General features: G+C 32.2%; 41 protein-coding genes and 2 riboswitches. Of the genes, 35 read left to right on the forward strand and 6 right to left on the reverse strand.

Going from position 1 to position 57,671, the window contains the following annotated elements; genetic code table 11:
- From DPIF8902391_RS12035 to DPIF8902391_RS12045, 3 genes are all read left to right on the forward strand, one after another.
- Positions 1–1,213 (forward strand): gliding motility-associated C-terminal domain-containing protein (locus DPIF8902391_RS12035; RefSeq protein ID WP_172505981.1); only part of this gene is annotated, 1,213 nt, incomplete at its 5' end.
- Positions 1,214–1,223: 10 nt separating this feature from the next.
- Positions 1,224–2,159: a PorP/SprF family type IX secretion system membrane protein gene (locus DPIF8902391_RS12040; protein WP_058884908.1), complete on the forward strand. Its 936-nt coding sequence runs from the start codon at positions 1,224–1,226 to the stop codon at positions 2,157–2,159.
- A gap of 10 nt (positions 2,160–2,169) precedes the next feature.
- On the forward strand, positions 2,170–4,056 hold the full coding sequence (locus DPIF8902391_RS12045; RefSeq protein WP_172505982.1) for an OmpA family protein: 1,887 nt from the start codon (positions 2,170–2,172) through the stop codon (positions 4,054–4,056).
- A gap of 67 nt (positions 4,057–4,123) precedes the next feature.
- Here the strand turns inward: DPIF8902391_RS12045 and DPIF8902391_RS12050 are convergent, their stop codons facing one another.
- The 3 genes from DPIF8902391_RS12050 to miaE form a co-directional block, all read right to left on the reverse strand.
- Positions 4,124–4,615 carry a CAP domain-containing protein gene (locus DPIF8902391_RS12050; protein ID WP_058884910.1) on the reverse strand — a complete coding sequence of 164 codons (492 nt, stop codon included), beginning with the start codon at positions 4,613–4,615 and terminating at the stop codon, positions 4,124–4,126.
- 102 nt (positions 4,616–4,717) lie between these two features.
- Complete coding sequence (locus tag DPIF8902391_RS12055) at positions 4,718–5,155, reverse strand: DUF4268 domain-containing protein (protein WP_058884911.1); 438 nt, start codon at positions 5,153–5,155, stop codon at positions 4,718–4,720.
- Between the two features lie 5 nt (positions 5,156–5,160).
- Entirely contained in the window at positions 5,161–5,742 is a 582-nt protein-coding gene (gene miaE, locus DPIF8902391_RS12060; protein ID WP_058884912.1) for a tRNA-(ms[2]io[6]A)-hydroxylase, read from the reverse strand.
- 210 nt (positions 5,743–5,952) lie between these two features.
- Here miaE and DPIF8902391_RS12065 point away from each other — a divergent pair, with 210 nt between their 5' ends.
- The 21 genes from DPIF8902391_RS12065 (at position 5,953) to metF (ending at position 39,524) form a co-directional block, all read left to right on the forward strand.
- Entirely contained in the window at positions 5,953–11,454 is a 5,502-nt protein-coding gene (locus DPIF8902391_RS12065) for an alpha-2-macroglobulin family protein (protein ID WP_172505983.1), read from the forward strand.
- 445 nt (positions 11,455–11,899) lie between these two features.
- Complete coding sequence (locus DPIF8902391_RS12070) at positions 11,900–14,002, forward strand: coiled-coil domain-containing protein (RefSeq protein WP_172505984.1); 2,103 nt, start codon at positions 11,900–11,902, stop codon at positions 14,000–14,002.
- A gap of 84 nt (positions 14,003–14,086) precedes the next feature.
- Entirely contained in the window at positions 14,087–14,896 is an 810-nt protein-coding gene (locus tag DPIF8902391_RS12075) for a BT1926 family outer membrane beta-barrel protein (RefSeq protein WP_172505985.1), read from the forward strand.
- A 584-nt stretch (positions 14,897–15,480) separates the two neighbouring features.
- Positions 15,481–16,968, forward strand: a complete 1,488-nt coding sequence (locus DPIF8902391_RS12080) for an FAD-dependent oxidoreductase (protein WP_172505986.1) — start codon at positions 15,481–15,483, stop codon at positions 16,966–16,968.
- Positions 16,969–17,777: 809 nt separating this feature from the next.
- Positions 17,778–17,902: riboswitch (SAM riboswitch) on the forward strand.
- A gap of 121 nt (positions 17,903–18,023) precedes the next feature.
- On the forward strand, positions 18,024–19,298 hold the full coding sequence (locus tag DPIF8902391_RS12085; RefSeq protein ID WP_172505987.1) for an O-acetylhomoserine aminocarboxypropyltransferase/cysteine synthase family protein: 1,275 nt from the start codon (positions 18,024–18,026) through the stop codon (positions 19,296–19,298).
- Between the two features lie 119 nt (positions 19,299–19,417).
- Complete coding sequence (gene thrA / locus DPIF8902391_RS12090) at positions 19,418–22,837, forward strand: bifunctional aspartate kinase/homoserine dehydrogenase I (protein WP_172505988.1); 3,420 nt, start codon at positions 19,418–19,420, stop codon at positions 22,835–22,837.
- A 19-nt stretch (positions 22,838–22,856) separates the two neighbouring features.
- Complete coding sequence (locus tag DPIF8902391_RS12095) at positions 22,857–24,026, forward strand: trans-sulfuration enzyme family protein (RefSeq protein WP_172505989.1); 1,170 nt, start codon at positions 22,857–22,859, stop codon at positions 24,024–24,026.
- Positions 24,027–24,064: 38 nt separating this feature from the next.
- Positions 24,065–24,472, forward strand: coding sequence for an RrF2 family transcriptional regulator (locus tag DPIF8902391_RS12100; protein WP_058884920.1), 408 nt, complete (start codon positions 24,065–24,067; stop codon positions 24,470–24,472).
- Positions 24,473–24,591: 119 nt separating this feature from the next.
- Entirely contained in the window at positions 24,592–24,843 is a 252-nt protein-coding gene (locus tag DPIF8902391_RS12105) for a DUF2061 domain-containing protein (RefSeq protein ID WP_058884921.1), read from the forward strand.
- A complete protein-coding gene (locus DPIF8902391_RS12110; RefSeq protein WP_172505990.1) occupies positions 24,843–25,469 on the forward strand; it encodes a phosphoadenosine phosphosulfate reductase domain-containing protein in 627 nt (208 codons plus the stop codon). Before DPIF8902391_RS12105 ends, DPIF8902391_RS12110 begins: the two co-directional genes overlap by 1 nt.
- A gap of 16 nt (positions 25,470–25,485) precedes the next feature.
- The gene (gene cysD, locus DPIF8902391_RS12115; RefSeq protein WP_198912945.1) at positions 25,486–26,457 is read left to right on the forward strand and encodes a sulfate adenylyltransferase subunit CysD; all 972 of its coding nucleotides are present in this window, start codon (positions 25,486–25,488) and stop codon (positions 26,455–26,457) included.
- Positions 26,458–26,565: 108 nt separating this feature from the next.
- A complete protein-coding gene (locus tag DPIF8902391_RS12120; RefSeq protein WP_101917508.1) occupies positions 26,566–27,813 on the forward strand; it encodes a sulfate adenylyltransferase subunit 1 in 1,248 nt (415 codons plus the stop codon).
- 51 nt (positions 27,814–27,864) lie between these two features.
- The gene (locus tag DPIF8902391_RS12125; RefSeq protein WP_172505991.1) at positions 27,865–29,985 is read left to right on the forward strand and encodes a HEPN domain-containing protein; all 2,121 of its coding nucleotides are present in this window, start codon (positions 27,865–27,867) and stop codon (positions 29,983–29,985) included.
- Positions 29,986–29,996: 11 nt separating this feature from the next.
- A complete protein-coding gene (gene cobA / locus DPIF8902391_RS12130) occupies positions 29,997–30,773 on the forward strand; it encodes a uroporphyrinogen-III C-methyltransferase (protein ID WP_242037291.1) in 777 nt (258 codons plus the stop codon).
- 2 nt (positions 30,774–30,775) lie between these two features.
- The gene (locus DPIF8902391_RS12135) at positions 30,776–31,354 is read left to right on the forward strand and encodes a precorrin-2 dehydrogenase/sirohydrochlorin ferrochelatase family protein (RefSeq protein WP_172505992.1); all 579 of its coding nucleotides are present in this window, start codon (positions 30,776–30,778) and stop codon (positions 31,352–31,354) included.
- Between the two features lie 84 nt (positions 31,355–31,438).
- Positions 31,439–32,494 (forward strand): NAD(P)/FAD-dependent oxidoreductase, encoded by a 1,056-nt coding sequence (locus DPIF8902391_RS12140; protein WP_172505993.1) that lies wholly within the window; start codon positions 31,439–31,441, stop codon positions 32,492–32,494.
- Positions 32,495–32,632: 138 nt separating this feature from the next.
- Positions 32,633–33,388, forward strand: a complete 756-nt coding sequence (gene epsC / locus DPIF8902391_RS12145) for a serine O-acetyltransferase EpsC (protein ID WP_058884927.1) — start codon at positions 32,633–32,635, stop codon at positions 33,386–33,388.
- 3 nt (positions 33,389–33,391) lie between these two features.
- Positions 33,392–34,282, forward strand: a complete 891-nt coding sequence (gene cysM, locus DPIF8902391_RS12150) for a cysteine synthase CysM (RefSeq protein WP_058884928.1) — start codon at positions 33,392–33,394, stop codon at positions 34,280–34,282.
- Positions 34,283–34,367: 85 nt separating this feature from the next.
- Positions 34,368–34,535, forward strand: a riboswitch (SAM riboswitch).
- A 52-nt stretch (positions 34,536–34,587) separates the two neighbouring features.
- Positions 34,588–35,580 carry a homocysteine S-methyltransferase family protein gene (locus DPIF8902391_RS12155; RefSeq protein ID WP_058884929.1) on the forward strand — a complete coding sequence of 331 codons (993 nt, stop codon included), beginning with the start codon at positions 34,588–34,590 and terminating at the stop codon, positions 35,578–35,580.
- A complete protein-coding gene (gene metH, locus DPIF8902391_RS12160) occupies positions 35,571–38,261 on the forward strand; it encodes a methionine synthase (RefSeq protein ID WP_172505994.1) in 2,691 nt (896 codons plus the stop codon). Before DPIF8902391_RS12155 ends, metH begins: the two co-directional genes overlap by 10 nt.
- A 306-nt stretch (positions 38,262–38,567) precedes the next feature.
- The gene (gene metF / locus DPIF8902391_RS12165) at positions 38,568–39,524 is read left to right on the forward strand and encodes a methylenetetrahydrofolate reductase [NAD(P)H] (RefSeq protein WP_058884931.1); all 957 of its coding nucleotides are present in this window, start codon (positions 38,568–38,570) and stop codon (positions 39,522–39,524) included.
- On the opposite strand, the gene DPIF8902391_RS12170 is transcribed toward metF, so the two are convergent.
- Positions 39,516–41,099, reverse strand: a complete 1,584-nt coding sequence (locus tag DPIF8902391_RS12170; RefSeq protein WP_058884932.1) for a hypothetical protein — start codon at positions 41,097–41,099, stop codon at positions 39,516–39,518. The two genes, metF and DPIF8902391_RS12170, sit on opposite strands and share 9 nt — an antisense overlap.
- A gap of 131 nt (positions 41,100–41,230) precedes the next feature.
- Here DPIF8902391_RS12170 and DPIF8902391_RS12175 point away from each other — a divergent pair, with 131 nt between their 5' ends.
- The 11 genes from DPIF8902391_RS12175 to ilvA all read left to right on the forward strand — a co-directional run bounded on the left by DPIF8902391_RS12175 (position 41,231) and on the right by ilvA (position 54,441).
- Entirely contained in the window at positions 41,231–42,406 is a 1,176-nt protein-coding gene (locus DPIF8902391_RS12175; RefSeq protein ID WP_172505995.1) for a 2-isopropylmalate synthase, read from the forward strand.
- Positions 42,407–42,438: 32 nt separating this feature from the next.
- Positions 42,439–43,821, forward strand: a complete 1,383-nt coding sequence (leuC, locus tag DPIF8902391_RS12180) for a 3-isopropylmalate dehydratase large subunit (protein ID WP_058884934.1) — start codon at positions 42,439–42,441, stop codon at positions 43,819–43,821.
- Between the two features lies 1 nt (position 43,822).
- On the forward strand, positions 43,823–44,401 hold the full coding sequence (gene leuD, locus DPIF8902391_RS12185) for a 3-isopropylmalate dehydratase small subunit (RefSeq protein WP_058884935.1): 579 nt from the start codon (positions 43,823–43,825) through the stop codon (positions 44,399–44,401).
- A gap of 10 nt (positions 44,402–44,411) precedes the next feature.
- On the forward strand, positions 44,412–45,527 hold the full coding sequence (gene leuB, locus DPIF8902391_RS12190) for a 3-isopropylmalate dehydrogenase (RefSeq protein ID WP_172505996.1): 1,116 nt from the start codon (positions 44,412–44,414) through the stop codon (positions 45,525–45,527).
- A 456-nt stretch (positions 45,528–45,983) separates the two neighbouring features.
- Positions 45,984–46,190, forward strand: coding sequence for a hypothetical protein (locus DPIF8902391_RS12195; RefSeq protein ID WP_144430033.1), 207 nt, complete (start codon positions 45,984–45,986; stop codon positions 46,188–46,190).
- Positions 46,191–46,248: 58 nt separating this feature from the next.
- Positions 46,249–46,968: a hypothetical protein gene (locus DPIF8902391_RS12200; protein WP_058884938.1), complete on the forward strand. Its 720-nt coding sequence runs from the start codon at positions 46,249–46,251 to the stop codon at positions 46,966–46,968.
- Positions 46,969–47,658: 690 nt separating this feature from the next.
- Positions 47,659–49,338 carry a dihydroxy-acid dehydratase gene (ilvD, locus tag DPIF8902391_RS12205; RefSeq protein WP_058884939.1) on the forward strand — a complete coding sequence of 560 codons (1,680 nt, stop codon included), beginning with the start codon at positions 47,659–47,661 and terminating at the stop codon, positions 49,336–49,338.
- An 11-nt stretch (positions 49,339–49,349) separates the two neighbouring features.
- A complete protein-coding gene (ilvB, locus tag DPIF8902391_RS12210) occupies positions 49,350–51,083 on the forward strand; it encodes a biosynthetic-type acetolactate synthase large subunit (RefSeq protein WP_172505997.1) in 1,734 nt (577 codons plus the stop codon).
- 21 nt (positions 51,084–51,104) lie between these two features.
- Entirely contained in the window at positions 51,105–51,623 is a 519-nt protein-coding gene (gene ilvN, locus DPIF8902391_RS12215; RefSeq protein WP_172505998.1) for an acetolactate synthase small subunit, read from the forward strand.
- A gap of 33 nt (positions 51,624–51,656) precedes the next feature.
- Positions 51,657–53,174 (forward strand): ketol-acid reductoisomerase, encoded by a 1,518-nt coding sequence (gene ilvC / locus DPIF8902391_RS12220; protein ID WP_172505999.1) that lies wholly within the window; start codon positions 51,657–51,659, stop codon positions 53,172–53,174.
- Positions 53,175–53,178: 4 nt separating this feature from the next.
- The gene (gene ilvA / locus DPIF8902391_RS12225) at positions 53,179–54,441 is read left to right on the forward strand and encodes a threonine ammonia-lyase IlvA (protein WP_058884943.1); all 1,263 of its coding nucleotides are present in this window, start codon (positions 53,179–53,181) and stop codon (positions 54,439–54,441) included.
- 252 nt (positions 54,442–54,693) lie between these two features.
- Here the strand turns inward: ilvA and DPIF8902391_RS12230 are convergent, their stop codons facing one another.
- Both DPIF8902391_RS12230 and DPIF8902391_RS12235 read right to left on the reverse strand, forming a co-directional pair.
- Positions 54,694–55,872, reverse strand: a complete 1,179-nt coding sequence (locus tag DPIF8902391_RS12230; RefSeq protein WP_172506000.1) for an aspartate aminotransferase family protein — start codon at positions 55,870–55,872, stop codon at positions 54,694–54,696.
- 10 nt (positions 55,873–55,882) lie between these two features.
- A complete protein-coding gene (locus DPIF8902391_RS12235) occupies positions 55,883–57,523 on the reverse strand; it encodes an OstA-like protein (RefSeq protein ID WP_172506001.1) in 1,641 nt (546 codons plus the stop codon).
- Positions 57,524–57,671 lie beyond the last annotated feature (148 nt).

Here is a 57,671-nt window from a genome sequence, read left to right on the forward strand (position 1 = left end):
CAATTGTTCAACAGTATTAAAAGCAACATTTACCGATGTTGAAAAAGCCGGAACTTGCGAAGGAACTAAAACAATCACAAGAACATGGATTTTAACTGACGACTGCGGGAATTCAACCCAAAAAGACCAAATAATTACGGTTGAAGATAATATCAAACCAACATTTACCGGTGAGTTACCTCAGAATATAACAGTGAGTTGTGACGAGATACCTGAAGTTGCTGTTTTATCAGTATCAGATAATTGTAGTCTTTCTTCGGATTTAGAATTAGTATATACTCAAAATGTAACGAGAATAGCCGATCAGTGTGATTCAGAATATATAATCACCAGAACATGGAATCTTAAAGATTGTGCAGGTAATATTTCTAGTTACAACCAACAGATTAAGGTTGTAGATAATAAAGCACCAGAATTAGTAACAGATATTAATGATATTAATGTAAGCTGTGATGAAATTCCTGAAATTCCAACTATTGAATTTATCGATAATTGTTCGAGTAATAATATTCAGGTAGCATTTGAAGAGCACAATACTTTTGATGGGTCTGATAATGATTATGTAATTACAAGAAATTGGACAGCGATTGATCTTTGTGGTAATGTTGCTAATTTTACACAGAATATAAGTGTTACTGTGAAGCAAAATATAACTGAAATTACAGACTCGAAATGTATTGATGATGGCGAGATTAACTTAAACGATTACTTGGTTGAAAACAATATATCATCTGAAGGTAAATGGACTCTTGTTGAAGGAGATGGGCTATCGCTTTCAGTAGCTGGGATTTTTGACCCTCTAAATCTGTCTTTAGGTAATTATACTTTCGATTACACAACGTTTAATGATTTTTGCACATCAGTTACTCGAATTGTTATAAATATAAATGATCAATGTACTGTTTTGCCATGTGGGCAGGATGATATTAAAATATCAAAAGCGGTAACACCAAACGGTGATTCATGGAATCAGTATTTTAAAGTAACTGGAGCGGAATCGTGTGGGTTTAGGGTAAATGTGAAAATATTTAATCGTTGGGGAGCAAGAGTTTATAAATCGAATAACTATGCCAATAATTGGAATGGAGTTTCAGAAGGATTAACCTTTGGGAATGCAGAGCGGTTACCAGCGGGAACTTATTATTATATCGTACTATTAGAAAATAGTGGATTAAAGCCATTTACAGGCGCAATTTATTTAGCAACCAAGTAATATATAAGCTATGAATTATAACAAAAAATTATTATATACAGTTAGTATGTTTATTGTATCTATTTTTAATATACAAGGACAACAATCGCCTCAGTTTACACAATATATGTATAATACCATTTCTGTAAATCCGGCATATGCCGGAAGTAGAGGGGCGTTAAGTGCTGTGGGGTTACATAGAAGTCAATGGGCAGGTTTTGGAAAAGGTGCAGAAACTCAAACATTATCGGTTAATGCGCCATTGCGAAATGAAAAGGTAGGTGTAGGATTGTCATTTATAAATGATAAATTAGGGTATGAAAAATTTACCTATTTATATGGCGATTTTTCATATACTGTTCAATTAAATTATGATTTGAAATTAGCTTTCGGCTTAAAAGCGGGTTTTACACAATATAATTTAGATGATGAGTTACTAATTGCAGAAGGTTTAGATCCTGCAATTAGTGGTGTAAAGAATCGATGGGAGCCTAATATTGGTAGTGGTTTGTTTTTACATACAGAAAAATGGTATGTAGGTTTGTCTGTTCCAAAATTATTAAATGTAGATCATAACGATTTAACAGTTGATGGCGTTAATTATGGTGTTGTTGATAAAAGAAGTTATTATTTAACAGGTGGGTATGTTTTTGAATTAAATAATAATGTGAAATTTAAACCGGCAACGTTAATAAAAGGAACCCGTGGAGCACCTTTGTCGTACGATGTAACAGCAAATTTTCTTTTCAATGATAAATTTTGGTTAGGAGGGTCGTATCGATTTAATGAATACACGGCGGCTTTAGGTGCTTTGGTAGATTTTCAAATATCAAAAAAATTTCGAATAGGATATGCTTATGAATACCCACTATCTGATATAAATCAATTTTCAAATGGTACTCATGAGGCATTGTTAATGTATGAGTTAAATAATTCTAAAAGAGTAAGGTCACCACGATATTTTTAAGCGTATATATATGAAAACAAAAATTACATTTTTACTATTATTTTTTTTAGTTATTTCTTCTTTCTCTCAAAAAAAAATTGCCGATAAATTTTTTGAAAACTACGCATATATTAAAGCTGCTGAGTTTTATGAAAAAACAGTTAAAAAAGGAGATAGCAGTACTTATATTTTAACCCGTTTAGGAGATTGCTATTATAATAATTCAAATTCAGAAAAAGCCACGAAGTGGTATAATTTAGCAGCTAAAACGGACAAAGGTTTAAGTAATGAAACGATCTATAAGTACGCACAGTCTTTAAGAAGTGCAGGGAGTTATAAAAAAGCAGATCAATGGTTAAAAAAGTTACCAAACAATAAGCAAGGAGCAACAAAAATAACATATGAAAATCTAAAAACATTAAATAAAGATTCTGTAAAAGTTATTAATTTAGCAATAAACACTAGAAATTCTGATTTTGGGGCTTATGTACATAATAACAAATTTATATTCGCATCAACCAAAAATAAAAAAGGAAGGGTTTATAAGTGGAATAATGAGCCTTATTTAGATTTATATGAAGCCACTATAGACAGTACTTCTAAAGAAGATAAAAAAATAAAAAATGTCATTCCTATAAAATCATCAGAAGTAAATACAAGTTTTCATGAATCGAATATTGCTATTACAAATGATGGTAAAACAATGTATTTTACAAGAAACAATTTAACGAGAAGAGATAAGTTAGATTATGATAAAAAAGGAACGTCACATTTAAAAATATTTAAAGCAACTTTAGTTAATGGTAGTTGGAGCAATATCAAAGAATTGTCTATAAATGATGACGTACATTCAAGTGGTCATCCAGCTTTAAGCCCTGATGATAAAACGTTATATTTTACTTCAGATAGACCTGGAGGTTATGGTTTAACAGATATTTATAAAACTGCTATTTTACCTAATGGTTCTTACGGAGCGCCTGTAAACATGGGTAAAAACATTAATACAAGTGGTCGAGAAATGTTTCCATTTGTATCAAAACAATATGTGTTTTATTTTTCCTCGGATGGATATCAAAATTTAGGATTCTTAGATATTTTTAAATCTAATTTGTTAAAAAATAATTCATCGGAGGTTACTAATATGGGAGCTCCATTTAATAGTAGGTATGACGATTTTTCTTTTTTTATTAATAAAGATAATAAAACAGGTTATTTTTCTTCGAACAGACCTAAGGGAAAAGGGCATGATGATATTTATAGTTTTGAATCTTATAAATGTAAGCAATTAATTAAAGGAAAAACTTTTAATGTTAAAACAGATAGTATTTTAACAAATACTTTAGTTGAATTAATAAATAATAAAGGAAAAGTAATTAAAAAGAGTATTACAGGTTTAGACGGAGCTTATTCATTCGAAGTAGATTGTAATAAAAAATATGCTTTAAGAGGGTCAAAGAAAGATTATAAAGCAGATTTTAAAAAAACAACAACAACAAATACTAGAAATAAAGAAATCGTTGCAAATTTATATTTAACACCTTTAATTATAGATAAAGAAATAGTAATAAGCCCAATATTTTTTGATTTTGATAAATCAACTATACGTCCCGATGCAGCATTTGAGTTAGAATATGTTGTTAAAGTCTTAAAAAATCATCCTAAAATGATTATTAAAATTGAAGCGCATACTGATAGTAGAGGAGATGATGATTATAATGAAACCTTATCAGATAAAAGAGCAAAATCAACAAGAGATTATATTTTATCACGAGATATAGATCCTTCAAGAATAGAGAGTGCTATTGGTTTTGGAGAAAAAAAATTAGTTAATAAATGTATTAATAATGCTATTTGTACAGAAGAAGAACATCAAGAAAATAGGCGTTCAAAATTTATTATTATAAATAATTATAAGTAGTAATGTAAAGTTAAAGACCTATAAACGTAGTCTAATTGTTAAAATACGTTTATAGGTTTTTTATTAATTATTTTTTCACAAATATATTGGTGAAATACCATTTTCCTTTCGGATTTTTTTCGGCGCTAACATCAAAATGAGTGAAATTCCCTTCCATGTTTTTTCGGTGACCATCGCTTCTAATCCAAGCGTTTACTACTGATTTGGCAGAAGAATATCCGTAAGCAACATTTTCAGCAACATTTATTGCATTTATATTTTTATTCAAGTATTGTTTACGTAGATTAAAAAAATCATGAGAAACGATATTTTTATCAATCATATAATCCGTGTGTTTTTTTGATTGAAACTTAATAGCTTCTGATTTTTCTAAAAGTGAAAACCCTTTATTAATTCTATAATTATTTACTTGATTTAAAATTTCTATTTCAATCTTTTTTGCATTTGTTTCATCATAAGTATCTAACTGTTTTGACTTTATATTGTCGTTGTTAGAAGAGCAAGCGGTTAAAATTAGTGTGTAAAACACTATTGCTAACCATAGGGGGTGGTTATTCATTTTAAGTGATATTAGGGGATTAATAACACCTTAATATACATTAAAACAATGATAAAACAATGATAAAAAAAAACAATAAAAATTATTAATAAAAAGATAACATTAAATAGCGTCTCTAATAATGTCTTCATATTCATAAAAGAATAGTTCAAACTGATCCATGGTAGCTACATAAAATTCGTAACATTCTTGCCAAGTATTTTTATTGTGAATGCTAAATTTTTTATCATAAGGAACATAGATACGACGAATAATTTTTCTGTTATCTAATTCAAAATTTTCGTGATAAATAACTTCTGGTAAATATTCTGTTTCTAAAATATTTTTTAGAGATAATAACTTGTCGTATAATAATTCATTGGCTACTTCATCAAGATGTTCAAAATCTAAACAAACCGATGCTGTTTTACGATCGCCTTGAAATTTAAAAGCGAATCCTTTTATTTTTGTATTGTATAATAACCATTTTCTTGGAAAAGATTTCCCAAAACTTGTCCAAAATTCTTGGCGTATTGCTGCTGATTCTTCTTTACTAAACATGCTGTTTATCCGTGTATTTTTGCTTCAGAACCTCTACTTTTCATCATTTCGGCTTCAAAATTAACTAAATCGTTCCATTTTTTATCTACAATTTCTTTATCTTGATATTTACGAGCAAAACCTAAAAAGATCGTATAATGGTTTGCTTCTGAAATCATTAAATCTTTATAAAATTTAGATAACTCTTGATCTTCCATATTTTCAGAAAACACTTTAAAACGCTCACAACTTCTTGCTTCAATTAGCGCTGCAATTAATAAACGTTGTACTAAAGCATTGGTTCTGTCTTTTGTTTTTGTGAAAAATTTTTGCAAACGAATTGCATAATCGTTTTTCTGCTCACGTCCTAAAACCATTCCTCGTTTTACCATAAAATCATGCACCATTTTAAAATGCTCCATTTCTTCAATCGCAATTTCACTCATACGTTGTACAAGTTCTGTTTCTTCGGAATAATTGATAATTAAAGACACCGCATTAGAAGCTGCCTTTTGTTCTAAAAAAGCATGGTCTGTTAATATTTGCTGTAAGTTATCTTTGGCAATATCTGCCCAAGAGGTTTCGGTTTCAAATTGTAATCCTAACATGATGTAAATTATCTTTGATATGTATGATAAATAATTTGCAAAACTAAGGATTATTAAATATAAGCGGTAATTATATGTAGTGTTTCTTTAAAAAAACCAAGAAATTATTGTAGCAATAAACACTCCTTATTTGCTTGTAAAACAGCTAAATTTAACAGTTTTAGTTTTTTATAATTTGTAACTTTGAGGTACTTCAAAAAAAAATATATTATGAAAAAAATTGCAAAAATAATTGCAGTAACGCTATTGGTGTTTTTTATCAATAGCTGTAAAAAAGAGCATATCACACAAAGTGATAGCAATAATTATAGTGAATATGTAGCTGTTTTTCCTGAGGAAATGATTTCTTCAGTTGCCGATTTTCAGTTTATGCTTAAAAAAACACCCAAAATTACTACAATTAGCGATGCCGTTATTACGGTAAATCCGAAGGTAAAAGGGAAGGTGTTGTTAGACGGAAATAAAATAGCCTTTCTTCCCTTAGAAAAATTAAAAAGTAATACAGAATATGCGGTAACACTTCATTTATCAAAATTATATGATGGAATTCCTGATGATTTAAAAAGTTTCACAGCAAAAGTGAAAACCAAAGAATTACTTTTTAATGTAACATTGTCATCGCCTATTGTTTCTAGTAAAGATGTGTATGCCGTAGAAGGTGTGGTAAATATAAGCGATGTTATTGCTTGGGATAAATTATCAGAATTGGTAAAAGCAAAATATAATAATGCGGATATTTCAATGAATTTTGAAACTTCGGAAGCACTTGTTTCTGAAGCTTTTTTTAAGATAAAAAATTTAAAAAGACTTGAAGAAGACAGCGATATAACTGTTGTTTGGGATGGAAATAGTATTAATTCTAGTTCAAAAGGAGAACGTACTTTAACAATTACAGGTAAAAATAATTTTAAGGTTTTAAGTGTTGAAGTTGTTGACACAGATAAACAACATATCGAAGTTAGTTTTTCTGATCCTATAAAAAAATCGCAAAATTTAGATGGATTAATCGCTTTTAAAAACACTCAAAAAAGAAGATTTACTTATAAAGTGAAAAATAATATTGTAACTATTTATCCGAAGAGTTCCTTTAAAAATAAAGTAGATTTAGAAGTTTTTAAAGGAATTAAAAATACCGAAGGATTTGCTTTAAAAAATGGATATAGTCAAACGTTGCATTTTCAGCAGTTAAAACCTTCTTTGAGTTTTATCAAAAGTGGAACAATTGTTCCTAATTCAGATAATTTAAAAATCAACTTTAAAGCAGTTAATTTAAAAGCCGTAGATGTTTCGGTATATAAAATTTATAAAAATAATGTATTACAATTTTTACAGCAAAACAATTTAAACAATCAAAGTAATTTGCGTTATGTAGCGCGTCCTGAAGCAAAATACACGGTTAATTTAACAAATAAAGGCGTTGATTTAACCAAAGAAAATGCGTTTGCAATTGATTTATCAGAAATTTTATCCATAGAAAATGGAGCGATGTATCGTGTTGAGTTTTCTTTTAATCATCAATATTCTAATTATTCTTGTGATGAAAAAACAAATGACACTACTATTATTTATGGTAAAAAAGAAGTAGCTACTAAAAAATATAATACAGCGAGTTATTACGACAATGATGATTATTATAATTACCGATGGGATGACAGAGAAGACCCGTGTAAAACATCTTATTATTACAATAAAAAAAGAAGTACCAATATTTTAGCAACCAATCTAGGGGCAATTGTTAAAAAAGGAAATAACGGAACTACTTTTATTGCTGTAACCGATTTACGAACTACCGAACCTGTTTCAGATGCTAGGGTAACATTGTATAATTTACAGCAACAATCAATTATTACGGCAACTACAAATTCTGATGGTGTTGTTATTTTTGATGCTATCAAAAATGATGCTTTTTTTGCGGTAATTACTAAGGATAAAAACACAACGTATCTAAAGTTAAATGATGGAAATGCCTTGTCAATGAGTAAATTTGATGTTTCAGGAACGAAACTTCAAAAAGGAATTAAAGGCTATATTTATGGTGAACGTGGTGTTTGGCGACCTGGTGACAACTTATTTTTAACCTTTGTTTTGAATGATAATGCCAATCCGATACCCGAAAAACATCCAATTAAATTTGAATTGATTAATCCGCAAGGAAAAATTACTCAACGAAAAGTATTATTCAAAAATAGAAACAATGTATATGGTTATGCTCCGAAAACCAATCAAGATGCAATTACTGGAAATTGGAAATTAAGAGTAAGCGTTGGAGGTGCGGTTTTTAATAAAACACTTAAAATTGAAACGATTAAACCAAATCGTTTAAAAATTAAATTAAATACAGCGGATGATTTTATTAAAGCTGATACTGATATTGATGGAGATGTTGAAGTAAAATGGTTACATGGTGCGATTGCTAGAAATTTAAAAGTAGATATCAACGGAAAGTTTAGACAGCTAAAAACGGAGTTTCCGAAATTTAAAAATTATAATTTTGATGATGTTACCCGAAATTTTGGAACTGAAGAATTTAAAGTATTAAAAGGAACTCTAAATAATGATGGAGAAACTAGTTTTTCGGTAACACCAAGTTTAAAAAATAAAGCTCCAGGAATGTTAAAGGCTAGTTTCATAACAAAGGTTTATGAAAATGGTGGTGATTTTAGTACGGATGTGTTTTCTACAAAAGTATCGCCTTATAAAACCTATGTAGGATTGTTAAATGCCGAAGAACAGCAATCTAAAAATTATTTATTTACGGATGAAAAATATACATTTAACCTAGCATCTGTAAATGAAAATGGCGTAGGAGTTGCAAATAATTTAGAAGTAAAAGTATATAAAATATCTTGGCGTTGGTGGTGGAGTACTTCCGATAACGGGCTTTCTAATTACGATGGAACACGTCATCATCAAACTTATAAAACACTGCAAGTAAAAACAAATGCTAGCGGAAAAGGTTCTTTTGATTTAAAAATAAGCGAAAATGATTGGGGGCGTTATTTGATAAAAGTAATCGATAAGAAAAGTAAACACGTTACTTCAAATATTGCTTATTTTGATTGGCCATCTTGGTATGGTAAGAAAAAAGGAAATCAAGATAAAACGAATGCAACTATGTTGGTTTTTTCTACGGATAAAGAATCTTATGAAGTAAATGAAACCGCTACCGTAAAATTTCCATCTTCAGAAGGAGGAAGAGCTTTAATTACCATTGAAAACGGTACACAAGTTTTAGATCATTTTTGGATAGAAACAACAGCTAAACAAACAGCATTTAATTTTCCTGTATTGGCAAATTATACGCCAAATGTATTTGTAAATATTTCATTATTACAGAAACACAGTCAAACTGTTAACGATTTACCAATTCGTATGTATGGTTCTATACCGATGTTGGTTAATAATCCTGTAACAAAATTAGCACCTGTAATTGAATTAGCGGATGAATTAAGACCTGAATCAATAGCTGAAATAAATGTAAGCGAGCAAAACGGTAAAGCAATGACGTACACAATTGCTTTGGTTGATGATGGATTATTAGATTTAACACGTTTTAAAACTCCAAATCCGTGGAATACTTTTTATGCACGTCAATCATTAGGTGTAAAAACTTGGGATGTTTTTGATGATGTTATCGGTGCTTATGGCGGAAAAGTAAATCAGATATTAAGTATTGGTGGTGATGAATCGGAAGCTGGAAGTAAAAATAAAAAAGCCAATCGATTTAAACCGATGGTTACTTATTTAGGTCCTTTTAATTTAGAACAAGGCGCTGGTCAAACACATAAAATTAAAATTCCGAAGTATATCGGTTCTGTTCGTGCTATGGTAGTTGCTACAAATGCTACAAATGATGCCTACGGAAGTGCTGAAAAAACAGCGTTTGTACGTAAACCTGTGATGATTTTAGCATCATTACCTCGTAAAATTACCCCACAAGAAACAGTAACCTTACCTGTTACAGTATTTGCGATGTTGCCATCTGTTAAAAAAGTGAAGATTACAGTGCAAAAAAATGAGTCATTTACTATTGTAGGAAATAATACACAAACCATAGCATTTAATGAGCCAGATGAAAAAATGGCATATTTTACCTTAAAAGTAAATGATTTTAAAGGAATCGGAAAAGTTAAAATTGATGCCGTTTCAGGACGTGAAAAAGCATCCTACGAAGTAGAAATTGATGTGTTGAATCCGAATCCTATAACTACGGAAGTAAAAGATTTAGTATTGAAATCGAACGAAAAAAGCAAACTTAATTTTACAGCTTTTGGAACTTCTGGAACAAACAGTGCAAGTGTAGAGTTTTCGACCTTGCCACCAATGAATTTTACCAAACGTATGGCATATTTAATTCAATATCCGCATGGTTGTGTAGAGCAAACTACTTCTAGCGCATTTCCTCAGTTATATTTAGCCGAAATTTTTGAATTATCCGAAGAAAAAAAACAAGATATTCAAAGAAATATAAAAGCGACTATTCAGCGATTATCAGGTTTTCAAATATCAAATGGAGGTTTGTCTTATTGGCAAGGAAATAGTACAGCAAATAGTTGGGGAACTTCGTATGCTGGTCATTTTATGATAGAAGCTGCTAAAAAAGGATATGCGTTACCTATCGGTTTTAAATCGAAATGGATTCGTTATCAAAAACAACAAGCACGTACTTGGCGAAATAATTCTTATTACGGAAATAATTCGTTATCACAGGCGTACCGATTATATACCTTGAGTTTGGCAAATAGTGCTGATATTGCGTCAATGAATCGTTTGCGTGAAACAAGTGGTACTTCTAACGAAGCAAAAATGAGATTGGCAAGTGCCTATGCGTTAATCGGTAAAAAATCAATTGCAAAAGGGATTTTAAGCAAGTTAACAACAAATGATTATAGTAAACGACGTTATTCAAATTATGGTTCTCAAACTCGTAATAAAGCCATGGCATTAGATACTTATATCTTGTTAAATGAAGAGTCGAAAGCTATTAAATTAGCCAAAGAAATAGCCGAAAATTTATCTGGTGAAAAATGGATGAGCACACAAACGACTGCGTATAGTTTATTAGCAATGAGTAAATATGCTTTGCAAAATGGCGGAAATACAGGTATTAATGCAAGTTATGCTTTAAATAAAAAATCAGCAAATGTAACGACTTCTAAAGCCTTATTTATTGAAGATTTAAAAGGTGTTGAAAAAGAAAATACAGTTGCTATTTCTAATAAAAGTAACGGCGTATTGTATGTGCGTGTTTTTAATAAAGGAATTTTACCTGTTGGAGAAGAAAAAGTGTTTCAAAATAATTTAGAAACAACAGTTCGTTATAAAACAAAAGAAGGTACTACGATTGCATCAGATAATTTATCGCAAGGAACAAATTTTATAGCTGAGGTTACTGTAAAAAATATGACAAATGATAAGGTGAAAAATGTTGCTTTAACGCAATATATTCCGTCAGGTTGGGAAATTGTAAATACTCGTTTTACTGATTTTGGAAATAATACAACTTCTTCAAAAGTAGATTTTACAGATGTTCGTGATGCGAGTATTAGTAATTATTTTACACTAAAAGAACATGAAACTAAAACGTTTAGTGTATTGTTAAATGCATCGTATTTAGGAAGGTATTATTTACCAGGAGTACAAGTGGAAGCAATGTATGATAATGATTATATAGCCAGAACAAAAGGAAACTGGGTTGAGGTTGTTAAGTAAAAAAAGCATTGTTTAATTCATATTATTTCTTAAAAACAGCGTTATCACTATTGATAGCGCTGTTTTTTGTGTATTATTATTTAGTCTAGTTTGCTTTAAATCAATATATAAGGCGGTTTTCTCTTTGTTGCAAGGGGTTCTATCTCTTTTTTCAGGTGATTAAACAAGATAAGTTAGTTAAAGTTATGTTAAAATTTTAATAATTTTATATTAAAAAGCTTGTAATCAGGAACATTTATATACCTTTGAACCAGAAATTGCTTTCTAAACAGTGAAAAAATAAAAAATTGCTAAAAAATTTATTTTTCAATTTGTTACAATATTATTGCCATTTATCTAAGAGAAGATTTTTAAAAAATTCTTCAAAACTTGGGGGTTATTCTGTTGTTTTTCACTTAAAAAATTGTGTATAAATAATTACAAATAAATAATAAAAAGAAAAAGAATGAAAAATTTTGGAAAATTTACGCTTGCCGTATTATTAGCAGGTACCTTAGGATTAACAACATCTTGTGTTAAAGAGGAAATGTCTAGTGAGGTAGAAGCTATTTACAAAGGTCATGCGGAATTACTTGCTGCTAGAAAAACCTTAAAAACAGCGGAATTAGAAATGGCAAAAGCAAAATTAGCTTTGGCGTTACTAGAAGTAAAAAGTAAAGAAAATTCAAATGCTGCTGAATTAGCGCAAAATGAATTAGCAATTGCAACTGCACAAAATGCTCTTGAATTAGCAAACCAAAAACACATCACTGCTTTAGCAACCTTAAAAGCACAGGTAGAAGATATTAAATCGGAAGCTGTTAGAGATTATTTAGGGAAGTTTTTTGCTGAAAAAGGATTAATTATTAGCGCAGAAGCTAAATTAGCGAAGCAAAACCGTCAATTAGTAAAGTTAAAAGCTGACGTTGTTGATGTTTTTAATCAAGATAACGCAATCAAAGGCTACGAATTAGATGTTTTAGAATTAGAAAGCGATTTATTAAAAGAAACTGATAAGTTAGCTTTATTAGAAGCTGTTTTATCTGACCCTACAACTATTGGTGCTCAGGTTCTTGAAATTCAAAAAGCAATAGATGCTTTAAAAGCAACGAACAAAGAAAAAACTGCTAGAATTAAAGAAATTAACGAGACTGAATTATCTGCATTTGGTGACTATAGTGATAACTTAAATGATTATCAAAATGAAAAAAATTTATTAAATTCTTATAAAAGACAAATAGAAGCTGCTAATGTAAATATAGCAGATACTAAAGAAAGTTTAACGGAAACTCAAGAAGAATTAACCGAGTTAACAGGAGGAACAGCAGTAACTTATGAAGTTGCTTTAAGTAACAAAACAGCGGCGAAGGCTCTTTATGATCAAACAAGAGAAGCGTATCAAGAAGCGCAAGGTTTTTCTTCAAACTATAGCGATCTTATCAATAATATTGCAAATAAAAAAAGTTATATAGCTTCTTATAAAACGACCATTGAGTCTTTAAAGAACTCTATAACTTCTTTAGAAGCAGAATACAAAGCAGCTAAATTAAAGTTTGATGCAAACCCTTCTGATGTTGTAATTACCAGTAACGGTTATGATGGTAAAGCAGGTATTGCAAATGATAGTTCATCTGATACTTATTATAAAGTTATCAGCAACGATAATAACGAGGTTGTTTTCGGAACAACAGCATATACATCATATCAAGATGTTGTAAATAATGGCGGTGTTGTTACTGATTATTATAACGACCCTACTGTTGGTGAGTTTTTTAATGTTGAAAGAGATGACCAAACAAAAACAAATACAGAAGTATTTAATGAAGCACAACAAGCTTTAGCAAATGCTGAAACAAACTTGAGCGATTATGAATCAAGCTTAAATTCTAGTGAATTAAGTTTAGCTGAAGATGAATTAAAGTTAGCAGAATTTGATGCAACTGCATTAAGTGGTAATTTAGCAACTGCTAGAACAGCTTATGATAAAGCAAGAAAAGATTATTATACAGCTAGGGATGTTGTAACTTCTTTAGAAGCTGTAATATCTTTAGAAAATAATATTTTAAGCGCAGAAAATCAATTAACACAAGCACAGCAAAATGTTGTAAAGTGTAACACTGAAATTACACGTTTAGAAGCATTAATTGACACCACTAAATTAGCAGAATACCAAGCTTTAAAAGACAAGGTAACAGCTTTAGAATTAGAGGTTACAGTTAACAAAGAAAAAATGGACAATCTTCAAGGAGATATCGTTTATTTCAATGGGTTAGAGCTAGAATTAGAGGCAAACGAATATTCAGGTGATGATTATGACGATCGTATGGAGCAAATTAAAGGTCAAATTAAAACTCAAAAAGTAGCAGTTTTAGAGGTAACTGATAAAATTGAAGTTATTAAGCACCGTATTGAGCAGATTAAAAAAGGAAAAACAGATCTTACTGATCAAAGAGCAGAAGACATTGCTTCTTTAGAAGAAGGAATTGCTGTTTTAGAAGTTAAAATTGAAAAACTTAAAAAATCTGCAGAAATGTATAAGGCTTTAATGGAATCAGCATTATCAGCATAATATTTTCTTTAAGGTAAACACAATAGTACCCAAGTTTTACCTTGGGTACTTTTAACTCAAAAAAATTTCTTAAAGAATTTAATTATGAAAAAATATATATTGATAACATTATTATCTTTATCAGGTTTTGCAGCGATGTCTCAAAACGATAAAGAGATGGTTGTTAGCAGCCAAACAGATGCTTATAAACCCCAAAAAGGAAGCTATACCGTTTCTTTATTAATGGGACGAGGTTCTTACATAGAACAAGGCGGAACTTATGTTGGTAGTTCGCATCAGGTAAGCGGTCAAGCTCCTTATGCCAATACTATTAATAGTAATGATAATAGCTTAATGAATATGGCAGGAGTTGAAGGTAAATACTTCATTTCCGATAAAATGGCACTTTCATTAAATGGAGGTTTCACTTTTAGAACCACCCCTTCATCAGTTAATATTCCAGCAATTTTAGACGATGAGAACGCTGTAGTTGTTCCTGCGTATCAGTCTATTATAGGTGAAGACAAGTACAGTTTACATGCCGCTTTAGGTTTACAATGGTATTTAAAACTTAAAAGCCCAAAATTGGTGCCTTATGTAGGTTTTTCATTACCAATAGACTATACCAGAACCTCTAGTTTTGATCCTACTATTGATTTAAGTAATACATCAAGTATTTCTAATTTAGGGTTAAGTCATGTTGAGTTATTAGGTGTAGGCGTGCAAGCAGTTGCAGGTTTAGACTATTATTTAACCAAAGAAATGTTTATTGGTTTCGATGTAAAACCTTTAAGCTATAATTATTTAACAAACACTAAAAAGAAGAATGCAGGAACGCTAGGTCGTAAGGCATCGAATTCAACATTTTCATTCTTCGGACAGTATTTTTTCAAGATAGGATTTAAATTAAATTAATATTTTTTTATAAAAATACCTATTAAAATTTTATTTTATATAGATCGCCTAAAAATATTTTTAGGCGATTTTTTTTTATACCTATACGTTATTTTTATTTTTTTTGAAGCTGTTACCTGCTTTCACTACTCGCTTTTTTTATTTTTTTAAAGAAAAAAACAAAAAAGAGCTCAAACAAACCGTTCAATCAGGGCTAGGGTTTTGTTATCTCTTGGTAAGTTTTCGTTTTTAGATATAATTTTAATTTCTTTTAGCGTCTGTTTAAATTTTATTTGAAAAAAAATATCACAGAAAAATAAGGGATCGCATCTGTCAACCTGAATTTATTTCAGGTTCGCATCCTGATTAGCCATAGTTTTCCGCCGCTATCGCAAGCATCTTGCTTGTGCCGTCAAAGAAGTTCTAATTTCAAATTCTATTTTCTACAATAAAATTTTTTCAGCCGAAAATTAAAAAAAATCACTTAAAAAATACTATATTAAATATGACAGATAAAAACTAATAATTTTCGGTTTTAAAAAGTAAAAAATGTAATTTTACGTATTTAATAATTGCTAAAAACCCTCGAAATAAGGTATTAAAATATGGAAAACCCCCCCACTAATTGGACTATTTGTACGCAATGCAGAGGCGAAGGAAAAAAACGTCGAAAAATAAGTAAAAAAGCACGACTTCAGTATCAAAAAGCATTGGCTAAATCAGTCAGTGAATCTACGTTAATTCCGCCAATTACTCCAAAAGCAAGCTATACTAAATGTATAAATTGTAGTGGCTCAGGCTTGGTAACAACAACAAATCTACCTGAAAAACCACTTGAAAATTACCCACATATAGCTATTATTGGCGGTGGTATTGGTGGCGTGGCATTGGCAGTAGCCTGTTTACATCGACAAATACCTTTTACACTTTACGAACGAGATAGTAGTTTCGATGCTCGAGCTCAAGGCTATGGATTAACCCTGCAACAAGCAAGCAAAGCAATTCAAGCGCTGGGTATTTTAAAATTAAAAGAAGGCGTTGTTTCTACAAAACATATTATTCATACAACGCAAGGTAAAATAATAGGCGAATGGGGAATGAGAAAATGGTTAGATTCTGCCGAAAATATAGCCAAGAATAAACCTTCAAAACGAACTAACATACACATTGCAAGGCAATCTTTACGCTTTGAACTTTTAGAGCAATTAACAAATAAAGATCAAGTAAAATGGGGGTATCAATTAATTGATTTTAAAGAAAATAAAAAAATAGCTATAAAAAACGATCAAAAAGTGGAAAAAACAGCTGAAAAAGTTCAATTAACCTTTCAAGTAAACGGAAAAATAAAAACAACCCAAGCAGATATTGTTGTAGGCGCAGACGGTATTCGTAGTTCGGTAAGAACCCTATTATTAAAAGATAAAAACCCACCTTTACGCTATTTGGGATGTATTGTAATATTAGGGATTTGTCCTTTAGACGCTTTAAAAGGATTAGAAAATCCGTTGTTAGATTCGGCAACAGTATTTCAAACCGCCAATGGAAACGAGCGAATTTATATGATGCCTTACTCCGCCGATTCGGTGATGTGGCAATTAAGTTTTCCTATGCCAGAGCAAGATGCTAAAATTTTATCTAAAAAAGGGGCAGAAGCCTTAAAAGAAGAAGCCTGCCGACGAACAGTTTGGCACGAGCCTATTCCTCAAATTTTAGCTGCTACACTCGCTGATAAAATATCAGGATACCCAGTGTACGACCGAGAATTGCTAAGCTCAGAAGCATTAGAGAAATCAGAAAAAATAACATTAATCGGCGATGCTGCACACCCAATGAGCCCCTTTAAAGGACAGGGCGCAAATCAGGCATTATTAGACGCTTTATCGTTAGCTCGAACTATAAAAAAAGAGTGTGGAAGATTACCTGATTGGCGAATTCAAGGAATTAGAAAACGGGTATTAACCGATTTTGAAGCCGAAATGTTAGCACGAAGTGCCTCTAAAGTAAAGGGTTCGGCAGCTGCCGTAAAGTTTTTACATTCCGATGTGGTGCTTCAAGAAGGAAATGAACCCCGAGGACGCGATTTGAATCGTTAGTATAAAACTTTGATAACGATAAAACCTGTTTAAAATTAAATAACCTGTCAGTTCGAGTGATTTTTTTCCTTCAAAAAAATAGTATCGAGAACTTATTTAATAGTAAAGACATTTAAAATTCATCAATATAAAAGAACTCAAATTCTCGATACAATTTTAATTCCTTTGAGTCATTAAAATTACTCGAATTGACAATAACCATCAAAAAAAGCTAAAAATTACAGCAAATAAGGATGCTAAATTGAACTAAATTTCAGTTTATTATTTTTCTGTTATATTTTTTTAGATGAAATTTAAACAGGTTCTTATAAAACGTGAAAAAACGATTTTTCGAGTGATTTTTTCTTTTTTTTAAGAACTTTTTTCGATTAAAAGTAGTTGGATTTATGAAAAAATAAACTAAAAACAACGAAAAATAAGCAGGTTATTTTGAACGAAATTCTCTTTGTTGGTTGGCTTGTTTTTTGAAGAGGTTTTAAATTTTTTATCTAGCAAATATATGCTGTTGTGTACTACTTTAAAAATAGGGCAAAATGCCTAGCCCCGATTGTAGCAATTGTTTGAGCTCTCTGGCTTTTTTTAGCCAGAAGCGAGTGCGGAAAGCGGGAAAATGCTTCAAATAATTCTTCTTTATTTTTGCTTTATTTTTCATGAAAAAACGCTTGATTTTAGGCTAAAAAAACAGGCTTTTTTTAGTGATATTTTGTAACTGAAATAATTTATTTTTAAAATAAAAAGTGAAATAAATTTGGATATTAAAATATAATAATTGAATATTTGTGCTCACAAAGTTCAATAACTTATTGACAATGTTATCAAGAAAGGCGGAGGGATTAGACCCTGTGAAGCCTTAGCAACCCTTTGTTTAAGTCAAAGAAGGTGCTAAATTCTACTTAATTTTAGATTCATTTATCTGAAATTGGATAGATAACTCAAAAACAATTACAGCGCTGTAATTGTTATATTTCTTCATAACATTTTTCGAGTAAGCGCATCAAAATAATAGGTGCAGGTAACTTTTGTTTTAATTTTAATTATTTCAAAAAACAAGAAAAATGAGTACCCAAAAATTCGCAACAAACGCCTTGCACGCAGGTCACGACGCAACACAAACCGCAGGAACACGAGCGGTGCCAATTTACCAAACAACATCGTATGTTTTTAACAATTCTGAGCATGCAGCAAACCTATTTTCATTAAAAGAATTGGGCTTTATTTACACCCGATTAAACAACCCAACAAATCAAATTTTACAAGACCGTTTGGCGAGTTTAGAAGGCGGAATTGGGGCGGTAGTTTTCGCGTCAGGAACATCGGCAATTTCAACAGGATTATTAACCTTGTTAAAAGCAGGCGACCATATTGTAGCATCGAGCAGTTTGTACGGCGGAACGTACAATTTATTAAGCGTTACCCTGCCAAGATTAGGAATTACAACGACTTTTGTGGATGCTTCAAATCCTGATAATTTTGGCAAAGCAGTACAAGAAAATACCCGTGCTTTTTTTGTAGAATCTTTAGGAAACCCAAAGTTAGATGTGTTAGATTTAAAAGCAATTTCAACCCATGCAAAAACGGCAGAAGTTCCTTTTATTGTTGATAATACCGTAGCAACTCCAGCCTTGTTAAACCCAATTGAGCATGGTGCAAATATCGTAATTCATTCGTTAACAAAATACATCGGCGGACACGGAACGTCTTTAGGTGGCGCAATAATTGATGCAGGAACTTTTAATTGGGCAAATGGTAAATTTCCAGAATTTACAGAACCATCCGCAGGGTATCACGGGCTGGTTTACAATGATGTTTTAGGAGCGTCTTCTTATACTTTTAAATTGATTTTAGAAGGATTGCGTGATTTTGGAGGAGCGTTAAGCCCTACAAATGCGTTTAATATTATCCAAGGATTGGAAACTTTAAACATCAGAATTAAAAAACACAGTGAAAATGCTTTGGAATTAGCCAAGTGGTTAGAAAATCAAGAAGAAGTAACTTGGGTGAATTATCCAGGATTGGAAAGTAGTAAATATAAAAAATTAGCAGATAAATATTTACCAGAAGGACAAAGCGGTATTGTAACCTTTGGCGTAAAAGGAGGCTATGAATCGGCTAAAAAAGTGGCGGATACTACAAAATTATTTTCATTATTAGCCAATATTGGCGATACGAAATCTTTAATTATTCATCCTGCAAGCACCACGCATCAACAGTTAAGCGAACAAGCACAACAAAGTGCAGGTGTTAGCAGTGATTTAATTCGTTTATCCGTAGGATTAGAAAATATTGATGATTTAAAAAATGATTTAAAAACGTCTTTTGCTACTTTATAAAAAAATAATTATATAAAAAATGAATGTATTGTTTCTTGTTTTATCTCTTGTTTTGTTTTTTTTTGATGAGAAAATAAGTACATGTAAATCATTCGTTTTTATATCCAAAATTTACCGTTTTGACAAAATTAATAAATAATTTATCGCACATAAATATTGTAAACTTTACGACAGAAAATGGACTTTTTTTTGCTGAAATTCCATTAAGTTATGAAGTTTTTGGTAAAAAAATAGGCACAGCGCCCATGGTTTTAATCAATCATGCATTAACAGGAAATAGCAATGTTGCAAACTCAAAAAATGGCTGGTGGAAAGATTTAATCGGAAAAAATAAAGCCATAAATACGGCAAATTATACGGTTTTATGTTTCAATATTCCAGGAAATGGCTACGATGGTTTTTTAATTGAAAATTATAAGAATTTTATTGCGAGAGATGTTGCAAAGCTATTTTTAAAAGGATTAGAAAAACTGAAAATAACCCAATTATTTGCTTTAATTGGTGGTTCTTTAGGCGGTGGAATTGCTTGGGAAATGGCGGTTTTAAATCCTGAAATAACTCAAAAATTCATTCCAATAGCTACCGATTGGAAAGCTACGGATTGGTTAATTGCCAACTGTCAAATTCAAGAACAATTTTTAGTAAATTCAAAAAATCCTGTGCATGATGCCCGCATGCACGCAATGTTATGTTACCGAACGCCAAAATCTTTTAAAGAACGTTTTCATCGCTCAAAAAAGGAAAATTCTGAAATATTTAATGTCGAAAGTTGGTTGTTGCATCACAGTGAAAAATTACAGGAACGCTATCAATTGGCATCCTATAAATTAATGAATCAGTTGTTAAAAACCATTGATGTAACCAAAAATAGCAACGAAAATAGCAATGAAAATAAAGTAGCTGTTTTAGAAAAAATTCAAGCCGATATTCATATTATTGGCGTTGATTCTGATTTGTTTTTTACCGCCGAAGAAAATAGAGAAACGCAAAAAGAATTAGCTTTAGTACACGATAATGTAACGTATAATGAAATAAATTCGGTACACGGACACGATGCTTTTTTAATGGAATACGAGCAATTAGAAAAAATAATCAGCCCAATTTTTAATCCAAAATTAAAAAATAAGAACATAAAAATAATCAAATTTGGCGGAAAATCGTTGTCAAATAACGGAATTAGCAATGTGATTTCTATTATTGAAGAAAAAATAAATAATCAAGAAAAAATAGCAGTAGTTGTTTCGGCAAGAGGAAATGCAACAAATCAATTAGAAGAAATTTTAGAAAAAGCATCTAAAAATGAAAATTATCAAAAAGAATTTGAAACGTTTAAATATGAACAATTAAAATTAACGCCACTGCTTGATTTTTCATCAGAATTTACACATTTAGAAAAACTTTTTGAAGGTGTTTTTTTATTAGGTGATTTTAGCCCAAAAATAAAAGATGAAATTCTAGCACAAGGAGAGCTTTTATCAGCAAAAACAGTTACTGAACTTTTAACGCAAAAAGGAATATCAGCAAAAATTACCGATGCCAGAAAGCTATTAAAAACAGCTGAAAATTTTGGGAATGCACAGCCAATTATAAAAATATCAAAAGAAAATGTACAAAAATATTTTAAGAAAAATAACAATACAGTAACTATTGTAACAGGTTTTATAGCGTCTAATTTAAAAGGAGAAACTACTACTTTAGGACGAAATGGAAGTAATTATACAGCATCGTTATTGGCGAATTTTTTAAATGCTGATGAATTGCAAAATTACACGCATGTTGATGGAATTTTTACCGCAAACCCCGATTTAGTTGCCGATGCTCAAAAAATAGAAACACTTTCTTTTTCTGAAGCAAATGAATTAGCCAATTTTGGAGCTACCATTTTACATGCAAAAACAATAAGCCCGTTATTGGAAAAAAATATCAATCTTCGGATTTTAAATACGTTTAAACCCAACGATTCAGGTACTTTAATTACATCGAAAACAACTTCAAAAGGCATAAAATCGATTGCTGTTTTAGATAATGTTGCTCTATTAAATTTTGAAGGAAGAGCTTTATTAGGAAAAGTTGGCGTAGATGCGCGTATTTTTAAAGCGTTAAGTAATAAAGAAATAAGTGTGAGTATTGTGTCGCAAGGTTCTTCGGAAAGAGGCATCGGTTTGGTGATCGATAAAAGTAAATCCGAAGAAGCTATAAAGGCATTAGAGCAAGAATTTGAAAGTGATTTTTATACCAAAGATGTACATCAAATTTCAATTATAGCCGATGTTTCGGTGATTTCAATTATTGGGCAAGATTTAAGTGAATTTCATCATTCGTATAATGCGTTGATTAAAAATCAAATTGTTCCGTTGCTTTTTAACAACACAATTTCAGGGAAAAATGTGAGTTTAGTTGTTAAAAAACAGCAATTACATAAAGCTTTAAACGTTATTCACGGACAGGTTTTTGGAGTTGCTAAAAAAATAAATATTGCCATTTTTGGAAAAGGATTAGTGGGTGGAACTTTAATTAATCAAATTATAGAAAATACCAATTCAATTCTTGAAAGAAATAAAATTCAATTGAATATTTTTGCCATTTCAGGTTCTAAAAAATTGCTATTAAATGAAAAAGGAATTGATGAAAATTGGGAAATTTATTTAGAAAATAGCATCGAAATTTCTGCTATACATACGATTATCGATTTTGCAAAAGAACATCATTTAGAAAATTTAATAGCCGTTGACAATACGGCTAGTCATCAATTTATTGAAAATTATACATCGTTAATTAAAGCTGGTTTCGATTTGGTTTCTTCTAATAAAATAGCCAATACCGTATCGCATAGTTTTTATAAAAAATTAAGAGATACTTTAGCTAAAAATAATAAATCATATTTGTATGAAACCAATGTTGGTGCAGGTTTGCCGTTAATTGATACGATTAAATTATTACACGATTCAGGAGAGAATATCACCAAAATTAGAGGCGTTTTTTCGGGGTCGTTAAGTTATTTATTTAACACTTTTTCTTCGGATGATGTAGCCTTTTCTGAAATACTTCAAAAAGCAATTGACAAGGGATTTACCGAGCCAGACCCAAGAGAAGATTTATGTGGAAATGATGTGGCTAGAAAATTATTAATCTTAGCACGTGAGTTAGATTTAAAAAATGAATTGGAAGATATTGCCATTGAAAATTTAATTCCGACAGCATTTAGAGAAAGCTCTTCGGCTGATTTTTTATCGAATTTAAAAGCTTTAAATACTGTTTTTCAGCAGAAAAAAGAAGCGCAAAAACCCAATCATGTATTGCGTTATATTGGTGATTTATCAGGCGATTTATCTAAAGAAAAAGGAAATTTAACGGTTAAATTAGTTTCTGTGCCAACAAATTCTGTTTTGGGAAGTTTAAAAGGTTCGGATGTTATTTTTGAAATTTATACGGAATCTTATGGCGAAAAACCGATTGTTATTCAAGGAGCAGGAGCGGGTGCAAAGGTAACCGCAAGAGGTGTTTTTGGCGATATTTTACGCTTGGCAAAAAATCATTAAAAGATAAAAAACAACAAACATGAGTTATCAATTTGAAACCCAAGCGATAAGAAACCAAACCGAACGTTCACAATTTTCGGAACATTCTACGCCGTTATATCTAACATCTAGTTTTGTTTTTGAAGATGCAGAAGATATGCGTGCTTGTTTTGCTGAAGAAAAAGATAAAAATTTATATAGCCGATTTTCAAACCCTAATACTACGGAATTTGTTAATAAAATTGTAGCGATGGAAAAAGCCGAAGCAGGATATGCTTTTGCTACAGGAATGTCGGCTGTTTTTTCGACTTTTGGAGCGTTGTTAAATGCGGGAGATCATATTGTTTCGTGCAGGTCTGTATTTGGTTCAACACATAGTTTGTTTACTAAATACTTTCCAAAATGGAATATTCAAACGAGCTATTTTAATATAAATCAACTTGAAAAAATTGAAGGTTTAATTCAGCCAAATACTAAAATTTTATATGCCGAAACGCCAACAAACCCAGCGGTTGATATTATTGATTTAGAATTGCTTGGTAAAATTGCTAAAAAACATAATTTATTATTGATAATAGACAATTGTTTTGCGACGCCTTATTTGCAAAATCCTATTGATTTTGGTGCCGATTTAGTCATTCATTCGGCAACCAAATTAATTGATGGACAAGGAAGAGTTTTAGGCGGAGTAACTGTTGGAAAAGCCGATTTAATTCGAGAAATTCACCTGTTTTCAAGAAATACAGGTCCTGCAATGTCACCTTTTAATGCGTGGGTTTTATCAAAAAGTTTAGAAACATTAAGTATCCGTGTTGAAAAACATTGTGAAAATGCTTTAAAAGTAGCGGAATTTTTAGAGAATCATCCGAAGGTAAATTTAGTGAAATATCCATTTTTAAAATCGCATCCAAAATATGAAATTGCAAAAAAACAAATGCGATTCGGTGGAAATATTGTAGCCTTCGAAATAAAAGGAGGTATTAATGCAGGGCGGAAGTTTTTAAACGCCATCAAAATGTGTTCTTTATCAGCAAATTTAGGCGATACCAGAAGTATTGTAACGCATCCAGCATCAACAACACATAGTAAATTAAATATAAATGATAGAATAGAAGTAGGAATTACCGATAGTTTAGTTCGATGTTCTGTTGGTTTAGAAAATGTAATAGATATTATAAACGATTTAAAACAGGCTTTAGAAACACAATAAAAAGAAACAAAAACTAAATAAAAGTGTACTTTTGTAGCATGCTTTCTAAAAAAACAAAATACGGAATAAAAGCCTTAACATTTATCGCTAGGCAAGAATATGGAATAAAAGTGCAAATAGCCACCATTTCCGAAAGTGAAAATATTTCACATAAATTTTTAGAAAGTATTTTGCTCACCCTTCGAAAAGCAGGTTTTTTAGGTGCTAAAAAAGGCAAGGGCGGCGGTTATTATATGTTGAAAAAAGCATCAGATATAAATATGACCGATGTTATTAGAACCCTTGAAGGACCAATAGCGATGCTGCCTTGTGTGAGTTTAAACTACTATGAAAAATGCAGCGATTGCCCCGATGAAGATGCTTGTGGTGTGCATAAATTAATGATACAAGTTAGAGATAATACTTTAAAAGTATTAAAAAATAACACCCTTGCCGATTTAGTGTAAAAACACCGTTTACGCCGTGTTTTTGTAAAATTTAGCCTTAATTTTTTTGTTATCTAATTTGAATTAATACATTTGCAATCTTAAAACCTAGTTACCCTATAGGGAAATAGTATTTTGAAATGATTTTAGAACAATTAATAAAAGAAAATAAAAATAATAAGCCAAATAAAGGAGCTGAAAACACTTTGCGAAGCCTTGCAAAATCGGTAAGTTGGCGCATAATAGGTACTATTGATACGGTTTTAATATCGTGGTTAATTACAGGGGAATTAGCCTTAGCATTTTCGATAGGAAGCATCGAATTAATTACAAAAATGATATTATACTTTTTTCACGAAAGAATTTGGAATAAAATAAAATGGGGAAAATAATGAGCTTAAAAAACGAATTGAATTTAGAAATTTTAAATAAAGAATTAGCAAAACTAAGCCCAAAAGAAATTGTGCAATGGGTTTTTAATTTAGATAAAAAAACCATTATTACCACAAACTTTAGACCTTATGAAGTAGCTATTTTACACCTAACATCCCAAGAAAGCCCCAATATAAAAGTTGTTTGGTGCGATACAGGTTATAACACTCCCCAAACCTACAAACACGCCGAGGAACTTATTGAAAGGTTAGCATTAAATGTTGATTTATATGTGCCAAAACAAACCGTAGCACATCGTACTGTTACTATGGGACTTCCTTCGGTTGATGACAAAAATCATGTAAAATTTACCGAACAAGTAAAGTTAGAGCCTTTTAAAAGAGCCATGAAAATTCATCAGCCTGAAATATGGTTTACCAACCTCCGAAAAGGACAAACGGCTTTTAGAGACGGTATCGGTGTTTTATCTTTTAGTAAAGATGGTATCTTAAAAGTGAGCCCTTTTTATCATTGGTCGGATGAAGATTTAGACGGGTATTTAGAAACCCATAAATTACCAAATGAGTTCAAATATTTTGATCCAACAAAGGTAGAGAGTAACAGAGAATGCGGTTTACATATTTAAAAATAAGAGTATCATTATGGACACTATAGTAATAGAAAAAACAGCTACAACATCAAAAAAAGTATCAAAAATAGCCTCAAAAACTTTAGAAACCACCATAAAAGTAGGCGCTTTAGAAAGCGAAGCTATTTATATTTTTAGAGAAGTTGTCGCACAGTTTGAAAAACCTGTATTATTATTTTCAGGAGGAAAAGACAGTATTACCTTGGTTCGATTGGCGCAAAAAGCCTTTTATCCAGCGAAAATACCGTTTCCTTTAATGCACATTGATACAGGGCATAATTTTCCTGAAACCATCGAATTTAGAGACCGTTTAGCCAAAGAATTAGGGGTGGAATTAATCGTAAGAAATGTACAAGATAATATTGATAACGGTAAAGTAAAAGAAGAAACGGGTAAATATGCGAGTAGAAATATGCTACAAACCGAAACCTTATTAGATGCTATTGAAGAATTCGGTTTTGACGCCTGTATCGGTGGTGCTCGTAGAGATGAAGAAAAAGCAAGAGCGAAAGAACGTATTTTTTCGGTAAGAGATGATTTTGGGCAATGGGATGAAAAAAATCAGCGTCCTGAGTTATTTGATATTTTAAATGGAAGAATTGATTTAGGGCAGAATGTGCGTGTTTTTCCTATTTCAAATTGGACAGAGTTAGATGTTTGGAGTTATATCCAAAAAGAAGCGATTGAAATTCCTTCGATTTATTTTGCGCATAAAAGAAAAACATTTGTTCGTGATGGAATGATTTGGTCGGTTGAAGATGCTGTTGTTTATCGTGAAGAAGATGAGGTTGTTCAAGAGCGTATGGTCCGTTTTCGTACTGTTGGCGATATGAGTTGTACCGCCGCTGTGCTGTCGGACGCTGTGAGTATTGATAAAGTGGTCGCTGAAATTAAAGAATCAAGCATTTCAGAAAGAGGGGCTAGAATTGATGATAAACGCTCAGAAGCGGCAATGGAAAAGCGCAAACAACAAGGTTATTTTTAAGAAGATTTAAAATTTATCTGAAAAAATAATAATTAAACAATACAAACTCGGTTTTTAATTGTTTTCAAGTTTTTAATTGAAATTAGTAAAAACAAATAGCATACAAAAATGAACGTATTAAAAATAGCAACAGCAGGAAGTGTCGATGATGGTAAAAGTACTTTAATTGGTCGTATTTTATATGATACAAAATCATTAACAGACGATAAATTGGAGGCAATTGAAGCAAAAAGTAAACAAAGAGGTTTTGATTATTTAGATTTTTCATTAGCAACTGATGGTTTAGTAGCTGAACGTGAACAAGGAATTACCATTGATGTTGCACATATTTATTTTTCAACACCAACAACCAGTTTTATTATTGCCGATACGCCTGGACATATTGAATATACTCGAAATATGGTTACAGGAGCGTCTAATTCACAAGCTTCTATCGTTTTAATTGATGCTCGAAATGGCGTAGTTGAACAAACGTACCGTCATTTTTTTATCAATACCTTATTACGAGTAAAAGACGTGGTAATTGCAGTTAATAAAATGGATTTGGTTGATTTTTCAGAAGATAAATTTAATGAAATCAAAAAAGAAATTCAAGATTTAGCAAGTAAAAGTGGCTATGAAAATCAACAAATAACCTTTATTCCTATTTCGGCATTAAAAGGCGATAATGTAGTTAAATCATCAACAAAAATGCCTTGGTATAAAGGAGAAACCTTGTTAAATCATTTAGAAACCTTAGAATTTGAAGATGTTTCTCAAGCTTCGCAAACACGTTTTCCTGTGCAAACGGTTATCAGACCTAAAACCGAACAATATCACGATTTTAGAGGATACGCAGGTAAAATTTATGGTGGCGATTTAGCCGTTGGCGATACCATAATGGTATTACCTTCTGAAACAAAATCTAAAATAAAAAGCATTCATTTTTTTGATAAAGAATATCAAAAAGCAACGCAAGGAAGTTCAATAACCATCACTTTAGAGGATAATATTAATATCAGCCGAGGCGATATGTTGGTCAAAGAAAATGAAGAACCAACGGTTGCAAAACAATTAAACGCTACTATTTGTTGGATGGATAAAACGCCTTTACAAGCATCTTCAAAATACATTATAAAACATGGCGTAAATGAAGTGCAGGCAAAAATTACGGCTTTAACATCAATTATAAAAACCGATTTTTCGGGGAAAGAAGAAAACCCATCAGAATTGGTTTTAAATGCAATTGGCGAAGTTTCTTTAAAAGTAAATAAACCGTTGTTTTTTGATAGTTATAGTAAAAATAAAGCAACAGGTTCGTTTATTTTAATCGATCCGAAAACCAATAATACCGCAGGAGTTGGCTTTATAGAGTAATCAAATTATATCAAAATAAAACGCTTTTAAAAGCGGATACCTAATAAAATTATGCAAAGTTTTAGAACCGAAATAGAAAACCCAATTGTAGAAAAAGATATTCTAGAATTAGCAAGAAAAATAGAACTTTTTAAAGAAGGTAAAATTGATGAAGAACGTTTTCGTAGTTTACGATTAGCACGAGGAGTTTATGGGCAACGTCAATTAGGCGTGCAAATGATTCGTATAAAATTGCCTTACGGAAAAGTTTCTAGTGAACAATTACATCGAATTGCCGATGTTTCTGACGAATATTCTCGTGGGCGTTTGCATATTACAACGCGTCAGGATATCCAAATTCATCATGTGAGTTTAGATAGAACGCCAGAATTATGGGCGCAATTAGAAAAAGATGACATTACTTTACGAGAAGCTTGTGGAAACGCGGTTCGAAATATAACCGCATCAGAAACCGCAGGAATTGATGTAAATGAACCTTTTGATGTGTCGCCCTATGCCGATGCTACGTTTAAATTTTTCTTAAGAAACCCAATTTGTCAAGAAATGGGACGAAAATTTAAAATGTCGTTTTCAGCTACGGATGATGATACGGCTTTAAGTTTTATGCACGATTTAGGATTTATCGCCAAATCAAAAATAATAGACGGAAAACCTGAAAAAGGATTCAAAGTTTTATTAGGCGGGGGATTGGGTTCACAGCCTCGACATGCCGATGTTATTTATGAATTTTTACCAGCAGATTTATTAATCCCTACTATTGAAGGCGTTTTACGTGTTTTTGACAGATACGGTGAACGTGCAAAAAGAGCAAAAGCTCGTTTGAAATTTTTAATAAAAGAAGTTGGCGTTCCTGCTTTTTTAGATTTAGTTAAAGAAGAACAAAAAGCATTTTCATACACAAATTATCCAATTGATACAACTGATTTTGAGCAGGAAATAAAATTTGAAACTGCTGAAATTCCTTTGGTAAAAATCAAAGATAAAGAAAGCTATAATAAATGGAAACAGTCAAATGTTATACAGCAGAAGCAATCAGGTTTATTTGCTATTGGAGTAAAAGTTCATTTAGGTGATTTTTATACCGATAAAGCTCGTTTGTTAGCTGATTTGATTAAAAAATACGGTGCAAATGAACTGCGTTTTACCTTGCGTCAGAATATTTTAATTCGTCATATTCGTCAAGAAACATTGCCTTTCTTTTATATTGAATTAGAAAAATTAGGCTTTACCGAAGCGGGATATAATAGCTTAAACGATATCACGGCTTGCCCAGGAACTGATACTTGTAATTTAGGAATTTCGAGCAGTACAGGTATTGCTTCTGAATTAGAGCGTGTTTTAAAATCGGAATATCCTGCGTATGTAAACAACAAAGACTTGGCGATTAAAATTAGCGGTTGTATGAATGCCTGTGGACAGCACAATATGGCACATATCGGTTTTCAAGGAATGTCTGTAAAAGTTGGAAATTTATTAGCGCCTGCCTTACAAGTTTTAGTTGGTGGTGGTGTAATTGGTAATGGAAAAGGGCGTTTTTCTGATAAATTAGTAAAAATACCGAGTAAAAGAGGACCAGAATCGCTGCGTATTTTATTAAATGATTTTGAAGATAATAAAATTCAAAATAAACTCGAAAATGAAGATTTTTTAACATATTATGATAGAAAAGGAAAAACGTATTTCTATGATTTGTTAAAGCATTTGTCGGATACCTCTAATTTATCCGAAGATGATTTTATGGATTGGGGACACGATAAAAACTATGTAAAAGCCATTGGAGTTGGTGAATGTGCTGGGGTTGTTATCGATTTAATTGCAACACTTTTATTTGAAAGTGAAGAAAAAATTGAAAATGCTACTCAAGCTTTTAATCAAGAACAATGGTCGGATAGTATTTATCATTCGTATTCTGCAATTATTAATACGGCAAAAGCTTTATTAACTGCCCAAGGTGAAAAAACAAATACACAGGCAGGAATTATTAGCAGTTTTGATAACGTTTTTATTGATGAAAATAAAATTTCGTTGCCAACAAAAACTTCTTTTGCTGATTTTGTGTATCAAATAAAAGAAAATGAGCCAACAGAAGCATTTGCAAATAAATATTTAGAAAATACAAAAGTGTTTTACAAAGCCGTAGATTCTTATAGAAAATTAGCGTTAGAAAATTAATAAAAATAATAATGATGATGAGAAATTTACCAAAATTAACCGTAATCGGAGCAGGGCCAGGCGATGTCGATTTAATCACTTTAAAAGCTATTAAGGTATTAAAAATAGCCGATGTTGTTTTATACGATGCTTTGGTAAATGATGAATTATTAAGTTATATAAACCCGAAAGCTGAGGTTATTTTTGTAGGAAAACGCCGAGGATGTTATCGTTATCAACAAGAGCAAATTAATGAATTAATTGTGGCTAGAGCAAAATCGCAGGGGCATGTGGTACGCTTAAAAGGTGGCGACCCTTTTATCTTTGGAAGAGGAGCTGAAGAAATGGAATATGCAGCAAAATTTGACGTAGCAGTTGCGGTTGTTCCAGGGATTTCATCATCATTAGCCGTAGCAGCTTCTCAAAATATCCCGCTTACAAAACGTGGATATGCCGAAAGTTTTTGGGTCATTACAGGAACGACCAAAGAACATAAATTATCAAGCGATATTGCGTTGGCATCAAAATCAAATGCAACTGTTGTCATTTTAATGGGAATGGGTAAATTATCAGAAATTGTAAGTCTTTTTAAACAAGAAAATAAGCAGGATTTACCTGTCGCAATTATTCAAAATGGCACCACATCCGAAGAGAAAATAGGTATAGGAACGGTAGATACTATCGAACAAATTGTGCTTGAAAATCAATTGGAAAATCCTGCAATTATCGTGTTAGGAGAAGTGGTAAAACATTGTGAAGAATTATTGAAAATCAAAAACAATACAAAAAAGGCGAAAATAATAGCATAACAATGGCGGAACAACGAAATAATTTATATCCAATATTCTTAAAAACAAATCAACTAGAAACCTTAATTGTTGGTGGTGGATTTGTGGCGCTTGAAAAATTATCTTTTTTGTTAAAATCAAGCCCAAATTCAAAAGTGCTGCTAGTTGCGCCTTTTTTTAGAGAAGAAACGATGGCTTTAGCAAATAAGTTTTCGGTTAAAATGATAACAGCTGTGTATCATAAAAAATACTTGGTAAATAAAAATATTGTCATCGCAACGACCGATAAAGTGGCTATAAATATTCAAGTTTATAAAGATTGTAAAGCACAAGAAATTTTAGTAAATGTGGCGGATAATCCGCCGTATTGTGATTTCTATATGGGTGGAATCGTAACCAAAGGAAACGTAAAAATTGCGATTTCTACCAACGGAAAATCACCTACAACTGCTAAAAGATTACGACAGTTTTTAGAGGAGGTAATTCCTGAAAATATTGATGATTTGGTACAAAATTTAAACAAATACAGAAAAACGCTGAAAGGCGATTTTGAGCAAAAAGTAAGAACACTAAATTTATTTACAAGAAGTTTAGTAGAATAAATATCAGAGAAAAAAGTAAAAAAATACCAAAAAAAATAAAACCTCACAGGTTTTTAAAACCTGTGAGGTTTAAAACAATTAAAAATGATTACAACAGATATCTTAATAATAGGAGCAGGACCAACGGGATTATTTACTGTTTTTGAAGCAGGATTATTAAAATTACGCTGTCATTTAATTGACGCATTACCACAACAAGGTGGGCAATGTTCAGAGATTTATCCAAAGAAACCAATTTATGATATTCCTGCATATCCAGAGATTTTAGCGGGCGATTTAACTCATAAATTAATGGAACAAATCAAGCAATTTGAACCAGGATTTACCTTAGGAGAACGTGCTGAAACTATCGAAAAACAAGAAGACGGAAGTTTTATTGTAACCACCAATAAAGGAACAAAACACCAAGCGCCCGTAGTAGCAATTGCAGGAGGTTTAGGGAGTTTTGAACCAAGAAAACCACCGATTCCAAACATCGCTGATTTTGAAGATAAGGGCTTGGAATACATGATTAAAGAACCTGAATTATATCGTAATAAAGACGTTGTAATTGCAGGTGGAGGCGACTCTGCTTTAGACTGGTCAATTTTTTTAACCGACATTGCAAAATCGGTTACTTTAGTTCACCGAAGAAATGAATTTCGTGGCGCTTTAGATTCCGTAGAAAAAGTACAAGAATTGAAAAATGCAGGAAAAATCAACCTAATAACACCTGCAGAAATTAAAGGAATTGTTGGGGGAAATCATGTGGAAGGCGTGGTAGTTTCTCAAAAAAATCAAGAAGAATATACGCTAAAATGCGACCATTTTATTCCTCTTTTTGGCTTGTCACCTAAATTAGGACCTATCGGAAATTGGGGCTTAGAAATTGAAAAAAATGCCATCAAAGTAAATAATGCCTTAGATTATCAAACAAATATTCCAGGAATTTATGCCATTGGCGATGTAAATACCTATCCTGGGAAATTAAAATTGATTTTATGCGGTTTTCACGAAGCAACTTTAATGTGTCAAAGTGCTTTTAAAATTATTTATCCTGATAAAAAATACGTAATGAAATACACCACAGTAGGCGGTATTGATGGTTTCGATGGCACTCGAAAAGAAGCCCCAAAAGCAGTGGTAAAAGCCATAAATTAATTTCATCGATTTGATTAAATCTCAAAATAAAAGCATAATTTTACGAGTTACATAGAGTGTTCTATTTGCTACTTTTAAAATGTTATAAGTAGTAAATAAAGCAATAATTTATATTGGTAATTGAGAATTTGAGAAGTAATGAGTACAATAGAAAAGTCACTGGAAAACTATAATATTTGTTTAAAAGACACGGTAGAGGTTTTTACAAAAAAAATATTTTACGCATTGTTTGACCAAGAATTTAAAGATAATAATCAAGAAAGTATCACACAGAATTTCTTTGAAATAACAAGCCGTTTAAAAATAAAAAACGCGGATAAAATTTGGAGGTTATTTCAAGATAAATTACCAGAAATAAGACGAAAATTAGATTTGGATGCTATTGCTTTTGAAAAAACAGATCCGGCAGCAAAAAGTTTAGAAGAAATTTATTTGGCGTATCCAGGGTTTCATGCCATTGCGATATATCGATTAAGTCATGAACTAAATAAACAGAAAGTACCAACTTTACCAAGAATGATGAGCGAATATGCCCACGGATTAACGGGTACTGATATTCATCCAGGAGCAACGATTGGTAGTTCGTTTTTTATAGATCATGCCACGGGAATCGTTATTGGTGAAACAACATTGATTAAAAATAATGTAAAAATTTATCAAGGAGTTACCCTTGGTGGAATTCAGGTAAAAAAGAGTTTAGCGCAAACAAAAAGACATCCGACAATTGAAAATAATGTAACAATTTATGCCAATGCGACTATTTTAGGTGGCGATGTTATTATAGGTGAAAATAGTATTATAGGAGCTAATGTGTGCGTTACAGAATCGGTACCGACAAAATCATTAGTAATTTATCAAACAGAAAATAAAATTGTTTCATTAAACAACGTTTAAATTATGAAAGCAAAAAAAATAACCGACTTTGTTGGAAATACCCCGCTAGTAGAAGTTAGCAATATTCTTGATAAAAAAGGCGTGCGTCTTTTTTTAAAATTAGAAGGAAATAACCCTGGTGGAAGCGTAAAAGATAGGGCTGCTTATAATATGATTTTAGAGGCTTTAAACCGAAGAAATATTAAAAAAGGAGACCATTTAGTCGAAGCAACAAGTGGAAATACAGGAATTGCATTGGCTTTTATCGCAAATGTATTGGGCTTAAAAATGACCCTTGTAATGCCTGAAAATTCGACGGTAGAACGTGTAAAAACCATGAAAGCCTACGGTGCCGAAGTCATATTAACGCCAAAGGAAGAAGGTATTGAAGGTTCGAGAGATTTAGCTCAAAAATTACGCTATAAAAAAGGCTATTTTATGCTAAATCAATTTGAAAATAACGATAATTGGAAGGCTCATTACAAAACCACAGGTCCTGAAATTTGGAAAGATACCGACGGTGAGGTAACTCATTTTGTATCGGCAATGGGAACTACAGGGACAATTATGGGCGTTTCTACCTATTTAAAAGAGCAAAATCCAAACATTCAAATTGTTGGTGTGCAACCTTGTGATGATGCTAGTATTCCGGGTATCAGAAAATGGTCAAAAGAATATTTACCAAAAATATTTGACCGCTCTAAAGTAGATCAAGTTATTGAAATAAGCGAAAATCAAGCCCGTAATATGACTCGAAAATTAGCCAGTCAAGAAGGTGTTTTTGGAGGTATGAGTAGTGGTGGAGCAGTACATGCAGCTTTGCAAGTTGCCCAGGAAATTGACCAAGGAATTATTGTCGCTATTATTTGTGATATCGGTGACAGATATTTGTCATCAAATTTGTATAATTATTAAAATACAGTAATTATAGTTTTAAAATTATAAAAAATATAAAAAAGTTCGTTAATTTGCACTTTATTAGTTCATTAATTTAATAAGAATGTTATCAAGAAAGGTGGAGGGATTAGACCCAAAGAAACCTTAGCAACCCTTTATTTGGAAAGTTTAAAAATTTTAGAATTTTTAAATAAATCAAATAAAGAAGGTGCTAAATTCTACTTAAAAACTGTTTTATTACAAAATTATAGTTTTTTAAGAGAGATAACGGCAAAGAACTTTTTTTTCCTCTTTTCCTGATAGCTTCTACTATAAAATCAGGAATGTCAAACATTTATCAAGAAATACAAAAACGTATTCTAGTGCTCGATGGAGCAATGGGAACCATGCTTCAGGCATACAAATTTACCGAAGAAGATTTCCGAGGAAAACGCTTTAAAAATTATCCAACATCGTTGCAAGGAAACAACGATTTACTCTCTATAACACAACCAAAAGCTATAAAAGAAATCCATGCAAAATACTTTGCAGCAGGCGCTGATATTATAGAAACCAATACTTTTTCGGGCACAACAATTGCGATGGCTGATTATCAAATGGAAGATTTGGTGTATGAATTAAATTATCAATCTGCAAAAATAGCCAAAGAAGTTTCCGATGAATTTACCCAAAAAGAACCGCATAAACCACGATTTGTAGCAGGTTCAATAGGTCCAACAAATCGTACTGCAAGTATGTCGCCCGACGTAAACGATCCTGGGTATAGAGCTGTTACTTTTGAGGAATTACGCATTGCTTATAAGCAACAAGTGGAAGCACTTTTAGACGGCGGTTGCGATATTTTATTAGTAGAAACTGTTTTTGATACCCTAAACGCAAAAGCAGCATTATTTGCGATTGAAGAAGTAAAAGAAGCCCGAAAAATAGACGTTCCAATCATGTTAAGCGGTACAATTACCGATGCCAGCGGAAGAACGTTGTCGGGGCAAACTGCAGAAGCTTTTTTAATTTCTATTTCTCATATTCCGCTATTATCCGTAGGATTTAACTGTGCTTTAGGCGCTAATTTATTACAACCTCATTTAGAGGCAATCGCTTCGAAAACCAACTTTGCAATTTCGGCACATCCAAATGCTGGACTTCCAAATGCTTTTGGCGAATACGACGAAACTGCTCAAGAAATGGGAAATCAAATTGAAGAATATTTTAAGAAAAATTTGATAAATATTATCGGCGGATGTTGCGGTACAACGCCAGAACATATTGCAACGATTTCGGAATTAGCAACTAAATATCCTCCAAGAAAATGCCTATAAAACAAGAAATAAAACAAGAAAAATATTTGCATTTATCGGGTTTAGAACCATTGGTTTTAAATGAAAATAGCAATTTTATTAACGTTGGAGAACGTACCAATGTTGCAGGTTCTCGCAAGTTTTTACGATTGATAAAAGAAGAAAAATTTGAAGAAGCATTAGCCGTTGCAAGGCATCAGGTAGAAGGCGGAGCGCAAATTATCGATATTAATATGGATGATGGTTTGATTGATGGAAAACAAGCCATGGTTCGGTTTTTAAATTTGATTGCTTCTGAGCCTGATATTTGCCGTGTTCCACTGATGATTGATAGCTCAAAGTGGGAAATTATTGAAGCAGGTTTACAGGTTGTACAAGGAAAAAGTATTGTAAATTCTATTTCTTTAAAAGAAGGGGAAGAAAATTTTATTTGGCAAGCAACTCAAGTTAAAAGATACGGAGCAGCAGTAATTGTTATGGCTTTTGATCAGGTTGGGCAGGCGGATACATATCAAAGAAGAATAGAAATTGCAAAAAGGTCGTATGATATTTTGGTTGATAAAGTAGGCTTTGCATCCGAAGATATTATTTTTGATTTGAATATTTTCCCTGTCGCCACAGGAATGGAAGAACACCGAAAAAATGCTATCGATTTTATTGAAGCAACTCGCTGGGTTCGTCAAAATTTGCCAAATGTAAGCGTAAGTGGTGGCGTTAGTAATGTGTCTTTTTCTTTCCGAGGAAATAATACCGTGCGAGAAGCAATGCACTCGGTTTTTCTGTATTATGCGATTCAAGCTGGAATGAATATTGGAATTGTAAACCCAGCAATGTTAGAAATTTATGATGATATTCCAAAAGATTTATTAGCGCATATTGAAGATATTATTTTAGATAGAAGAGAAGACGCAACCGAGCGTTTATTAGATTTTGCTGAAACGGTAAAAGGCGTTAAAAAACAAGATGAAGCAACTGTTTTAGCGTGGCGAAGTTTACCATTGCAAGACCGAATTACGCATTGTTTGGTAAAAGGAATTGATGCTTTTATTTTAGAAGATATTGAACAAGCACGGCAAGAAGCCCAAAAACCAATTCAAGTTATTGAAGGCAATTTAATGATCGGTATGAATGTGGTTGGCGATTTATTTGGTGCAGGAAAAATGTTTCTGCCTCAAGTAGTAAAATCGGCTCGGGTGATGAAAAAAGCAGTGGCATATTTAAACCCATTTATTGAAGCCGAAAAAGGCGAAAAACAACAAGCTTTAGGGAAAATTTTAATGGCAACTGTAAAAGGCGATGTGCACGATATTGGTAAAAATATTGTAAGCGTTGTTTTGGGATGTAATAATTATGAAATTGTTGATTTAGGTGTAATGGTTGCACCTGAAAAAATTATTGAAACCGCTAAAAAAGAACATGTTGATATTATTGGTTTATCAGGATTAATAACGCCTTCTTTAGATGAAATGGTGTATTTGGCAAAGGAAATGGAGCGTCAAAATTTTACGGTTCCCTTGCTAATTGGCGGGGCAACAACTTCAAAAGCACATACGGCAGTAAAAATAGATACCCAATATAAAAATGCGGTGGTTCATGTAAATGATGCTTCAAGAGCGGTAACGGTTGTTAGTGATTTGTTAAACAAAGAAACGAGTAACACTTATGTTGCAAAACTTAAAAAAGATTACGATGAATTTCGTGAAAAGTTCTTAAAACGAGGAAAAACAAAGGCATATACTTCTATTGAAGAAGCTAGAAAACGCAAATTTAAAATAGATTGGGAAATGTCATCAATAGTAAAACCAAAAGAATTAGGTGTTCAAACTTTAGAACAAGTAAGTTTAAAAGAATTAGTACCTTTTATTGATTGGAGTCCGTTTTTTAGAAGTTGGGATTTGCACGGAAAATACCCCGCTATTTTAACTGATGAAATTGTCGGTGAACAGGCAACACAATTATTTGAAGATTCAAAAATAATTTTAGATAAAATCATTAGCAAGCAATTGTTAAAATCTAAAGCAATTTTCGGCTTATTTGAAGCAAATTCTATAAACGATGATGATATTTCTATTCAGAAAAATTCAAAAGAAATTGCTGTTTTTAGAACCCTGCGTCAGCAATTAAAAAAGCGAGATGGAAAACCAAGTATTGCTTTAGCCGATTTTATAGCTCCAAAAGAATTAGGAAAACAAGATTATATGGGGGCATTTTGTACTGCAATTTTTGGGGCAGACCAGTTAGCAAAAAAATATAAAGACAAAGAAGACGATTATAATGCGATTATGGTACAGGCAATTGCCGATCGTTTTGCCGAAGCTTTTGCGGAATATTTGCATCACAGAATACGAACAAAACATTGGGGATATGCATTTGATGAAACTTTATCGAACGAAGAGTTAATTAAAGAAAATTATAAAGGAATCCGTCCTGCACCGGGCTATCCTGCTTGCCCTGATCATTTAGAAAAACAAACGATTTGGAGTCTTTTAAATGTCGAAGAAAAAATAGGCGTAACCCTTACCGAAAGTTTAGCGATGTGGCCAGCAGCAGCAGTTTCGGGATATTATTTTGCAAATAAAGAAGCAAAATACTTCGGATTAGGGAAAATTACCGATGACCAAGTGCGTGATTTTGCAGATAGAAAAAATATCACTTTAGAAAAAGCTAGAAAATGGTTACATCCTGCTATTGCCGATGTATAAGAGCCTGTTTAAAAATTAAATAAACTGTCAGTTCGAGTGATTTTTTTTCTTCAAAAAAATTGTATCGAGAACTTTTTTAATATTAAAGTTAATCAACATGAAATAATTCAAATTCTCGATACTATTTTAATTCCTTTTAGTCATTAAAATCACTCGAATTGACAATAATTATCAAAAAAAGCAAAGAACTACGGTAAATCAGGATGCGAAACTGAAATAAATTCAGTTTGACGGATTCGATTTTTCAGCTATAAAACCTTTTTAAATAAAATTTAAACAGGCTTTAAATCATTAAAAATAAATTTTATGAAAGTAACCAAACATATCGAAAAAGCAAACGGAAAAACATTGTTTTCGTTTGAAATTATTCCGCCGAAAAAAGGAAATAATATTCAAGATTTATATCAAAACATTGAGCCGTTAATGGAATTTAATCCCCCTTTTATCGATGTTACAACCTCAAGAGAAGAGCATTTATATATTGATAAAGGAAACGGTTTATTAGATCGGAAAATTACTAGAATGCGTCCTGGAACAGTTGGTATTTGTGCGGCGATAAAACATAAATACGATGTCGATACCGTGCCACACGTGCTTTGTGGCGGTTTTAGTAAAGAAGAAACCGAATATTTATTGGTCGATTGCCATTATTTAGGTATCGAAAATGTAATGGCATTGCGAGGCGATGCCATGAGTCATCAGCGGTATTTTGAGGTGAGTAAAGGCGGGCATCAATATGCAACACAATTGGTGGCGCAAATTAAAAATTTAAATAAAGGGAAATATTTACACGATGTAATTGAGGCAAATCATAAGGCTGATTTTTGTATTGGCGTTGCGGGATATCCCGAAAAACATTTAGAAGCTCCGTCGCTACAAACCGATTTAAAACGCCTAAAAGAAAAAGTCGATGCAGGGGCAGATTATGTGGTTACGCAAATGTTTTTTGACAATAAAAAGTATTTTGAGTTTGTAAAACACGCAAGAGAAATGGGCATTACCGTGCCGATTATCCCTGGGATAAAACCGATTTCGGTAAAGCGTCATTTGCAATTATTACCACAGGTTTTTAAAATTGATTTGCCACAAAATTTAATCACCGAAATAGAATTGTGTAAAAATAATCAGCAGGTTCGAGAGCTTGGAATTGCATGGGCAATTGCGCAATCGCAAGAATTATTAAAGTCGGGTGTGCCTGTTTTACATTATTATTCTATGGGGAAAAGTGACAATATTAAAGCGATTTCCAAGGCGTTATTTTAATTTTTTAGCACTATTTTTAGAATTTTGAAGGTATTTGTTTTTGATGATTTCGGCGACTGTTTTATTTTCTATTTTAGATGCCAACCACGAAAGAATGTCTAAATATAGGAAGGCTCTTTTTTCATACGGATGATTTTCATATACTTTTAATCGATCATAAATTTTTTTAAATTCCTTTTTTATTTGATGTGGATATACGTCGCCTAGCGCTTTTATTGACGATATAAGTTCTTTTTGAACTTCTTGAAGGTTTTCCATTTTTAATAAAAAGCGGTAGGTGTCTTTAAATTGTAATTCAAAATCGTAATCTAAACCGCATTCGTAATGGGCAATTAAACTTAAAACTCTGGCAAAACATTGCAGGTCTTGGGCTACATGTATTTTTTTCGATTTTATAATTTTATTCAAGTAAAAAATACATTCTTTATTGTTGCCCATTCCAAAATATAAACTAGCTATTTTATAATACAACACAACAATATGATGGTTGTCTAACTTGTTTTTATAAAGTGCAATTTTACTATTTATAGTGGCTACTAAATATGCTCCTTCTGAAAAACTTCCTTCTAAAAAATGCAGGTGTAATTTGTTTGCATAATAGTATTGAAAAATTAAAATTTCGGTATTGCTATTTATTGGGATGTCGTTATTTTCGATTTCTTTTTCAAAAAAAAGCAGTTCTTTTTTAAATTTGGTAAAATGCTTGATGAAAAATAAGCTTTCTAATAAATAGTTTTTTCCTTTTAAGTAAAAAACAGGATGAATTGCAATGTTTTTAGGATCGTTTTTAAATAAATCGACCCATTTATTGGCATATTTATAGCTTTGTAAAAAATCTTGTGTTAAAAAACTACGCCATAAATGAGCCTTGTAAAGCCATAATTTTTCTCTAAATCCTAAGGTATCATACTGGTAATTTGGCAATCTTGAATTAAAATAAGAAGTTGCTTTTTGAAGCTCAATATCATTTTTTACATAGCCGTTTTTTAACAAAGCGCCATATAATTGTAGCGATAAATTAGACAATTTACTAGCAATTACATTTTGCTGACTCAGTTCTTTTGCTTGAATGGTTAATTGGTCTGATCGGGTGCTAATACTTCGGGTAATATATTGACTTTCAATGACTTTTTCAAATTCTACAATTTCGTAAGCAATGTTTTTTTCTTCGCTATCAATCGCCATATTTTTGGCTTTATCGAGTAGTTTTAAACTTTGTTTGTACAATCCTTTTTGATACAAAATAGTCGCAAAATCTAACAATTCTCGTATTTGAATTCGGATGTTTTTATGTGCGGGGTTCATCCGCAGACTAATTAAAATTTGCTTGTATAAATGTGCTTTTAAATTAGAGAGCTGCTGTTTGCTTACAATATTATTTTTGATGATAATTTTTTCATCATATTTTTTTTGTTTATCTAAAAATTTGAACAGCGCAAAAAATTTAGCGTCATTGTTTCCTTCTAAACGACCAACGTAAAGGTTAAACTGACGTTTTTCAGATTTTGATAAAGATTTTATCAGTACAAATAACGTATCGTTTTGTTGATTGAACGGTGTAGTATAGTTTGTCATAAACTCTTATTTTTCAGTGCTTTAAAATATTTTTTTTAAAGTTAAATATCGTAGGTTATCCTTTTTTTTTAAATAAATTAAAGACATCAACAGCTATATTTGATTAATTAAAGGTAAATAAATTAAGATAGATGCAAAACGATAAAGTACAAATTTTTGATACAACACTTCGTGATGGCGAGCAAGTGCCTGGTTGTAAGTTAGACACGACACAAAAATTAATTATCGCCGAAAGGCTTGATTTTTTAGGAGTCGATGTTATTGAAGCTGGTTTTCCTGTGTCAAGCCCTGGAGATTTTGCTTCGGTACAAGAAATTTCAAAAATTGTTAAAAATGCTACCGTTTGTGGATTAACACGCGCGGTTAAAAAAGATATTGAAGTGGCAGCCGCAGCGTTAAAAAATGCGGTGAAACCAAGAATTCATACAGGAATCGGAACAAGTGATTCTCATATAAAATATAAATTTAATTCTTCACAAAGTGAGGTTATCCGAAGAGGAAAAGAAGCGGTTTCTTATGCTAAAAATTTTGTGGACGATGTAGAGTTTTACGCCGAAGATGCAGGAAGAACCGACAATGTTTTCTTGGCAAAGGTTTGTGAAGAAATGATAAAATCGGGCGCTACGGTTTTAAATATTCCTGATACCACAGGATATTGTTTGCCTGAAGAATATGGTGCGAAAATTAAATATTTAAAAGAGAATGTAAAAGGAATTGAAAATGTAATCTTATCTTGTCATTGTCATAACGATTTAGGCTTGGCAACCGCAAATTCAATTGCTGGAGTTATTAACGGAGCAAGGCAAATAGAATGTACGGTTAACGGAATCGGGGAGCGTGCAGGAAATACCGCTTTAGAGGAAGTGGTAATGATTTTAAAACAACATCCGTATTTGAATTTACAGACCGATATTAACACCAAATTATTGTACGATACTAGTATAATGGTGCGTGAAAGTATGGGAATGGATGTACAAGCAAACAAAGCAATTGTAGGAGCAAATGCCTTTGCGCATAGTTCAGGAATTCATCAAGATGGGGTTATCAAAAACCGTGAAACCTACGAAATTATGAATCCGTTAGATGTTGGTGTAACAGAAAGTGCCATCGTTTTAACTGCCCGAAGCGGAAGAGCGGCATTGGCATATCGTTCTAAAAATATAGGCTACGAATTGACCAAAATACAGTTAGATTCGGCATATCAGTTATTCTTAAAAGTTGCCGATACTCAAAAAGAAGTAGTTGATCAAGATCTTCATAGATTAATGGAGGAAGTCAATAAAATATCAAAAATAATAGTAGCATAAATTAGCACAAATAAATAATAGCATAAATGATAATGGGAAAAACATTATTTGATAAAGTTTGGGACGCTCATGTGGTAGATACCATTGAAAACGGTCCACAGGTTTTATATATAGACAAGCATTTAATTCACGAAGTTACCAGCCCTCAGGCTTTTAATGAGTTGAAAGAACGAAATATTCCAGTTGCAAGACCCGATAAAATTGTTGCTACCGCTGACCATAATACGCCAACGGTAAATCAGCATTTGCCTATTGAGGATGATTTATCGAGAAATCAATTAGCAGAATTAACTAAAAATTGTAAGGAAAATAATATTACTTTATACGAATTAGGGCACGAAAATAACGGAATTGTTCACGTTATAGCGCCAGAATTAGGAATTACACAGCCAGGAATGACCATGGTTTGTGGAGATTCGCATACATCTACACATGGAGCTTTTGGAACCATTGCTTTCGGAATTGGAACAAGTCAAGTGGCACAAGTTTTTGCAAGCCAATGTTTGTTGCTTCAAAAACCCAAAAGCTTGCGTGTTACGGTAAACGGAAAATTGAAAAAAGGTGTTTTACCAAAAGATGTGATACTTTATATTATAGCTCAATTAGGAACCAATTCAGGGACAGGTTATTTTTGCGAATACGCAGGAAATGTCTTTGAAGAAATGTCGATGGAAGGCAGAATGACGGTTTGTAATATGAGTATTGAAATGGGCGCAAGAGGAGGAATGATAGCGCCTGATAAAACTACTTTTGACTACGTAAAAGGAAAAGAATTTGCACCAAAAGGTAGTGATTTTGATAAAAAAGTAGCTTATTGGGAAACCTTAAAAACGGATGCTGATGCTACTTTTGATAAGGAATATACGTTAAATGCCCAAGATATTGAGCCGATGCTAACCTTCGGAACAAACCCAGGAATGGGAATTAAAATTTCTGAAAATATTCCGCAGGAAAATGATGCTTCTTTTGAAAAATCATTGGCGTACATGAATTTTAAAAAAGGGGAAACTTTAATTGATAAACAAGTAAATTATGTGTTTATCGGAAGTTGTACAAATTCTCGAATTGAAGATTTTAGAGAGGTTGCAAATTACGTAAAAGGAAAGCAAAAAGCACAAAATGTAAATGCCTGGTTAGTTCCGGGATCGCAAAAAGTGGCAAAACAAATTGAGGCGGAGGGCTTAAAAACTATTTTTGAAACTGCTGGTTTTGAACTGCGTCAGCCTGGTTGTTCGGCTTGTTTGGCAATGAATGACGATAAAATTCCGGAAGGTGAATATTGCGTTTCTACCTCTAACAGAAATTTTGAAGGTAGGCAAGGGCAAGGATCTAGAACTATTTTAGCAAGTCCATTAATTGCCGCAGCAACTGCTGTTGCAGGAAAAATTATTGATATTACAAAACAGTTAAATTAAAATGGAAAAATTTATAAAATTAACCGATACAGCGGTTCCGTTGCTAACAGAAAATGTAGATACCGATCAAATTATTCCTGCTCGTTTTTTAAAAGCGACTGATAAAAAAGGATTTGGTGATAATGTTTTTAGAGATTGGCGTTTTCATAAAGATGGAAGCCTAAATGAAGAATTTATCTTAAATAATAAAAATTATACAGGAAGTATTTTAATTGCTGGCGATAATTTTGGCTGTGGTTCGAGTAGAGAACACGCGGCTTGGGCGTTGTCTGGCTACGGGTTTAAAGTAGTGGTTAGTAGCTTTTTTGCTGATATTTTTAAAGGGAACGCTTTGAATAACGGAATTTTACCCGTGCAGGTATCCGAAGAGTATTTAAAAAAATTATTGAAAAAAATCACTGAAAATCCAACGACAAGTGTTATTATTGACTTAGAAAATCAAGAAATTAAAACAGCTGTTGGTACGCGTAGTTTTGAAATTAATCCATATAAAAAAGTATGTATGATTAATGGCTATGATGACATTGATTTTTTAGTAAGTAAAAAAGATAAAATAGAAGCTTTTGAGGCTTCATTATAAAAGATAAAAGATGAAATTTAATATCGCTGTAATTCCCGGGGATGGTATAGGTCCAGAAGTAACTGCTCAGGCACAAAAAGTGTTAAAAGCAGTAGCAAATGTGTATGATCATACCTTTATGTTTAAAGAGGCTTTAATGGGTGCTTGCGCTATTGATAAAACGGGAAATCCGTTGCCAGAAGAAACGATTGATTTATGTAAAAAAAGTGATGCCATTTTATTTGGTGCCATCGGTGATCCTAAATATGATAACGACCCTACTGCAAAGGTGCGCCCAGAGCAAGGTTTGTTAAAATTACGAAAAGAATTAGGTCTTTTTTGCAACGAGCGTCCTGTAAAAGCATACAGTCAATTAATTGATAATTCTCCCTTAAAAAGAGAAATTATTCAAGGGACTGATATTACTATTTATAGAGAATTAACGGGCGGAATTTACTTCGGAACAAAAGAATTAAGTGACGATAAGCAAACGGCTTCTGACAGCTGTTCTTATTCGGTATTTGAAATTGAACGCATTGCGCATTTGGCTTTTAAAGCAGCGCAAAACAGGCGTAAAAAATTAACGTTAGTCGATAAGGCAAACGTGCTGGAAACCTCAAGATTGTGGCGTAAAACAGTTACCGCTTTAGCAAAACAATATCCTGATGTAGCGCTTGATTTTATTTATGTTGATAACGCTGCGATGCAATTAATTTTAAATCCGAAGCAGTTTGACGTTATTTTAACCGAAAATTTATTTGGCGATATTTTATCGGATGAAGCAAGTGTAATTGGTGGTTCTATCGGTTTATTGGCTTCTTCATCTATCGGAAAAGAAAATGCACTTTTTGAACCAATTCACGGTTCATTTCCACAAGCAAAAGGAAAAGATATAGCTAATCCGTTAGCGGCTATTTTATCGGCAGCGATGTTGTTGAAACATTTAGGTTTACACGAAGAATCGTTTGTTGTAGAAGCGGCTGTTGATAAATCATTAGAATTAGGAATAACGACTCAAGATATTGCTTCGGATAAGAATTTTGGAACAAGTAAGGTTGGTGATTTTATTGCTGATTATATCTATAACAAAGAGGATAGCAATATCAATTTTAAAAATATTCACATGGGGCAGAGTACTATTATATAGTTGCTCGCTTTGGTTGGTGAATAATTTAATTTTTGAAATATATTATAAAATCCCGTACTTTTTAGTGCGGGATTTTTTGTTGGGTTTTGAACTGGTTAATTCTTTAAATACATATTTTATATTACATCTTATAAAAGATACAACTATTTTAACTACTTTACTTTTTATTAGAGCCTGTTTAAATTTCATTTAAAAAAGCTTTGTAGCATACAAACAGGAAATTGAATCTATCAAAGGGATTTTATTTCAGTTTTTTTGATGATTTTTGTCAATTCGAGTGATTTTAATGACTAAAAGGAATTAAAATTGTATCGAGAATTTGAATTCTTTTATTTTTGATGCTAAAAAAGTTCTCGATACATTTTTTTGAAGGAAAAAAACACTCGAACTGACACTTTCTTTAATTTTTAAAAAGACTCTTAAATAAATTCACCTAATTTTGAAGCTAAAAAATTTATGAATACAGTTTTCAAAATGAAAAAAACAACCTTAATTGCAATTGGAATCGTTTGGATTTCTGCTTTAAGTATTCTAATAATATCTTTGACAGACTTATACCCGAATACTATTTTTAGTAAATATCGCTTAATGACCGGAATTGCCTTTCTGATTATATCACAATTTTTAAAATTAATATATAATGCCGCTAATAATAAAGCATAATGCTTAGTTTATAGAAATGTTAAACAATATAAAAAAGCCTAAAATTTATAATTATTAAATGAATAAAAAGCTATTTAGCGCCGTATTTTTTTTACTTATCTTAAATACTTATAATAGCTTTTCTCAAGAATGGAAAAATTTAAGAAGCTATAAAAAAGTAACCAATAAAACCATTCTTTGTAAAGGCTGTTGGCTTAAAAAAGACAGAAAGAGAAATACAGCAATCTGGAAAAAAGCCAATACATATAATCTATCTATAAATAATGGCTATTTAAAATATCAAAAAATAAGTCAAATTCGTGATTTTTATCGGTGGTTTGACAAGACTCGAAAAAAGAATGGACACGAAATAATTTCCGTAGGAATAATGGCTGTCGTAGCAACGCAGTTTTCTAAAATTGATAACTATTTTATTCGAAAAATTTTTATCAGAAATAAAGAAATAATTTGGTTTGCTAATCAAGGTTCTAAAAATGTGTTGAAATATTATTTTCCACTGCTTAAAAATATTCTTTTTTCTGAAAAGATACTAAAAGGAGAAAGGGCAAAACAATGGGATGCTAAAAACACAAAAATAGAGCAATGTCAAATAGTAACGCCACTTTATGAAAAGCTATCGATAAAATCAGCACGTAAATTAGGACGAATGGCAAAAGGTAAAGGAATTTTTTGTTTTGGAATAAAAAAAGAAATACGCTTTGAAGGAAATATTGAAAGTTGTCAATCAAAATATGAACATGCGCTGTTTAAATTAAGAAGATATTACTTAAATCACTAAAAAAATACCAATTTTTTAGTGGCTACTTTATTTGATACCTAAAAAATACCTACTTAAATTAGAAGATACTTTATAATTAGCCGTATCTGGTTAATTTATAAAAAAAAACAAGTTGAAATTATTACTTAAATTAAGGATTTCGTAAAATGTGTAGTTTATGTAAAATAGTGGATTTTAGTTAGGATAATTTAATAAAAAACACTGATATTTGCCAAATCAAATGAAAAAACAAATTTTAAATATTATTTCTATTATTGTCGTTGTGATTATTTCGCAAGGATAAGGAAGTGTATTTTATATTTTATAAATTTAAAAAGCTTCCTAAAATAGGAAGCTTTTTTTGTTAGCAATATAATAGTATGAGTTTTTAAATAAAAGGCGATGTATTTGTTAATTACTGTTTTTATAGCAGGAATTTAAAGTATTGAATAGTATATAATTTAATTGGTAATTGGTTGTTTTTGAAGTTGTTGAGGTTTTAAGTAGCCTGTTAGATATCATTAAATCGGCTAAAAAAAGATGGCAATTTTAATACAATAAAATAATTTTGAATAGCAGCAGGTAAAAATCAATAAAAATTAAGGTTTATAAAGGATAAAAAAATAACGTTAGTTTTTAGTAAGGTGAAAAAATTAAATCAATTAATCAATTGATAAAAATAAAAAAGTAGTACGATTAAAAAGAAATAAAATGAAATTAAACAAACACAGTAGTAGGTTAACGCAAGACGAATCGCAACCCGCATCGCAAGCAATGTTGTATGCCGTTGGTTTAACTGATCAAGATATGAGCAAAGCCCAAGTTGGTATTGCAAGTACAGGTTATGACGGAAACCCGTGTAATATGCACTTAAATAACTTGGCTGCGGAAGTTAAAATTGAAACAAAAATTGCTGGTTTAGTAGGCTTAGGTTTTAATACAATTGGTGTTTCTGACGGTATTTCAATGGGAACTTCAGGGATGAATTATTCGTTAGCATCAAGAGATGTTATTGCCGATTCTATTGAAATTGTGATGAACGCACAAAGTTATGATGCCCTGGTGTCGGTAGTTGGTTGCGATAAAAATATGCCAGGAGCTGTGATTGCAATGTTGCGTTTAAATCGCCCGTCAATTATGATGTATGGCGGTACAATTGCTTCAGGTAATTATAAAGGAAAAAAATTAAATATCGTATCGGCATTTGAAGCTTTAGGGCAAAAAGTAGCTGGCGAAATTGACGAAGACGAATATAAAGAAATTATAAAAAGAGCTATTCCTGGGGCGGGTGCTTGTGGCGGAATGTACACCGCAAACACCATGGCTTCGGCAATTGAATGTATGGGGTTTACATTGCCTTATAACTCGTCAATTCCTGCGGAAAATCCTAATAAATTATCCGAAGCTGAAAGAACCGCTCTGGCGATTAAAAATTTATTGATTTTAGATTTAAAACCTTTGGATATTATCTCTAAAAAATCCATAGAAAATGCTATTGCGCTTGTAAATGCTTTGGGAGGATCAACCAATGCGGTATTGCACTTTTTAGCAATTGCCCATGCTGCGGATATTGATTTTACCTTAGAAGATTTTCAAAAAGTAAGCGATAGAACACCATTAATTGCCGATTTAAAACCTTCAGGGAAATATTTAATGGAAGATGTTCATTCGGTAGGAGGAACGCCTGCGGTGATGAAATATTTATTAGATAACGGCTATTTACATGGCGATTGTTTGACGGTAACAGGAAAAACATTAGCCGAAAATTTAGCCGATGTTACCCCAATGGAATTTGAGGAGCAAGATGTAATTCATCCAACCGATAAAGCTTTAAAAACATCTGGAAATATTCAAATAATTTACGGGAATTTAGCTTCCGAAGGTGCTGTGGCTAAAATTTCAGGAAACGAAGGTTTGCTTTTTGAAGGAAAAGCGGTTGTTTATAATAGCGAACAAGAAGCAAATACAGGAATATCAAACGGAGAAGTTGAAAGAGGCGATGTTGTTGTTATTCGATATGTAGGACCAAAAGGAGGACCAGGAATGCCTGAAATGTTAAAGCCAACCTCACTTATTATGGGAGCAGGTTTAGGAAAATCGGTTGCATTAATTACCGACGGTCGTTTTTCAGGAGGAACACATGGTTTTGTAGTAGGGCATATAACACCCGAAGCGCAATCAGGAGGAAATATCGCACTTTTAAAAACAGGTGATAAAATTAAAATTAGTGCCGAAGATAACTCAATAAATGTTTTACTTTCTGATCAAGAATTAGCAGAAAGAAGAAAAAATTGGGTTGCTCCAGAATTAAAGCATAAAAAAGGAATTTTATATAAATACGCAAAAACAGTAGCTTCAGCATCAAAAGGATGTGTTACTGATGCATTTTAATAACTGAAATTATGAACACAAACACACAAACACAACCTAAAACAGTTTCAGATCAAAAAGTACATATTTCAGGGGCAGAAGCTGTTGTAAAATGTTTATTAGCAGAAGGAGCAGATTTAATTTATGGGTATCCTGGTGGCGCAATTATGCCAGTTTATGACGAATTATATAAGTATCAAGATAAAATAAACCACGTTTTAACACGTCATGAACAAGGAGCAACACATGCCGCACAAGGGTTTTCCAGAGCAACAGGTAAAGTAGGAGTGGCGCTAGCAACTTCAGGGCCGGGGGCTACCAATTTAATTACAGGAATTGCCGATGCGCAAATAGATTCTACGCCAATGGTTTGCGTAACCGGGCAAGTAGCATCACATTTATTGGGTTCTGATGCTTTTCAGGAAACTGATATTGTTGGTATTTCAACGCCTGTAACCAAGTGGAATTATCAAATTACAAAAGCTTCGGAAATTCCTGAAGTTTTTGCAAAGGCTTTTTATATCGCTAAATCGGGGCGTCCAGGACCAGTTTTAATTGATATTACTAAAGATGCTCAGTTTGAAATGTTTGATTTTGAATACAAAAAATGTACTTCGGTACGTAGTTATAAAGCAAAACCAGCTGTTGAATTAACGCAAGTTCAAGAAGCAGCTAAACTAATTAATTCGGCTAAAAAACCTTTAATCGTTTTTGGGCAAGGGGTTATTTTAGGAGAAGCTGAACAAGAATTTAAAGATTTTATCGAAAAAGCAAATATTCCTTCAGCTTGGACAATTTTAGGGTTATCGGCATTGCCTACCGATCACCAACTAAATGTTGGAATGGTTGGAATGCACGGAAATTATGCACCCAATAAATTAACCAACCAATGCGATGTTTTAATTGCCGTAGGAATGCGTTTTGACGACCGTGTTACTGGAAATTTAGCTAAATATGCAAAGCAGGCAAAGGTTATTCATTTTGAAATAGACCCAGCCGAAATCGATAAAAATGTAAAAGCTGATGTCGCTGTTTTAGGTGATGTTAAAGAAACTTTAGCAGCACTTTTACCGCTAGTCAATAAGAGTAATCATGATAAATGGCTAGAAGAATTCACCAAATTAGAAGCTATTGAATATGATAAAGTAAAGAAAGAAGATTTATTTCCTTCGAAAGATGGTTTAACTATGGCGGAGGTTTTAAAAGAGATCAATATCGCTTCAGGTGGTGATGCAATTATTGTTTCCGATGTTGGGCAGCACCAAATGTTCACCTGTCGTTATGCGAAATTTAACAAAACAAAAAGTAATATTACCTCTGGCGGATTAGGAACTATGGGCTTTGCCTTACCTGCTGCAATTGGAGCAAAAATGGGAGCTCCTGAAAGAGAGGTTGTAATGATTGCTGGTGATGGTGGTTTTCAAATGACCATTCAAGAATTAGGGACTATTTTACAAAATAAAACAGCGGTGAAAATTGTGGTGCTTAACAACGAATTTCTAGGAATGGTTCGCCAATGGCAACAACTATTTTTTGATAAAAGATACGCATCTACAGAAATGACAAATCCTGATTTTGTGGCAATAGCAAAAGGATATAGCATCGATGCGAAAAGAGTTAGCAAAAGAGAAGATTTAGCAAGCACGGTTAAAGAAATGATGGCGTCAAAAGATGCTTATTTTTTAGAGGTTTGTGTTGAAAAAGAAAATAATGTGTTTCCTATGATCGAAACAGGAGCATCAGTTTCAGATATAAGATTATCATAAAATATCGTAATTATAGAAAACATGGAAAATAAACAAACATATACCGTTTCTGTTTATACAGAAAATAATGTAGGATTGTTGAATAGAGTTTCAGGAATCTTTTTAAGACGAAATATCAATATTGAAAGCATGAATATTTCTAAATCAGAAATAAAAAGTGTTTCAAGAATTACACTGCTTGTAAAAGTATCCGAAGAACAAATTAAAAAAATTATCGGGCAAATTGAAAAACAAGTTGAGGTTATTAAGGCGTATTATCATACCGATGAAAATACGATTTATCAAGAATCTTGTCTGTTTAAATTAAGCTCTAAATCGTTGCTTGAAAATGATGAAATTCAAACAATCATAAATAGTAGTAAATCGAGAGTTATCAATATTAATAAAGATTTTTTTGTGCTTGAAAAATCAGGAACAAAACAAGAAATTGAAGCCTTATATCATACTTTAGATAAACATGGAATTATGCAATTTGTACGTTCAGGGCGTATTGCAATTACCAAGGATGAAATGAAAATTTCAACTTTATTAGTAGATTAATTCATAAAATAACAACACCAAACAACTATAAAAATGGCAACAAATTATTTCAATACATTATCATTAGCAGGAAAATTAGAACAATTAGCAAAATGCAGATTTATGGAAGCTTCAGAATTTTCTGAGGGTGTAAAAGCATTAGAAGGAAAAAAAGTAGTTATTATCGGTTGTGGAGCGCAGGGGTTAAACCAAGGGTTAAACATGAGAGATTCAGGTTTGGATGTTTCTTACGCGTTACGTAGCGCCGCAATTCAAGAAAAAAGAGCTTCTTTTAAAAATGCCTCTGAAAATAATTTTACGGTAGATACTTTTGAAGCCTTAATTCCTACTGCCGATTTAGTCTTAAATTTAACACCCGATAAACAACATACTAGAGTTGTAAATACGGTGATGCCTTTGATGAAAAAAGGAGCTACCTTATCGTATTCGCACGGTTTTAATATCGTAGAAGAAGGAATGCAAGTCCGTGAAGATTTAACCGTGATTATGGTGGCACCAAAATGCCCTGGAACAGAAGTTCGAGAAGAATATAAAAGAGGTTTCGGAGTACCAACTTTAATTGCAGTTCACCCAGAAAATGACCCTGAAAATAAAGGATGGGCACAAGCAAAAGCATACGCAGTGGCAACGGGAGGACACAAAGCAGGAGTTTTAGAGTCATCATTTGTAGCTGAGGTAAAGTCAGATTTAATGGGCGAACAAACCATTTTATGTGGTGTTTTACAAACGGCTTCTATTTTATCTTTTGATAGCATGATTGAAAAAGGAATCGAACCTAGATACGCCTCTAAATTAATTCAATACGGTTGGGAAGTGATTACCGAAGCTCTAAAACATGGAGGAATTACCAACATGATGGATCGTTTATCGAACCCTGCAAAAATTAAAGCTTTTGAAATTTCAGAAGAGTTAAAAACAATTATGGCACCGTTGTTTGTAAAGCATATGGACGATATTATGTCGGGGCATTTTTCTAAAACAATGATGGAAGACTGGGCAAATGACGATGTAAATTTATTGTCTTGGAGAGCTGAAACAGGTGAAACATCTTTTGAAAAAACAGCAGCTACATCTGCAGAAATTAGCGATCAAGAATTTTTTGACCACGGAACTTTAATGGTTGCCTTTGTAAGAGCAGGAGTAGAGTTAGCTTACGACAACATGGTAGCGTCAGGAATTAAAGCAGAATCGGCATATTATGAATCGTTACATGAATTGCCTTTAATTGCAAACACGGTTGCTAGAAAAAAATTATACGAAATGAACCGTATTATTTCTGATACTGCTGAATATGGTTGTTATTTATTTGACCACGCCGCAAAACCATTATTAGTTGATTTTATGAAAACTGTTGATACGAATATTATCGGTAAAGCGTTTAAAAATTCAGCGACAAATTCGAACGAAGTCGATAATTTAGCGTTAATCGCTGTAAATACGGCAATTCAAAATCACCCGATTGAAGCAATTGGTAAAACATTAAGAGCGTCAATGACGGCAATGAAAACAATAACTCAAGAACAAGAAAAAGAAGCCGTAGTTTTTCATTAAAAATATGCAAACACAAACTATATATTCACCAACAATAAAAGCGGTAAGAGAGGCTGTAGCTACACTAAAAGGTGTGGCTATAGAAACTCCGCTATTAAATAATTATATTTATTCCGAAAAATATAACGCAAACATTTTCTTAAAAAGAGAGGATTTACAACAGGTAAGATCGTACAAAATTAGAGGCGCTTACAATAAAATGAACTCGGTAACACAAGCCCAACGAGCAAACGGAATTGTTTGTGCAAGTGCGGGAAACCATGCGCAAGGAGTTGCTTTTGCGTGTAAAAAACTTCAAATTCACGGTACAATTGTAATGCCAGCACCTACGCCAAAGCAAAAAGTAGCGCAGGTAAAAATGTTTGGTGGCGATTATGTTGATATTCAATTATCGGGCGATACGTTTGACGATGCTTATAAATATGCAAAAAACATTTGCGATACTTTAGAAAAAACATTTGTGCATCCTTTTGATGATCAAAAAATTATTGAAGGACAGGCAACCGTTGGTTTAGAAATTATCGAGCAATCTAAAGAAATTATTGATTACGTATTTGTTCCCGTAGGCGGTGGAGGCTTGGCCTCTGGGGTGTCGAGTATTTTTAAATTATTATCACCAACAACCAAAGTAATCGGCGTAGAACCAGCAGGAGCAGCGTCTATGAAAACTTCGATTGAGGCAAATAAAAATATAAAATTAGCTAAAATTGATAAGTTTATCGATGGCGCGGCAGTACAGCAAGTAGGAAATTTAACCTTCGATATCTGTAAAGAAAATTTACACGATATGATAACCGTTCCTGAAGGAAAAGTATGTCAAACAATTTTAGATTTATACAATAGAGAAGCCATTGTGGTAGAACCTGCAGGCGCTTTAACCATAACAGCATTAGATTTTTTTGCCGAAGAAATTAAAGGTAAAAACGTTGTTTGTGTAATTAGCGGAAGTAATAACGATATTGCTAGAACCGCCGAAATTAAAGAACGTGCCTTATTATATAGCGAATTAAAACATTATTTTATCATCCGATTTCCGCAAAGAGCAGGCGCGTTAAAAGATTTTTTAATGGATGTTTTAGGTAAAAATGATGACATTACTTTTTTCGAATATTCCAAAAAATCGAGTAAAGAAAATGCACCAGCCGTGGTTGGAATTGAATTGGTAAAAAAAGAAGATTTAGCGCCTTTAATTGCAAGAATGAAAGCGCTTAATTTTTATGGAGAATATTTAAACGATAAACCTAATTTATTTGAGTTTTTGGTTTAATTAAGCTATTTAAAATTATTAGAGCCGTTTAAATTTTAAAGAAAGTGTTTTTTAAAAGAGATAAACGTTATGCTGAATTATTTCAGTATCACATCAACAGGAGAACTACGGTAAATCAGGATGCGATTCCTTGTTTTTTTGTCTTATTTTTTTAGATGAAATTTAAACAGGCTCTTAATTATAATCGCAATTTTTTTATCTTTTTTAGAGTGAAATCTATGAAGAATAAAAGAAATTGCGATTTTTTTCAGCTTAAAGATTATTCAATTCATTTAAAATTAAATCACATCCTTCTTTAATTTCATCATCTGAAATAGTTAATGGAGGAGTGATTCTTATAGCGCTTCCTTCAAAAAGTAGCCAGAATAAAATCAGCCCTTTATCTAAGCAATTCAAAATTATTTTTGAGGCAATTTCAGGCGATTCTACTACTAAAGCAAGCATTAAACCTCTTCCTCGAATTTCTTTAATAGCCTTATGGTTTTTAAATTTATCCCTAATAATCGCTTCTTTTCGTAGGGATTCTTTAATAAGATTTGACGATGTAATTTCGTCAACAGTTGCCAAAGCAGCACTTGCAATTACAGGATGCCCACCAAAAGTAGTAATATGTCCTAATTTAGGGTTTTCTTTTAAGCAATTCATTACATCAAAAGAAGCAATAAACGCACCAATTGGCATACCGCCACCTAAGCCTTTTCCTGTAATAATAATATCAGGAATAACATTGTAATTTTCAAATCCCCAAAATTTTCCTGTACGTCCAACACCTGTTTGAATTTCATCTAAAATTAATAAAGCGCCAACCTCTTCGCAGCGTTTTTTTACTTTTGATAAATAATCATTTTTAGGTTCGATAAAACCAGCTCCACCTTGGATGGTTTCTAAAATAACGCCTGCTGTTTTTGTGGTAATTTTATCTAAATCGATTTCATTATTAAATTCGATAAACTTTACACCAGGAATTAAAGGACGAAATGCTCGGTTTTGAGCTTCGGCTCCGCAAACGCTCATTGCGCCTTGGGTGTTTCCGTGATACCCGTTTTTAGCGGCAATAATTTCAGCCCTTGCCGTAAAGCGTTTTACTAATTTTAAAGCGCCTTCGGTTGCTTCTGTTCCTGAATTTACCAAGTAAACTGACGATAAATTTTCAGGCAATGTTTTTGCTAAAGTCTTGCATAAATCTAATTGTGGTTGCTGAATAAACTCGCCATAAACCATAACGTGGGTATAAGAATCGAGCTGTTTTTTAATAGCTTCGGTAACTTTTGGATGATTATGCCCGAGGCTATTTGCCGAAACTCCAGCTACGAAATCGAGCATTTTTTTGCCCTTTTTATCGTAGATATAGCTTCCGTTTGCGTGAGAAATTTCAATAGCTAAAGGATGTGGTGTTGTTTGTCCTTGGTATTTTAAAAAATCGTTTTTCATCTTTATACGGCTATTTAATTTTTCTTAAAAGTTGTTTTCTAGGCGCACTTTTTTTGAATTGTGCTTTTAAATACTGTTTTTTTACCTTTTTTACAGCGGTATCATTTTTGATGATTTTTTTTATAGAAGTCAAGGGTTTTTTATCTTTTTTGAAAAGATCATCAACGCTTAAAGGTTGCTCATCGCTACGCCAAATAAAGCCTCTGAATTTTTTTTCTTCGGATGGGAATTCAGAGGGAGGAAATGTTTTTCCTTCGGATAATTTAAAATATTTCGTTTCTATAATTTCATTTTCAGCAAAGGTAAATTCAATATCGCTGGCAATTTCTTTGGTAACGGTTTCTAATTTTTTGGTGTTTTCGTTTCTGTTATAATACAACGATTCGGCATTTCCTTTTACAAGCATGGTTTTTAACTTGCTTTTTTCAAATTTACCGTAAATATTTCGTCCTTTTATCTGATTAAAATCATCTTCAGATAACGAGTCTTTTTGAATCATAAAAGCATTTTTTAAAACTTTCAAAGAATCTAATTTATTGGTGACAGTATTGTTTTTTAACTGAATACTATCGCCTGTAATTTGATTTTTTCCAGACCATAAAATAGGGTTTTTAAACATTCTGGTAAGCCCTGAAACTTGGCTTGTATGAATAGAATCACATTTTCCTTGCAAGTCTGATTTGAAAATTTTGACATTGTTAAAAATTCGAATAATTCTTTTATTAGTTTTACCTGTTAATAAAATTTTATCACCAGCAACATACATTGAATCTTTATCAATAGCGGTAATAGCCACGGCTTTATCAATAATAAAAAGCGAATCTTTTTTTTCATATAATTCGGCATAATTACCTTTGGTTACCATTTTTTGAACTGTGTCAATTACCTTGATATTATTTGTTGCCGAGGCAAAACCTTGGCGTTTATCATAGTATAAACTATCGGCAGAAATGGTGCGTTCTTTTAAAAATAGCTTGGCATTTTTTACAAAATAAGCCACATCAGTATTGGTGTTGTAAAAACCACGTTCACAATAAACTTTGGTGCTATCTTTTAAATTTGTAATGGTGCTCTTACCGTATAAATAAGCTAAATGTGAGTTGGTATAATAATCTAAATGCTCAGATTCTAGCTTGTTTTGAGGGTTTACAACGCTAACTTTTGATTTGGCGGTAAACTTTTTCTCTTTTAAAAAATACGTTCCTCGGATGCTTTTTAGTACGTTTTTTTTGTCGCGAATTGTACCTCCGCTAGGATAATATAAAAGTTGATTTTTTCTATCAAAATGAAGTGTATCGGTACTTAGCTTCATTTCTTTATCGTTAATTTCAACATTTCCCCAAGAGGTTGCTTTTTTAGTGTTTCCGTTATAAAGTACAAAATCACTGTATTGAATAATACTATCGCCTTGTTCAATAACAACTTCTCCTAAGGCTTTAAAAATATTTTCTTTTTGATAAAGCAAGGCTCTTTTACATTCGAGGGTAGCTCCTTCGTGTGCCATTTTTACATTACCTATAAGAATGGTGGCATCAGGATATTTTTCTTGATCGGTGGTACTTAACTGTGTAGAAAGTATCTTGATTTTTTTTGCTTGAGAAAAACTAGCTATTGATATAATTAAAAAACTGAAAAGAAATAACTTTTTCAAATGAATACGATTTTAGATAGCAAAAATAATGAAAACAAGGCGCTATATTTCTTAATAAATCAATAAAATTATGGAATAAAATTATTCGAAAAAAAACGGAGCAAGCTTCTATTTAAAGGTTAATTTTGCGGAAATAATAAAAAATATA

Source organism: Tenacibaculum finnmarkense genomovar ulcerans, from assembly GCF_900239495.1.
Taxonomy (GTDB): domain Bacteria; phylum Bacteroidota; class Bacteroidia; order Flavobacteriales; family Flavobacteriaceae; genus Polaribacter; species Polaribacter ulcerans.

Coding starts and splice junctions, on each gene's coding strand:
- DPIF8902391_RS12040 (WP_058884908.1), top strand. CDS start 1,224: ATGAATTATAACAAAAAATTATTATATACAGTTAGTATGTTTATTGTA.
- DPIF8902391_RS12045 (WP_172505982.1), top strand. CDS start 2,170: ATGAAAACAAAAATTACATTTTTACTATTATTTTTTTTAGTTATTTCT.
- DPIF8902391_RS12050 (WP_058884910.1), bottom strand. CDS start 4,615: ATGAATAACCACCCCCTATGGTTAGCAATAGTGTTTTACACACTAATT.
- DPIF8902391_RS12055 (WP_058884911.1), bottom strand. CDS start 5,155: ATGTTTAGTAAAGAAGAATCAGCAGCAATACGCCAAGAATTTTGGACA.
- miaE (WP_058884912.1), bottom strand. CDS start 5,742: ATGTTAGGATTACAATTTGAAACCGAAACCTCTTGGGCAGATATTGCC.
- DPIF8902391_RS12065 (WP_172505983.1), top strand. CDS start 5,953: ATGAAAAAAATTGCAAAAATAATTGCAGTAACGCTATTGGTGTTTTTT.
- DPIF8902391_RS12070 (WP_172505984.1), top strand. CDS start 11,900: ATGAAAAATTTTGGAAAATTTACGCTTGCCGTATTATTAGCAGGTACC.
- DPIF8902391_RS12075 (WP_172505985.1), top strand. CDS start 14,087: ATGAAAAAATATATATTGATAACATTATTATCTTTATCAGGTTTTGCA.
- DPIF8902391_RS12080 (WP_172505986.1), top strand. CDS start 15,481: ATGGAAAACCCCCCCACTAATTGGACTATTTGTACGCAATGCAGAGGC.
- DPIF8902391_RS12085 (WP_172505987.1), top strand. CDS start 18,024: ATGAGTACCCAAAAATTCGCAACAAACGCCTTGCACGCAGGTCACGAC.
- DPIF8902391_RS12095 (WP_172505989.1), top strand. CDS start 22,857: ATGAGTTATCAATTTGAAACCCAAGCGATAAGAAACCAAACCGAACGT.
- DPIF8902391_RS12100 (WP_058884920.1), top strand. CDS start 24,065: ATGCTTTCTAAAAAAACAAAATACGGAATAAAAGCCTTAACATTTATC.
- DPIF8902391_RS12105 (WP_058884921.1), top strand. CDS start 24,592: ATGATTTTAGAACAATTAATAAAAGAAAATAAAAATAATAAGCCAAAT.
- DPIF8902391_RS12110 (WP_172505990.1), top strand. CDS start 24,843: ATGAGCTTAAAAAACGAATTGAATTTAGAAATTTTAAATAAAGAATTA.
- cysD (WP_198912945.1), top strand. CDS start 25,486: ATGGACACTATAGTAATAGAAAAAACAGCTACAACATCAAAAAAAGTA.
- DPIF8902391_RS12120 (WP_101917508.1), top strand. CDS start 26,566: ATGAACGTATTAAAAATAGCAACAGCAGGAAGTGTCGATGATGGTAAA.
- DPIF8902391_RS12125 (WP_172505991.1), top strand. CDS start 27,865: ATGCAAAGTTTTAGAACCGAAATAGAAAACCCAATTGTAGAAAAAGAT.
- cobA (WP_242037291.1), top strand. CDS start 29,997: ATGATGATGAGAAATTTACCAAAATTAACCGTAATCGGAGCAGGGCCA.
- DPIF8902391_RS12135 (WP_172505992.1), top strand. CDS start 30,776: ATGGCGGAACAACGAAATAATTTATATCCAATATTCTTAAAAACAAAT.
- DPIF8902391_RS12140 (WP_172505993.1), top strand. CDS start 31,439: ATGATTACAACAGATATCTTAATAATAGGAGCAGGACCAACGGGATTA.
- epsC (WP_058884927.1), top strand. CDS start 32,633: ATGAGTACAATAGAAAAGTCACTGGAAAACTATAATATTTGTTTAAAA.
- cysM (WP_058884928.1), top strand. CDS start 33,392: ATGAAAGCAAAAAAAATAACCGACTTTGTTGGAAATACCCCGCTAGTA.
- DPIF8902391_RS12155 (WP_058884929.1), top strand. CDS start 34,588: ATGTCAAACATTTATCAAGAAATACAAAAACGTATTCTAGTGCTCGAT.
- metH (WP_172505994.1), top strand. CDS start 35,571: ATGCCTATAAAACAAGAAATAAAACAAGAAAAATATTTGCATTTATCG.
- metF (WP_058884931.1), top strand. CDS start 38,568: ATGAAAGTAACCAAACATATCGAAAAAGCAAACGGAAAAACATTGTTT.
- DPIF8902391_RS12170 (WP_058884932.1), bottom strand. CDS start 41,099: ATGACAAACTATACTACACCGTTCAATCAACAAAACGATACGTTATTT.
- DPIF8902391_RS12175 (WP_172505995.1), top strand. CDS start 41,231: ATGCAAAACGATAAAGTACAAATTTTTGATACAACACTTCGTGATGGC.
- leuC (WP_058884934.1), top strand. CDS start 42,439: ATGGGAAAAACATTATTTGATAAAGTTTGGGACGCTCATGTGGTAGAT.
- leuD (WP_058884935.1), top strand. CDS start 43,823: ATGGAAAAATTTATAAAATTAACCGATACAGCGGTTCCGTTGCTAACA.
- leuB (WP_172505996.1), top strand. CDS start 44,412: ATGAAATTTAATATCGCTGTAATTCCCGGGGATGGTATAGGTCCAGAA.
- DPIF8902391_RS12195 (WP_144430033.1), top strand. CDS start 45,984: ATGAATACAGTTTTCAAAATGAAAAAAACAACCTTAATTGCAATTGGA.
- DPIF8902391_RS12200 (WP_058884938.1), top strand. CDS start 46,249: ATGAATAAAAAGCTATTTAGCGCCGTATTTTTTTTACTTATCTTAAAT.
- ilvD (WP_058884939.1), top strand. CDS start 47,659: ATGAAATTAAACAAACACAGTAGTAGGTTAACGCAAGACGAATCGCAA.
- ilvB (WP_172505997.1), top strand. CDS start 49,350: ATGAACACAAACACACAAACACAACCTAAAACAGTTTCAGATCAAAAA.
- ilvN (WP_172505998.1), top strand. CDS start 51,105: ATGGAAAATAAACAAACATATACCGTTTCTGTTTATACAGAAAATAAT.
- ilvC (WP_172505999.1), top strand. CDS start 51,657: ATGGCAACAAATTATTTCAATACATTATCATTAGCAGGAAAATTAGAA.
- ilvA (WP_058884943.1), top strand. CDS start 53,179: ATGCAAACACAAACTATATATTCACCAACAATAAAAGCGGTAAGAGAG.
- DPIF8902391_RS12230 (WP_172506000.1), bottom strand. CDS start 55,872: ATGAAAAACGATTTTTTAAAATACCAAGGACAAACAACACCACATCCT.